The organism is Pseudomonas lactucae (assembly GCF_036688725.1).
Classification (GTDB): domain Bacteria; phylum Pseudomonadota; class Gammaproteobacteria; order Pseudomonadales; family Pseudomonadaceae; genus Aquipseudomonas; species Aquipseudomonas lactucae.
The window spans coordinates 1-57,671 of sequence record NZ_JAQQPT010000009.1 but is presented as its reverse complement, the minus strand read 5'-3'; the positions used below and the strand labels follow the sequence as shown (position 1 = coordinate 57,671).

At 55.8% G+C, this 57,671-nt stretch carries 38 protein-coding genes and 13 pseudogenes (1 of these 51 running past the window's edge); 29 read left to right on the top strand and 22 right to left on the bottom strand.

Annotation, left to right across the window (positions count from 1 at the left end; translation table 11 throughout):
- A protein-coding gene (locus tag V6M90_RS12135) for an efflux transporter outer membrane subunit (RefSeq protein ID WP_332846539.1) crosses the window boundary here: on the bottom strand, window positions 1–645 show its 5' portion. The gene continues 786 nt to the left of window position 1, outside the view; 645 of the gene's 1,431 nt are visible here — the first part of the coding sequence; it begins with the start codon at window positions 643–645; its stop codon lies beyond the left edge, outside the window.
- A gap of 1,412 nt (window positions 646–2,057) precedes the next feature.
- Here V6M90_RS12135 and V6M90_RS12130 point away from each other — a divergent pair.
- Window positions 2,058–3,070, top strand: a pseudogene (locus V6M90_RS12130) (IS630 family transposase).
- 84 nt (window positions 3,071–3,154) lie between these two features.
- On the opposite strand, the pseudogene V6M90_RS12125 reads toward V6M90_RS12130, so the two are convergent.
- Together V6M90_RS12125 and V6M90_RS12120 are read right to left on the bottom strand one after the other, a co-directional pair.
- Window positions 3,155–3,529 (bottom strand): annotated as a pseudogene (locus tag V6M90_RS12125) (transposase).
- Between the two features lie 26 nt (window positions 3,530–3,555).
- Window positions 3,556–4,065 (bottom strand): hypothetical protein, encoded by a 510-nt coding sequence (locus tag V6M90_RS12120; RefSeq protein ID WP_332846538.1) that lies wholly within the window; start codon window positions 4,063–4,065, stop codon window positions 3,556–3,558.
- Window positions 4,066–4,269: 204 nt separating this feature from the next.
- Between V6M90_RS12120 and V6M90_RS12115 the strand changes: the two are divergent.
- Window positions 4,270–4,525 (top strand): annotated as a pseudogene (locus V6M90_RS12115) (integrase core domain-containing protein); the annotation flags it as partial.
- A gap of 109 nt (window positions 4,526–4,634) precedes the next feature.
- On the opposite strand, the gene V6M90_RS12110 reads toward V6M90_RS12115, so the two are convergent.
- Complete coding sequence (locus V6M90_RS12110) at window positions 4,635–5,534, bottom strand: LysR family transcriptional regulator (protein WP_065942233.1); 900 nt, start codon at window positions 5,532–5,534, stop codon at window positions 4,635–4,637.
- A gap of 153 nt (window positions 5,535–5,687) precedes the next feature.
- On the opposite strand from V6M90_RS12110, the pseudogene V6M90_RS12105 reads away from it, so the two are divergent.
- Window positions 5,688–6,004, top strand: a pseudogene (locus V6M90_RS12105) (FAD-dependent oxidoreductase); the annotation flags it as partial.
- A gap of 43 nt (window positions 6,005–6,047) precedes the next feature.
- On the opposite strand, the gene V6M90_RS12100 reads toward V6M90_RS12105, so the two are convergent.
- The 4 genes from V6M90_RS12100 to V6M90_RS12085 all read right to left on the bottom strand — a co-directional run bounded on the left by V6M90_RS12100 (window position 6,048) and on the right by V6M90_RS12085 (window position 8,993).
- The gene (locus V6M90_RS12100) at window positions 6,048–6,599 is read right to left on the bottom strand and encodes an NADPH-dependent FMN reductase (RefSeq protein WP_332846537.1); all 552 of its coding nucleotides are present in this window, start codon (window positions 6,597–6,599) and stop codon (window positions 6,048–6,050) included.
- An 18-nt stretch (window positions 6,600–6,617) separates the two neighbouring features.
- Window positions 6,618–6,920 (bottom strand): cupin domain-containing protein, encoded by a 303-nt coding sequence (locus V6M90_RS12095; protein ID WP_332846536.1) that lies wholly within the window; start codon window positions 6,918–6,920, stop codon window positions 6,618–6,620.
- Window positions 6,921–7,226: 306 nt separating this feature from the next.
- Window positions 7,227–8,342 (bottom strand): alcohol dehydrogenase catalytic domain-containing protein, encoded by a 1,116-nt coding sequence (locus V6M90_RS12090; RefSeq protein WP_332846535.1) that lies wholly within the window; start codon window positions 8,340–8,342, stop codon window positions 7,227–7,229.
- 69 nt (window positions 8,343–8,411) lie between these two features.
- Window positions 8,412–8,993: an amino acid synthesis family protein gene (locus V6M90_RS12085; RefSeq protein WP_332846534.1), complete on the bottom strand. Its 582-nt coding sequence runs from the start codon at window positions 8,991–8,993 to the stop codon at window positions 8,412–8,414.
- 127 nt (window positions 8,994–9,120) lie between these two features.
- Between V6M90_RS12085 and V6M90_RS12080 the strand changes: the two genes are divergently transcribed.
- The 3 genes from V6M90_RS12080 (at window position 9,121) to V6M90_RS12070 (ending at window position 12,263) form a co-directional block, all read left to right on the top strand.
- A complete protein-coding gene (locus V6M90_RS12080; protein ID WP_332846533.1) occupies window positions 9,121–9,972 on the top strand; it encodes a fumarylacetoacetate hydrolase family protein in 852 nt (283 codons plus the stop codon).
- 41 nt (window positions 9,973–10,013) lie between these two features.
- Window positions 10,014–10,574, top strand: a complete 561-nt coding sequence (locus V6M90_RS12075; RefSeq protein ID WP_332846532.1) for a VOC family protein — start codon at window positions 10,014–10,016, stop codon at window positions 10,572–10,574.
- 102 nt (window positions 10,575–10,676) lie between these two features.
- The gene (locus V6M90_RS12070; RefSeq protein WP_332846531.1) at window positions 10,677–12,263 is read left to right on the top strand and encodes a bifunctional 3-(3-hydroxy-phenyl)propionate/3-hydroxycinnamic acid hydroxylase; all 1,587 of its coding nucleotides are present in this window, start codon (window positions 10,677–10,679) and stop codon (window positions 12,261–12,263) included.
- 41 nt (window positions 12,264–12,304) lie between these two features.
- On the opposite strand, the gene V6M90_RS12065 is transcribed toward V6M90_RS12070, so the two are convergent.
- Window positions 12,305–12,991, bottom strand: coding sequence for a GntR family transcriptional regulator (locus V6M90_RS12065; protein WP_332846530.1), 687 nt, complete (start codon window positions 12,989–12,991; stop codon window positions 12,305–12,307).
- A gap of 206 nt (window positions 12,992–13,197) precedes the next feature.
- On the opposite strand from V6M90_RS12065, the gene V6M90_RS12060 reads away from it, so the two are divergent.
- The 8 genes from V6M90_RS12060 (at window position 13,198) to V6M90_RS12025 (ending at window position 21,854) form a co-directional block, all read left to right on the top strand.
- Window positions 13,198–14,850, top strand: coding sequence for a DUF1302 domain-containing protein (locus V6M90_RS12060; protein ID WP_332846529.1), 1,653 nt, complete (start codon window positions 13,198–13,200; stop codon window positions 14,848–14,850).
- Window positions 14,851–14,874: 24 nt separating this feature from the next.
- The gene (locus V6M90_RS12055) at window positions 14,875–16,224 is read left to right on the top strand and encodes a DUF1329 domain-containing protein (RefSeq protein ID WP_332846528.1); all 1,350 of its coding nucleotides are present in this window, start codon (window positions 14,875–14,877) and stop codon (window positions 16,222–16,224) included.
- A gap of 71 nt (window positions 16,225–16,295) precedes the next feature.
- Window positions 16,296–17,378 (top strand): WD40/YVTN/BNR-like repeat-containing protein, encoded by a 1,083-nt coding sequence (locus V6M90_RS12050; protein WP_332846527.1) that lies wholly within the window; start codon window positions 16,296–16,298, stop codon window positions 17,376–17,378.
- Window positions 17,375–19,771, top strand: coding sequence for an efflux RND transporter permease subunit (locus tag V6M90_RS12045; RefSeq protein WP_332846526.1), 2,397 nt, complete (start codon window positions 17,375–17,377; stop codon window positions 19,769–19,771). The genes V6M90_RS12050 and V6M90_RS12045 overlap by 4 nt, the downstream gene beginning before the upstream one ends.
- Window positions 19,768–20,619 carry a 3-hydroxyacyl-CoA dehydrogenase NAD-binding domain-containing protein gene (locus tag V6M90_RS12040; RefSeq protein ID WP_332846525.1) on the top strand — a complete coding sequence of 284 codons (852 nt, stop codon included), beginning with the start codon at window positions 19,768–19,770 and terminating at the stop codon, window positions 20,617–20,619. The genes V6M90_RS12045 and V6M90_RS12040 overlap by 4 nt, the downstream gene beginning before the upstream one ends.
- Window positions 20,606–21,163, top strand: coding sequence for a TetR/AcrR family transcriptional regulator (locus V6M90_RS12035; RefSeq protein ID WP_332846524.1), 558 nt, complete (start codon window positions 20,606–20,608; stop codon window positions 21,161–21,163). The genes V6M90_RS12040 and V6M90_RS12035 overlap by 14 nt, the downstream gene beginning before the upstream one ends.
- Before the next feature lie 69 nt (window positions 21,164–21,232).
- Complete coding sequence (locus tag V6M90_RS12030; protein WP_332846523.1) at window positions 21,233–21,472, top strand: helix-turn-helix domain-containing protein; 240 nt, start codon at window positions 21,233–21,235, stop codon at window positions 21,470–21,472.
- Between the two features lies 1 nt (window position 21,473).
- Entirely contained in the window at window positions 21,474–21,854 is a 381-nt protein-coding gene (locus V6M90_RS12025) for a LysR substrate-binding domain-containing protein (RefSeq protein WP_256558260.1), read from the top strand.
- Window positions 21,855–22,045: 191 nt separating this feature from the next.
- Here the strand turns inward: V6M90_RS12025 and V6M90_RS12020 are convergent.
- Window positions 22,046–22,350, bottom strand: a pseudogene (locus V6M90_RS12020) (hypothetical protein).
- Window positions 22,351–22,468: 118 nt separating this feature from the next.
- Between V6M90_RS12020 and istA the strand changes: the two are divergent.
- The 3 genes and pseudogenes from istA to V6M90_RS12005 all read left to right on the top strand — a co-directional run.
- A complete protein-coding gene (gene istA / locus V6M90_RS12015) occupies window positions 22,469–23,968 on the top strand; it encodes an IS21 family transposase (protein ID WP_332846627.1) in 1,500 nt (499 codons plus the stop codon).
- A pseudogene (istB, locus tag V6M90_RS12010) lies at window positions 23,961–24,763 on the top strand (IS21-like element ISPsy20 family helper ATPase IstB). Before istA ends, istB begins: the two are co-directional and overlap by 8 nt.
- Window positions 24,764–24,931: 168 nt before the next feature.
- Window positions 24,932–25,222, top strand: a pseudogene (locus V6M90_RS12005) (IS66 family transposase); the annotation flags it as partial.
- A gap of 442 nt (window positions 25,223–25,664) precedes the next feature.
- Here the strand turns inward: V6M90_RS12005 and V6M90_RS12000 are convergent.
- The 3 genes from V6M90_RS12000 to V6M90_RS11990 form a co-directional block, all read right to left on the bottom strand.
- Window positions 25,665–28,679, bottom strand: a complete 3,015-nt coding sequence (locus V6M90_RS12000; RefSeq protein WP_332846522.1) for an autotransporter domain-containing protein — start codon at window positions 28,677–28,679, stop codon at window positions 25,665–25,667.
- Window positions 28,680–30,365: 1,686 nt separating this feature from the next.
- The gene (locus V6M90_RS11995) at window positions 30,366–31,502 is read right to left on the bottom strand and encodes a GGDEF domain-containing protein (RefSeq protein ID WP_332846521.1); all 1,137 of its coding nucleotides are present in this window, start codon (window positions 31,500–31,502) and stop codon (window positions 30,366–30,368) included.
- Between the two features lie 840 nt (window positions 31,503–32,342).
- On the bottom strand, window positions 32,343–33,293 hold the full coding sequence (locus tag V6M90_RS11990; RefSeq protein ID WP_332846520.1) for a helix-turn-helix transcriptional regulator: 951 nt from the start codon (window positions 33,291–33,293) through the stop codon (window positions 32,343–32,345).
- A gap of 919 nt (window positions 33,294–34,212) precedes the next feature.
- Between V6M90_RS11990 and V6M90_RS11985 the strand changes: the two are divergent.
- A pseudogene (locus V6M90_RS11985) lies at window positions 34,213–34,585 on the top strand (transposase); the annotation flags it as partial.
- Window positions 34,586–35,577: 992 nt separating this feature from the next.
- Here the strand turns inward: V6M90_RS11985 and V6M90_RS30165 are convergent.
- The 3 genes and pseudogenes from V6M90_RS30165 to V6M90_RS11970 form a co-directional block, all read right to left on the bottom strand.
- Window positions 35,578–36,441 carry a methyl-accepting chemotaxis protein gene (locus tag V6M90_RS30165; RefSeq protein ID WP_408637305.1) on the bottom strand — a complete coding sequence of 288 codons (864 nt, stop codon included), beginning with the start codon at window positions 36,439–36,441 and terminating at the stop codon, window positions 35,578–35,580.
- A pseudogene (locus V6M90_RS30160) lies at window positions 36,433–37,362 on the bottom strand (methyl-accepting chemotaxis protein); the annotation flags it as partial. The pseudogene V6M90_RS30160 and the gene V6M90_RS30165, both read right to left, overlap by 9 nt.
- 1,567 nt (window positions 37,363–38,929) lie before the next feature.
- Window positions 38,930–39,838, bottom strand: a complete 909-nt coding sequence (locus V6M90_RS11970; RefSeq protein WP_332846518.1) for a LysR family transcriptional regulator — start codon at window positions 39,836–39,838, stop codon at window positions 38,930–38,932.
- A 103-nt stretch (window positions 39,839–39,941) separates the two neighbouring features.
- On the opposite strand from V6M90_RS11970, the gene V6M90_RS11965 reads away from it, so the two are divergent.
- Together V6M90_RS11965 and V6M90_RS11960 are read left to right on the top strand one after the other, a co-directional pair.
- Entirely contained in the window at window positions 39,942–40,646 is a 705-nt protein-coding gene (locus tag V6M90_RS11965) for an RraA family protein (RefSeq protein WP_332846517.1), read from the top strand.
- A gap of 143 nt (window positions 40,647–40,789) precedes the next feature.
- Window positions 40,790–42,112 carry a 2-hydroxycarboxylate transporter family protein gene (locus tag V6M90_RS11960; RefSeq protein WP_332846516.1) on the top strand — a complete coding sequence of 441 codons (1,323 nt, stop codon included), beginning with the start codon at window positions 40,790–40,792 and terminating at the stop codon, window positions 42,110–42,112.
- A gap of 37 nt (window positions 42,113–42,149) precedes the next feature.
- Here the strand turns inward: V6M90_RS11960 and V6M90_RS11955 are convergent, their stop codons facing one another.
- Both V6M90_RS11955 and V6M90_RS11950 read right to left on the bottom strand, forming a co-directional pair.
- Window positions 42,150–42,506, bottom strand: coding sequence for a TonB-dependent receptor (locus tag V6M90_RS11955; protein WP_332846626.1), 357 nt, complete (start codon window positions 42,504–42,506; stop codon window positions 42,150–42,152).
- 481 nt (window positions 42,507–42,987) lie between these two features.
- Window positions 42,988–43,786: pseudogene (locus tag V6M90_RS11950) on the bottom strand (IS5 family transposase); the annotation flags it as partial.
- Between the two features lie 197 nt (window positions 43,787–43,983).
- Here V6M90_RS11950 and tnpB point away from each other — a divergent pair.
- The 3 genes and pseudogenes from tnpB to V6M90_RS30335 all read left to right on the top strand — a co-directional run bounded on the left by tnpB (window position 43,984) and on the right by V6M90_RS30335 (window position 45,111).
- Window positions 43,984–44,199: an IS66 family insertion sequence element accessory protein TnpB gene (tnpB, locus tag V6M90_RS11945; protein WP_332846625.1), complete on the top strand. Its 216-nt coding sequence runs from the start codon at window positions 43,984–43,986 to the stop codon at window positions 44,197–44,199.
- A gap of 81 nt (window positions 44,200–44,280) precedes the next feature.
- Window positions 44,281–44,912: pseudogene (locus V6M90_RS11940) on the top strand (transposase); the annotation flags it as partial.
- A gap of 64 nt (window positions 44,913–44,976) precedes the next feature.
- On the top strand, window positions 44,977–45,111 hold the full coding sequence (locus V6M90_RS30335; RefSeq protein WP_456300340.1) for a transposase domain-containing protein: 135 nt from the start codon (window positions 44,977–44,979) through the stop codon (window positions 45,109–45,111).
- Between the two features lie 215 nt (window positions 45,112–45,326).
- Here V6M90_RS30335 and V6M90_RS11935 read toward each other — a convergent pair.
- The 3 genes and pseudogenes from V6M90_RS11935 to V6M90_RS11925 all read right to left on the bottom strand — a co-directional run bounded on the left by V6M90_RS11935 (window position 45,327) and on the right by V6M90_RS11925 (window position 51,093).
- Window positions 45,327–46,744 (bottom strand): annotated as a pseudogene (locus V6M90_RS11935) (efflux transporter outer membrane subunit).
- The gene (locus V6M90_RS11930; RefSeq protein WP_332846515.1) at window positions 46,728–47,882 is read right to left on the bottom strand and encodes an efflux RND transporter periplasmic adaptor subunit; all 1,155 of its coding nucleotides are present in this window, start codon (window positions 47,880–47,882) and stop codon (window positions 46,728–46,730) included. Before V6M90_RS11930 ends, V6M90_RS11935 begins: the two are co-directional and overlap by 17 nt.
- Window positions 47,872–51,093 (bottom strand): efflux RND transporter permease subunit, encoded by a 3,222-nt coding sequence (locus V6M90_RS11925; RefSeq protein ID WP_332846514.1) that lies wholly within the window; start codon window positions 51,091–51,093, stop codon window positions 47,872–47,874. Before V6M90_RS11925 ends, V6M90_RS11930 begins: the two co-directional genes overlap by 11 nt.
- A 194-nt stretch (window positions 51,094–51,287) precedes the next feature.
- Between V6M90_RS11925 and V6M90_RS11920 the strand changes: the two genes are divergently transcribed.
- Window positions 51,288–51,698, top strand: a complete 411-nt coding sequence (locus V6M90_RS11920) for a PA0061/PA0062 family lipoprotein (protein WP_332846513.1) — start codon at window positions 51,288–51,290, stop codon at window positions 51,696–51,698.
- 166 nt (window positions 51,699–51,864) lie between these two features.
- Here the strand turns inward: V6M90_RS11920 and V6M90_RS11915 are convergent.
- Window positions 51,865–52,152 (bottom strand): annotated as a pseudogene (locus V6M90_RS11915) (HAMP domain-containing protein); the annotation flags it as partial.
- Window positions 52,153–52,774: 622 nt separating this feature from the next.
- On the opposite strand from V6M90_RS11915, the gene V6M90_RS30155 reads away from it, so the two are divergent.
- From V6M90_RS30155 to V6M90_RS11895, 5 genes are all read left to right on the top strand, one after another.
- Window positions 52,775–53,542 (top strand): hypothetical protein, encoded by a 768-nt coding sequence (locus V6M90_RS30155; RefSeq protein WP_408637301.1) that lies wholly within the window; start codon window positions 52,775–52,777, stop codon window positions 53,540–53,542.
- Between the two features lie 80 nt (window positions 53,543–53,622).
- The gene (locus V6M90_RS30150) at window positions 53,623–53,832 is read left to right on the top strand and encodes a hypothetical protein (RefSeq protein WP_408637300.1); all 210 of its coding nucleotides are present in this window, start codon (window positions 53,623–53,625) and stop codon (window positions 53,830–53,832) included.
- Between the two features lie 8 nt (window positions 53,833–53,840).
- The gene (locus V6M90_RS30145) at window positions 53,841–54,128 is read left to right on the top strand and encodes a reverse transcriptase domain-containing protein (RefSeq protein ID WP_408637299.1); all 288 of its coding nucleotides are present in this window, start codon (window positions 53,841–53,843) and stop codon (window positions 54,126–54,128) included.
- A gap of 1,237 nt (window positions 54,129–55,365) precedes the next feature.
- The gene (locus V6M90_RS11900; RefSeq protein WP_065939432.1) at window positions 55,366–56,049 is read left to right on the top strand and encodes a response regulator transcription factor; all 684 of its coding nucleotides are present in this window, start codon (window positions 55,366–55,368) and stop codon (window positions 56,047–56,049) included.
- Complete coding sequence (locus tag V6M90_RS11895; protein WP_332846512.1) at window positions 56,027–57,424, top strand: sensor histidine kinase; 1,398 nt, start codon at window positions 56,027–56,029, stop codon at window positions 57,422–57,424. Before V6M90_RS11900 ends, V6M90_RS11895 begins: the two co-directional genes overlap by 23 nt.
- The last annotated feature ends 247 nt before the right edge of the window (window positions 57,425–57,671 follow it).

The window sequence follows — 57,671 nt, the reverse complement described above, 5'->3', positions numbered from 1 at the left end:
TTTGATATCGATTTCCGTCCCCAACTCGGCGGCAAAGCGTTTTCGGGTCAGCTCTTCAATTTGCTCCTGCTGATTAAGCAGCGTCTGCGCCAGATCGATCTGATCGTATGTGTTCTGTAAGGAGATGTAGGCCTGAACAATTGAAGAGGAGAGGATTAGCGCAGCGGCCTGCTCGTCCAGCTCCAGTGCTCGCCGGCGCCCGATGGCTGCCTCAACCGCAGAACGGTTTTTGCCCCAGAAGTCTAGCTCGTAACCGACGTTAAATGTGCTCTGATGTACATTTTGCCAAGTGCCTTTGACGGGCGCGGGGGTTGTGCCGTTGGAGCTGAATCGTTCACGCGTGACGCTCGTGTCAGTAGTTATGTTTGGCAGCAATTGAGCGCCTTCTATCGCCTCCAACGCACTGGCTTGGTGGACCCTGGCGGCAGCGGAGCGGAGTGTGGGACTGTCCGCGATCGCCTCTTTGACTAATGAATCAAGCTGCGGATCCTGATAACGCTGCCACCAGTCTTGGGTAGGCCAAGCGGCAGGCGAAATCTTCATCTGAACGCTGCTAAGCGCTGCGCTGATCCCGCTTATCTTCATGGGCTCGGATTCGGGCTTAAGATCGCTGAAAGAGCAACCGGACAGAATCAGCACCAACATTAGCGGCAAACCTCGCTCTAGCGTTGAGCGCGAAGTGACATGCAATGCAAGCGACGTAGGTTTGCTTCTCATGAAAGGCATTCTCGATATCAAGAGGCAAAAAAGCACGAGAGTACGACTGTAGTAATTTGAAAACAGATAAGCGCCGTTGTTGACCCGGTTACAAAATTGTTCGGTGGTCTCGTTTAGCTTCTTATCTTGGTTTGGGACCATAGCGTTCTCAATCTTATCGGGGTTTCTAAGAATCACTTTTTAATGGTGCAGCCATTGGCGTGTTTAGACTGCTCCTACCCTCATGTTGCTTGAGGATATTAGTAACTGCAATATGCTTCTCGGTCAACGCATCTGACGCAGCCGTGGTGACGTTTTCTAACGGATCATAATAGGAGGTTTATTTGCCAAGACCCTCCTTATGATCCCGGCTTGCTTGGTTCTGCCATGCGTAATGCGCAACGATGGGCACTCTCTGAGATGGTTATTCTGAGTATGAATAGGCACTATCGTTATACGTTATGAGGGGTTCCAGGCGTTGCTGGTAGTGTTCCTGCTCGAGTTGGAAGATGTCTAAGCGCTTCGCTCGGTGCTGAAAACCCTCAGCAAACTGGATCGCTACCGCTCGTTGTTTCAAAACATTAACCAAATATGCGTTGCGTGGAGGTATTGAATGATAGGGTAAATCTTCGGTCCATACAAAGTTATAGAAAAGTTTTATAAAGTTACTGGAGTGGATAGTTCCGGCGGCTGCCAAGTACGGGTTAACAAACCTTGATTTCCGGGTTCTTGATGTTCTGGCTCGAAGTGTAGTGTTCACTGCGTCAGGGTATCAGGGTGTGCCGCTGTTTGCATATTATTCCTTTGAGGATATCCACTATCCTCGACAGGCTTCAGGAAGTTGGCGGCGTAATACGTCGACGTGATATGTGTGACTGACGATTGGTCGTATTGAAGCTTTCGGAACAAGGGTTAGAAATACCTGTGCTTGTCCAAAAAACTTTGTCGAACACTGGGAAGCAGGCCTAAGCAAGATGGATATCGAGTTCAAAAATATCGTCGAACTGCTCGCTCGATAACTGGCGATTTAGTCCAAGTGAATTAAACCATATTCGTCAGTGGGTAGTTGTAGCTGCCCGATAATGGAGCCATGAATCCATGAGGGCGGCATAACTGCTGAGTGCACTCGCAGTATTACGCTCATTCAGCGCGCACTCGTGCGCCACGTCAGTATTATGATACTATATTGATCGGTCTCGGATCTGTAGAGTTAAGCTCTGACAACGCGCATACAGCTAACGAAGTCGCTAGTGTGTTGTCTCTGAAATAAATTTCTAGCTTGAGCTATGCTTCTGTAGTCTATCAGTGCTCGGAGTGATCACACGAACTTTCAGGATATCGCGCTTAGTGAAGACGAATAAATTGAACTGAGTCGGTGAATAAGATCAGCCACGATCAGTCAGAGCGACGGTCGTGGGGCTCGGGTGATTTTGCGAGCCGTTCGTGGTCGTTCTCGTAACGAGATTGCCCAGTTGACCGGTCTCTTCTTTTTTTCAGTCACCCGCTAGTGCAAGCGTTTTGAAGAGCTGCGCCTACACGACCCGGACGAGGTCGCAAGCCATCCCTGCCGGCCGAAGCGTTGAAACGGACCCTTGAGCAAGTTACTCAGCCGCGTATCGGTCAGCCTCGCTGGAGCTGTCGAAGCATGGCGCGAGTCGCCGGCATCTCTCCGGCCAGCGTCCAGCGTATATGGGCCGCCAACGACATAAAACCGCACCTGACACGCACCTTCAACTGTCCAGCTATCCGAACTTCGAAGAGAAATTTTGGGACGTCATTGGGCTGTAGCTGGATCCGCCGGATAAGGCACTGGTGCTCTGTTGCGATGAAAAAGGCAGGTTCAGGCCCTCGAGCGCACCCAGCCTGGACTTCCTTTGGGAATTGGGCATATCCGCACGCAATCGTACGATTATGTCCGCCATGGTACCGTTACCTTGTTCGCCACGCTGGATTATCTTCAGAGGCATTTGATCAGCAGCATTGAGCGCCAATATCGGCTCAGGAGTGGCATGAGTTTCCCAAGAAGATCAATCGAGAAACGCCCAAGCATCTTCAACTGCATTTGATCGTCGACAACTATGCCACGCACAAACATCCAAAAGTCAGGGCTTAGCTTGAGAAGCACAAACGCTTCCAGATGCATTTCACCCCGACCTTCAGTTTGTGGATGAACATGGTTGAACGCTTCTTTTGCGATATCACGGTGTACCTGCGTGACGGCAGTTTCAGTTCGGTTCGCGAACTGGAAAGCTCAATAACCACGTTCTTGGCACTGCGAAATGCGCAGCCGACTCGCTACGTCTGTAACGCTAAGGGGGAAGATATTTTGAACAAGGTACCGCGAGCCCGTGAGGCAATGGTCTCACAGGCATGAGGAACGTTATTTCTGAGACGGCACACTAGTTCTGAATTATCTTGGCAGTTAGCTGCGATACCCTGCGATTTCTAGTCCACTGAATCAGAAGAATTGGTGGTGTCGGCGCTGGGGATTGTTGTACTTCCACTTCAGCGGCTTCGGGGCCTTGTTGTGCTGACAGATGTAGCGCATGAGCTTCTTGTCCAGGTCCTTGAGCGAGGTGAAAATGCCGCGGCTGATGACGTCGCGCTTGATGCGCGAGAACCAGTTCTCGACCTGGTTGAGCCACGACGAGTAGGTGGGCGTGTAGTGAATCCGCACGTTCGCGTGTTTGGCCAAGAAGGCCTAGACCAGCTCGGTCTTGTGGCTGCTGACGTTATCGCAGATGACGTGGATCTCGCGGCCCTGCGGCTGAGTGCCGACAACGTCGCCGATGAAGCTGACGAACTGCTCGCTGGTGTGGCGCGTAGCGGTCATGCCCAGGACTTCGCCGGTGGCGGTGTTCAGGGCGGCGAACAGGCTGAGGTGCCGTTGCGCTTGTACTCAAACCCGTGGCTCTCGGCACGGCCCGGCGCCAGCGGCAGCATGCGGTCCTTGCCATCGAGCGCCTGGATCACTGTCTTCTCGTCCACGCATAATACCGCGGCTTGCGACGGCGGGTTCAGGTACAGGCCGATCACGTCCGCGGCCTTGGTCTCGAAGTCGGGGTCGTTGTAGACGAGATGGCGTTCCCGCCGATGCGGCTGCAGTCCGTGCTTGCGCCAGATGCGCTGCACGGCAGAGAACGACACGTCTCGGCAGCTAGCTTGCCGCTGCTCCAATGCGTGGAGCCATCTTTCGGCTTGTGTTTGAGCTTCTTTTTGAGCACCCGCGCTTCCAGCTTGGCGACTGGCCGAGCTGGAAGCGCGTCCCGGGTGCAGCGACACCAGTCCGGCCAGACCTTGATGTTCAAACGCCTTGGTCCATCGCGTGACGAAGGCGTCGTTGCAGGCCAGCTTGGCGCGGATGTCCACCCGACGTTAGGCGTCTGCCCACAGCAGCACGCAACGCGCACGCCGCTGCAACGCCACTACGCCACTGCGTTTGCGAATCACCGCTTCCAGTTCGCCGCGTTCGTCGGCCATCAACTTCTTCCTGTGCATGCTTTCCAAGATAGAGCATACACAGCCGATTTCAATGATTCGGTGGACTAGATAAGGCAGCGTTACCACTTTTGATTGTACCAGGCGTTGCGCATGAGACACGGTATCAGGTGCTCGATGACGGACAGTTATGATTGCTACCAAAACGCCTTGGCAGATCGGGTCAATGGATATCGAAGACAGGGCTTTTGCTCCAGCGACCGCAGGATTTAACGCAGGCGAGAAGATGCTGAGTAAGTCGGTATCGACCTACCAAGGCGAGCACCCGCCCCTGTCTTTGAAATACAAAACACCCGATGCGATGCAGGGCTTTGGGGTGAAACAGGGGTAAACCTATTTTAGGACTAGACTTGGGGCGAAATCCCCAACCTATTGCATCATCAGGCTACCAGGCTTAGCGGTGGTCGTGATCCATGCGATGCGCCTCTAGAGTCTGAAATTCAATCACTGAAAAGATCAAACATCAGTTGCCGGAACCATTTGCTGGTCGGATCGCGGTGGTATTTCGTATGCCAAAACATATTGATCGCGATTTCCGGGAGCGGTACCGGCAACGGCAAGGTGGTCAAACTGAACGGTCCGGTGCAACTGCGGGCGAATCGCTCCGGCACGGTCGCGATAAGGTCAGTGGCTTGCAAGATATGCCCTACTGCAACAAAATGCGGAACCTCCAAGCTTATCTGACGCTGCAAGCCAGCCCGTTGCATGTGCAGGTCTATCTCACCATGCCCGGTACTGGCCGCAACGATTCTCACATGCCCATATTCACAGAAACTTTCCTCCGTCATGGGCTTCTGTGTCAGTGGATGACCCTGGCGGCACAAGCATACGTACCGATGTTGGAATAGACGCCTTTGATAAAAGCCTGCCTGTAAATCCGGTAGCAATCCGACAGCCAGATCCACCTCTCCGTTAGCAAGCGCTTCGGCGAGTCCAGCATTGCTTCGCAAAGTACTGACCGAAATCCCAGGCGCCTGCTTGAGCAGTGCATCAATGAGTCGCGGAATAAAATAAATCTCGCCAATGTCTGTCATCGCCAAGACAAATCGTTTTTGGCTGGTTGTAGGATCGAACTCATCCTGGAGGTTGATGGCGTCGTGCAGAATGTTGATAGCCTGAGACACAGGTTCTGCCATCTGCAACGCATAAGGCGTGGGTTGCATCCCCTGAGATGTCCGCACAAACAGTTCGTCATTAAATGAGGTACGCAGACGCTTGAGTGCATTACTCACGGCGGGTTGAGTCAGCCCTAACGTTTCAGCTGCGCCGGAAACACTATGGTCGATCAAAAGCTGATGAAAGATCACCAGCAAGTTCAAGTCGAGTTCGCGTAGGTGCATTACAGGCATCTCGGCAAGAGTGACGAATGCAACAAGTATACCCATATTCAGTCCGGTGATAGATTTTATGGGGCTCGCGCTATTTCTGTATACCCACCTTAGGGCTATTCCAAAAAAAGCGTGAGGTTTCCCATTAATCGCCCTAAATAGGTTTTGCAAGTCGCTATTGTTGGCGGTGGTATCGCAGGTGTGGCCCTCGCATTGGAGCTGTGTCGCCATCAACATCTGGACGTTACATTATTTGAGGCGGTACAAGCGTTTGGTGAAGTCGGCTCGGGTGTTTCGTTTGGTGCGAATGCTGTAAGAGGGATCAAAGCGCTGGGCATCGGCGAACCCTACGAGCAAATCGCCACCGGACGGCGCAACCCTGGCAGAGCATTTGTTTTGAATGGCGTCGGGGTGTCGACGGCAGCTACAGAGGCGCCAATTTTGCTGAGGGTGTGGGTCAGTCTTCGGTACACCGTGCAGATTGTTGCCGCTGACCAAAAACTGACCCAGTGGGTCAGTTTTCAATCAGCGCCAACAGCCCAAAAGATCAATTTCACCCAACAACTGATCTACCGACGCCAACATGAATTGAAGCGTGGGCTCATCCTCAAATTGACCGTCCTGGATCTTCTGACTGACCCCTGGGATCACAACCTCCCTGCTAAGCGTGGCGTTCAAGGTCTCCCGCAGTTGCGCCTGGGCGCGCACACCGCCTAACACGCCGGGGGATGAGGTCATGATCAACACTGGTTTGTTTCTCAGCGGGGAGTTGACGTCGGGGCGGGAGGCCCAGCCCAGGGCGTTTTTAAGCACACCGGAGACGCCGTAGTTGTATTCGGGTGAGCAGAGGATCAGGCCGTCGGCCTGGCTGATCGCGTCTTTCAAAGCAAGTACGGCGTCAGGCAAGCCATCCGCTTCCAGGTCGCTGTCGTACAACGGGATATCGTTGAGGGCAAACAGCTGCAGTTCGGCGTGCTCGCCCATGCGGTTGGCGAGGGCTTTGAGCACGGCGGTATTGGTGGAGTGCGCGCGCAGGCTGCCGGATATACCCAGCAAGCGGTGAGGGAGGGCGGCCATAAAAGTCCTTAGGGTGGTTTACACAACCGGGTTGTCTGAGGGAGCGGTGCCGACCATCACAAACAGCGCGCGGGCGATTGCGCTGTTTTTGTTGCGCCAGGCATGGCGTGTGCCGTTTTGGATGACGATGTCGCCAGCCTTGACCAAGCGGCTCTGGCCGTTGTCGAGCTCCAGCCACATTTCACCTTCCAGGATCACGCCGTAATCAATGGTCCCCGTGGTGTGCATGCCAGGGCTGTCGGGCTCGAAGCATTCGATCAAGCCTGGCAGTGCGGCGCCCAACTCGGCATAGGCTTGAACGCTATCAGTCGGGTTTTGCATGATGCTGTCGGGCGGGAAATCAAACAGGGCGAGGCAGGTGCCACCCTGGCTGGGGATTAACGACGCCAAGGCAAGTGTGGGGTCGCTTCCCCGGGCGGGCAATGTCGGCTGGGGCGGGGTGGCCCACATTTGCACCATCCCATGCCCCGGGATTGATGCAAAGGATTGCGCCCGAGGCGCGAAGTCGTCTGAAACAAATACCGAGTGACCCTGTTCGTCGTGCCCGGTGACCAGTCTTCTTATTTTCATGAAGGTTACTCAGCCTGCCAAAAGGGCAGCGAGAGGCGAGGCTCTCGCTGCGTTCACTCAAGGACGGATCACATAGTTGCTGAAACCACCGTGACGGTTTTCGATACCCGTGATCGCATGGTTGATGTCTTCCAGCGCGAAGGTGGTGTGCTCGAAGAAGGACAGGTCCAGTACGCCGGACTCCACCATGTCGGCCATGGCCTGGCCTTGCCCGGTGGTGAACCATGCCGAGCCGCTGAGCTGGATGTCGTTATCCATGATCCAGTGCAGGTCGATGGGTACATCACCGGCGATGGCGCCGATATTCACCAGGTGCCCACCTCGGTTCAGGGATTTGAGCGCCTGGGTCAGGCTCTCGTGGGGCGCGCCCGGGCCCAGGGCGTCGATGACGATATCGACGCCTTCGCCGGCGGTGATCTCATTGACCCACTGCTGGGTCGGGACGCTGCCGAGGGTATGAATCTCGATCCTGCCGGGGGCGGCCAGGTCTTTGACTTTCTGGAACAGCTCCTGGTTACGTGCAGTACCGAGGATCTTGCGCACACCCATGGCCAGCGCCAGGGCCACGGCGCCCAGGCCAAGGGTGCCGCTGATGCCGTTGATCAATATCGTGCTGCCCGGGCCTGCACTGGCCTTGAGCAGGGCTTTGTAGGCGGTGCCGAGGTAACCCAGGCGTGCGGCGGTTTCGAAGCTGAGGTTATCCGGCAGTTTGACCAGGCTGTATTGGGGAGCCGGGATGTATTCGCACAGGCCGCCGTAAGGATAGTCCTCAAACATGCGCGGGCTTTTCGCGGTAAAGCCAAAGTAGCCATTAAAGGTGTAGGCGCTACAGGCCACGGTGTTGCCCGCACGGCAGGCGCGGCAGGAACCGCAGTAGCGGCCCGGATTGACATACACCCGGTCACCGACCTTGAAGTCGTAGACCTGATCGCCCACGACTTCAACGACACCGGCTGGGTCCAGCCCGAAAATCGCCGGCAGCTTCGGCAGCGGGCTGTGTGGAAACCAGGTGACCCAGTTGGTCAGGATGTTATGCAGGTTTGGCACGATCCCGCAGGCCTTGACCTTGACCAACACCTCGGTGGGGCGGATTCGCGGCGCGGGCACCTGTTCGATGACCATGGGTTTGCCGCCTTCGTACAAGCGTGCGGCACGCATCGTGTTTGCTGTCATGGGGTTCTCCAACACACATATTATTTTTGTAGTGGTAGGTTTTCTGGAGCATGCATCAACGCGTTACAACTAACGTAAACCGTCTTTGCCCTTAACATCGGCAGCAGCCAGCCCGCCGAGCCGGGCATGGATGCGTCCGCCCGTGGCCATGGCCAGGCCGAACGCGATTTCGCCACGCCGCGGGCCGTCCCAAACGGTCATTTCCGCAATACCGAAGTGGCTGCGCACATAAGCCGCCTGAATGTGACCCAATGGAATCATCACCCGTGAGCCGGGGCCCGCAATGCTCTTCGCCGCAGGAACAATCGCTTTCGGGTTGCCCAAGGCTTCGCGCATCGCCCAGCCACCGGCTTCGTGCCAGACCGCGCCGTGTTCCAGCTCGCCGTCTTCACCGACGATGGCGCCCTTGCCATACGCCTGAACCTGTTCGACACCCCCCAGCGCATGGATCAGCCGCTCCGACAGCTCGGCCCCCAGGCTGCGCAGGGCCTGCATAAACGGCAGCAAGTCCTCAACATATTGGCCGGCATAGGGATTGGCAATCACTGCCGTGGCCACCGCAATCCGCAACGGAGCCGCCGAACGCGGGCCGCCTTCATGGCGCACCTCTTCCATGTCCAGTTTGATCTTACGCACACTCACAAGCGACATGCCTGACCTCCAGATCTACGCGCCTCACGCGGCGCATTATTTTTTAAAGCTGACCTTTCGGATTATGCATTTAATGATGTATGGTGCAAGAAATAAGTTTTTGTGCACAAAACAACAGGAGAGAAAGATGAAGCTGATTTCTTACCGTAAAGAAGGCAAGGCGCATTTTGGTGTCGTGAAGGGGGGCGGGGTGGTTGAGCTGACTGGTGCCTTTGCATCGGCTGGCGATCTCGCCTCGTTCCTCGCGGAGCCGGCGCTGATGGATGAGGCGCGACGGATCGTAGAGGGCAAAGCAGCGGACTATCCCTTTGCAAGCGTGGCGCTCGAAGCGGTCATACCCAACCCGGGCAAAGTCATCTGTGTGGGCATCAACTACGTGGCGCACGCTGAGGAAGCGGGGCGCAAGGTCGGTGACTTCCCGGTGATTTTCCAGCGCTTCGCCGAAACCTTGCTGCCCCATGGCGAGCCACTGGTGCGCCCGCAAGTGTCGGAACAATTTGACTTCGAAGCCGAGTTGGCCGTGGTGATCGGCAAGGGCGGTTCGCATATCGACCCGGCCGATGCGATGGACCATGTGGCGGGTTACACCTGCTTCAACGATGCCAGCGTGCGTGACTGGCAGTTCCACACCCACCAGTACGGCATGGGCAAAACCTTCAGGAAAACCGGTGCGTTGGGCCCTTGGCTCATTCCCGCGGCGGACATTCCCGATTACCGTAAGCTGGTGGTCCGGGGTGTGCTCAATGGTGAGCAATTGCAGGAGGGGAGCCTGGATGAGCTGGCCTTCGATATACCGCACTTGATTGCCTACGTATCGAAGGCGCTGGCATGGAACCCCGGCGATATCCTGGCCACCGGCACACCCAGCGGCATTGGCTTCAAGCGCACGCCACCGATCTTCCTCAAGCCTGGTGATGTATTTGAAGTGGTGATCACCGAGATCGGCACGCTATCCAACGGCGTAATTGACGAAGCCTGAACGTTGTCCTCTGCACAATCATAAAAATCTGGAGGTTTCACATGCCCGCTTTACCGACGATCAACTTCACCCATACCGGCGTTTTCTGCGCAGACCTGGATGGCATGGTCGACTTCTACTGCCGTGTACTGGGTTTTATTGTCAGCGACAAGGGCGTTGCCTCGACCGGCCACCGTCTGTTCTTCATGACCCAGAATCCCGAACTGCATCACCAGGTCGTGCTGTTTGACGGCAAGCCTGCCGACCTGGCATTCAACCCGATCAATCAAATGTCTTTCCTGCTCGATTCGCTCGACGACCTCAAAGCCTACTACCAGTTTGCCAAGCGCAACGGCATCGAAGGGATCGCTCAGGTCGATCACGGGAATGCCTGGTCGCTGTATTTCAAGGACCCGGAAGGCAACCCGATTGAAATGTACGTCGACGCGCCGTTCTACACCGCGCAGCCGTGCAAGGAACCACTGGATCTTGAATTGCCCGCCGAGGTGATCCTGGCGCAGACCGAAGCCATGTGCTTGCGCCGCCCAGGCTTCCAGACCCGGGACGAATGGAAGAACTCCATACGCGCCAAGATCCAAGAGCAGCGCGTTCGGCTGGGCTGACCCGGCGGCGAACTGCCGAGGTTCAACCCCGACTGATGGGCGCACGCGTGCTGGCCCGTCAGCCATCTGTTGTACCGATAAGAATAAGAAGCGGAGTAGACGATGGACTACGATGTCATCATTGTTGGAATGGGCCCGGTCGGCGCCGTGTGCGCGAACCTGGCCGGGTTGTGGGGGCTCAAGACCCTCATCGTGGACAAGTCCGAAACGGTGTACACCAACCCTCGGGCCATGGGGTTTGACCATGAGGTAATGCGCGTCTTCGGCAATATTGGCCTGGCGCATGAGATTGCCGAGCATGTCATGCCCTATCGCCCTTCGGAGTACCGCACCACGGGCTCCCAGGTGCTCAAGCGCATCGACGCGGCCAAACCACCTTTTGCTTTGGGGTGGGCGCCCAACTACGTGTTTTCCCAGCCTCCGGTCGAACGCGCGTTGCGCGGCAAGCTTGCCGAGTTGCAGGGAGTCACTGTCGAACTTGGCGCAGAGGTGCTGCAGGTCGACTCCGCCAGCACCCAGGCTCATGTGTTGATCAAATCCAAGGACGGCAGCGAGCGCACGCTTAGCGCCGACTATGTCCTGGCCTGTGATGGCGGCACCAGCCCGATCCGCACTCGGCTAGGTCTGAAAATGGAGGATCTGGCCTTCGACGAGCCCTGGCTGGTGGTCGATGTGATCCTCAATGAAGGCGCGGGCGAGCATTTGCCCAAGACCAATGTGCAGTTCTGCGAACTGGTGCGGCCGTGTACTTTTGTGGTCGGGCCTGGGCGGCACCGGCGCTGGGAGTTCATGATCAACCCGGACGAGCAGCCCACTGAAATCTCCCAGCCCGAGGTGATCAAACAGCTGATCGCACGTTGGTTGCCCGAAGGGGATTATCAACTCTGGCGGGCCTCGGCCTACCGTTTTCATGCGCTGATCCTGGAGCAGTGGCAAGCCGATCGAGTGTTTTTTCTCGGTGACGCAGCGCACATGACGCCGCCGTTCCTGGCCCAGGGTATGTGCCAGGGCATTCGCGATGCCTTGAACCTGGTGTGGAAGCTTGCTCTGGTAAAACGCGGGTTAGCGGCGCCGAATTTCCTCGACAGCTACCAGACCGAGCGTATCCCCCATGTGCGCCAGACCACTCTGGCAGCCAAGGAATTTGGCGGCGTGATCTGTGAGCGCGACACTGAGCGCGCCGCCTTGCGTGATGCGCGATTGATCCAGCAGATGACCGAGAACCCTGAGGGGATCGTCCGCCAGTCCCTGATTCCTGGGTTGAGGCATGGCTTTGTCGCGAACGTGGCACCTGCCGGCGAACTGTTCCCGCAACCGCGAGTGATCAACCACAAAGGCAAGGCGGGGCTGCTGGATGAGTTTACCGGCCAGTCCTTTCGCGTGGTGATCGCGCCGGGCTTCGACGCCAGTGCATTGCTGCGGTGCCTGCGCAGCAGCCAGTCGCTCAAGGGCCTGCCGATTGAAGTGGTGCGCCTGGTTTACCCGCAGCACCCTGGCGCGCGGGTGGCAGATGATTACGAAGAGGTGGATGGGCTGCTGGCGCAGTGGCTGGAGCGGCGTGGTTGTAATGTGGTGATCGTGCGCCCGGATCACTACGTGTATGGCGGTGCCGTGACGGTAGCGTGGGCCATGGAGTTGCTGGAGGGGATGGAGCTGGCGTTGTTTGGCCGCAAGCCAGACGCTGCATGAGGGAAGGGCGGGCTTGCCCTGGCAAGCCCGCCCTTGCCAGGTTACTGCAACGTTGCCTGCTGACGTTCGATGGCCTCGACGGTGCGCTCCAGCGTGTCCTGGATATGGTTACGCAGCAGGGTAACGGCTTTTTCGCTGTCGCGTGACAGCGCCGCATCCATCAATTCCTGATGCTCATTGCCCTTGTGTCGTTGGCGAATGCGCTGCTTGGCCGAATAGCGCCGGTACCGTTCCGCGCGGTCGAACAGCGAGTCGATCATCTTCAGCAGCAGCGGCGATGGGCACGCGCCGAACAGTGAAAAGTGGAAGGCCTTATGCCGGGCCGACCATTCATCATCGAGCACCAACACACCGCTGCCCAACTTTTTCTCCATCAGATTCAAGCGGTGAAACGCCCCCAGCACGTCGGCTTCCCAGCTGTCATCGCCATAGCGGATGGCATCACTCAAGGCTTCGCATTCGAGCAGGCAGCGCATCCGGGTGATGTCGCAAAAGTCGGCGGTGGAAATCGGCGCCACCCTGAAGCCCTTGTTGTCACTGGCCTCAACTACACCGTCCTGGGTCAGGCGATTGAGCGCCTCGCGAATCGGCGAACTGCTGAGCCCGTAGGTCTTCGACAGTTCGGCGACCTTGAGCTTTTCGCCGGGGGCCAATTCGCAACACACAATCGCTTTTTTCATCTTGGTCAACGCGACTTCGATCAGCGGGCTGCTGGGGGAGGGAGTCATGGTGGGCGTCCTGGAATTTGCACTAAACGCAGTTTATGCGCAAAAACAGATTTAGTGCAAAGACTCATTTGGATGCCGCGAATCTGCTTGACATTGAATTTCTACGGGCATATTTTTTGTGCACAAAGTGTTAATTAGTGCATTAAAAATAAGATTGCGCACATGCGATGACCTTTTACAAAAACAACAAAAACAGGAACATCTCGATGAAAACAGCCAACCTGCGGCACTGCCCGTTGCCGGTTTCCAGCATCGCCTGCGCCGTCAGCGCAAGCCTGCTGCTGAGCCTTTCTACCGCCTCCCAGGCCTTTCAGATCGACACCGGCAACACCGACCTCACCGCGACCTGGGACAACACGGTCAAGTACAGCAACGCCTGGCGTGTGAATAAACTCGACTCCAAGGTCGCCGTTGGCCCAGGCACGTCCAACGCCAATGCCAACCTGGACGACGGTGACCGCAACTTCGACCGTGGGCTGATCTCCAATCGCCTGGACCTGCTGTCCGAGTTCGACATCAAGTACAAAGACGTCGGTGCCCGCCTCAGCGCGGCATCCTGGTACGACAACGTCTACAGCCACAACAACGACAACGACTCGCCCGGCACCGCCAACTCGGTGAGCGTCGACCACGACCAGTTCACCAGCGACACCCGCCGCATCCACGAAAAACGCACGGAAATCCTCGATGCCTTCGTTTACGGCTCCAGGGAGCTGGGCAGCACCACCTTGTCCGGTCGCCTGGGGCAGTTCACCCAGATTTACGGTGAAAGCCTGTTTTTCGGCGCCAACGGCATTGCCAACGCACAATCCACGGTCGACCTGGTGAAACTGCAGTCAGTGCCGGGCTCGCAGTTCAAAGAAATCCTGATGCCGACCAAGCAGGTCTCGGGCAACTGGCAGCTCACCGACACGGTCAGCGTCGGCGCCTACTACCAATTCGAGTGGAACAAGACCCGGCTGCCCGCGGCGGGCAGCTATTTCAGTGGTGCGGACTTTGTGGGTGAAGGCGGCGAGCGGGTGTTTTTCCCCACCGGCGAGCTGCTGCATGGCAAGGACAAGGAAGCGAGGAATTCCGGCCAGTTTGGCGCCCAACTCAAATTCGCGGTAGACGATTGGGAGTTCGGGCTTTACGCAGCCAAGTACCACGAAAAGACCCCGGTATTTTACTTCCGTCCGGCGGCCTTGGTGCCCGGTGCCGACGACAGCTTCATCAACGTGTACCCCGAAGACATCAAAGTCTTCGGCGCCAGCTTCAGCACCCTGGTGGGCGAGGCGAATATCGCCGGTGAAACCTCGATTCGCCTCGATACACCCCTGGCCGGCGTGGGCGGCACCATCATCACCGGCATGGCTTCCGATAACGACGCCAACCCCGCCTACCCAATTGGTCGTTCCTGGCATGCCCAGGTCTCGATGGTCAATGTCTACGGTGGTTCGGCGTTATGGGACGGAGCCTCGCTGATCGGTGAAGTGGCTTTCAACCGCCGACTCAGCGTGACCAAAAACTCCGACCAACTGGACCCCAACACCACCCGCGATGCCTTCGCCATGCGCTTCACCTTCGAACCACAGTACTTCCAGGTGTTTCCCGGCATCGATGTGCAGGCCCCGATCACCATTGGCTACAACCCGTTCGGGCGTTCATCCGTCACGCCCCAGGCGTTTGGTCCGGAGCACGGTGGCGACCTGACCCTGGGGCTCAAGGCTGACTACAAGAAGCAGTGGTACGCCTCGTTGAGCTACACCAACTTTTTCGGCGAGGCCGGGCCGGTCATCAACGCTGCCAACTCCTTTACCTACCAGCAAAACATGAAAGACCGGGACTTCGTGGCGTTTTCGATCCAGCGAACCTTTTAAGCAACGAACAGGCGGGCTCTTATAATGACAAAAACCAAACTGCTGCTTTCAACCTTGTCCCTGGCCCTGTGCGCCGGCACTGCCCTGGCGGCGGTCAACCCCGACGAGGCGGCCAAGCTCAAGACCACGCTGACGCCCATGGGCGCCGAAAAAGCCGGGAATGCCGATGGCAGTATTCCCGCATGGACCGGCGGGCTGACCAAGGATGTCGCCGGCGCCAAATTCGGCGACGTGCCAGCGGACCCGTTCCCCGGTGAGAAGCCGGTGCTCAGAATCACCGCGAAGAACGCCGCACAATACGCCGACAAATTGACCGAAGGCACCAAGGCGCTCCTGGCCAAATACCCCGACACCTATCACCTCGATGTGTACCCCACGCATCGCACCGCTGCGGCGCCCGACAGCGTCTATCAAAACACCTTCGCCAATGCCACCCAGTGCAAGACCACCAGCAATGGCCTGTCGGTGGAAGGTTGCTACGGCGGCATCCCGTTCCCGATCCCCAAGAACGGCAACGAAGTGATCTGGAATTTCCTGCTGCGGGTCGAAGCCGAATCGATCCAGATGGGCTACGCCAACATCATCGGCAACGCCGATGGCACCCAGACCCTGGCCAGCCGAGGCGTCGAGAACTGGCAATACCCTTACTACTATAAAGAGGGCAGCGCCCAGGCCTGGAACGGCCAATATGCGTTGCTGCGTTTCTTGACCAATGAGCCGCCGTTCAAGGCCGGTGAGTCGTTGGTCACCCATGACAGCGTCAACCCGCAGGAACCGCGTGAAGCCTGGCAATACCTGGTCGGCCAGCGTCGCGTGCGTCGTGCACCGACCGTGGGCTATGACACGCCGGACTTCGTGGCCTCGGGGGCCAACTACTTCGACGAAGTGCACGGCTTTATCGGCCACCCGGATCGTTATGACTGGAAGCTGGTGGGCAAAAAAGAGCTGTACATCCCCTACAACGACAATGCGTTCAACGCGCAAAAACGCGATGACGCCTTCGTTGCCAATCATCTGAATGCCGACAAGGTGCGCTGGGAACTGCACCGCGTGTGGGAGCTGGAAGCTACCGTCGCACCCGGTAAACGGCACGCCGTGCCCAAGCGCCGATTCTTCATCGATGAAGACAGCTGGACCGTCTCCCTGGTCGATGGTTACGACGCCGAAGGCAAGCTGTGGCGCGTGTCCCAGGTACTGCCGTTCGTAGTGCCGTCGATTCCTGCGGTGGTGGTCAAGCCGGTGGTGATCTACAACCTGCAAGCCAAGACCTACAGCGTCGTGCAAAGCCTCAATGGCGAAACCTACAGCGTTATCCCGCGCAAGCCCGAAAATTTCTTCACGGGGAATTCCGTGGCCTCAGGCTCTGTGCGCTAAGCCTCGCACCTGCGTGTTCAAACCTGTGTTCCCGGGGGCAGCCCCTGGGACCGCTTCATCGAGGCTCGACAATGCGTACATTCACACCGTGGTCCATCGCCTGCCATGCACTCATGGCGTCACTCGTGACGCTACTAATGAGCAGCTTTGCGCAGGCAACTGATGAAATGCCCATGCAACCGGCGATCACCAGCGCCCTTGCCGCCCAATCGGTCATGTTGAGTGTGGCCAGGGCCGGCAAACGCCTGGTGGCGGTGGGCGAGCGTGGATTCATTATTGCCTCGGATGACGATGGTAAAAGCTGGCAACAGCTGCAATCACCGGTCGGCGTGACGCTGGTCAAAGTGCGTTTCATCGACGACGTGGAAGGCTGGGCGGTCGGGCATGCCGGCACCGTCTTGCACACCCTGGACGCCGGCCTGACCTGGACGCGCCAGTTGGATGGGGTCCAGGCCGCCCAGCTCGAATTGCAAGCGGCCCAGCGTGGCCAGGGCGCAGAGCAGATCGCCCAAGCTCAGCAACTAGTGGACGAGGGCCCCGACAAACCGTTGCTCGACGTGCTGTTCCTCGATGCAAACACCGGCTGGGTGGTTGGTGCCTATGGCCTGGCGTTTATGACCCGTGACGGCGGGCAGACATGGCAGCCGCTGCGCACCGCCATCGACAACCCTTCAGAGCTGCACCTGTACGCCATCGCGCAATCCGGCGCGGACCTGTTCATTGCGGGCGAGCAGGGCACGCTGTTGCGCTCGCGTGACCAGGGGCAGAGCTTCCAGGCGCTGGCGTCGCCCTACGAGGGCACCACGTTCGGGCTGCAGGCCACGAAAAACGGCACGCTCATCGTCTTCGGCCTGCGTGGTAAAGCGTTCGAGTCCCGGGACGGCGGCGACAGCTGGCAGCGTCTCGATACCTTGCAACCGGTCACCTTGACCAGTGGCCTGGGCCTGGACGATGGCTCGGTGCTGCTGGCCGATGAGTCGGGCCGTGTCTTGCACTTCACCGGCGACGCCAGCCAGGCCTTAGCCCTTAACGTACCTCAGTCAAGTTACTTCACTGGCATGGCGCAAGCCGCTGACGGCAGCCTGATCCTTAGCAGTGCACGCGGCATGCTGTCGTCGGCGATTGCGGTGGACGTGTTGGAGCACGATCAATGAACAGTTTTACCCGTTCTGCAGAGCCCGACACCCAGTTGGATGCCAGCCCGTTCGACCCCGCTTCCGGCACCCTGGTCGAGCGCCTGCTGTTCAACCATCGCAGCATCATCCTGGGGATCTGCGTGTTGCTCAGCCTGGTGCTGGGGTACCAGGCGTTGAGCCTGAAACTCAATGCCGCCTTCGAAAAAATGATCCCCACCGACCACCCGTATGTGCAGAACTACCTTCAGCATCGCAGCCAGTTGGGGGAGGGCGGCAACACCCTGCGCATTGCCGTAGAGGCCAGTCGCGGCAGTATTTTCGATGCGGCGTACCTCGATACCCTGAAAAAGATCAACGACGAGGTATTTTTGCTGCCCGGCGTCGACCGCTCCTACATGAAGTCCTTGTGGACCCCGGCCACCCGCTGGATCGGCGTGACCGAAGAGGGCTTCGACGGTGGCCCGGTGGTCCCGGACAACTACGATGGCTCGGCCGCCAGCCTGGAACAGGTGCGCCAGAACGTTGAGCGTTCCGGCGAAGTGGGCAAGCTGGTGGCGTCCAACTTCAAGTCCAGCATTGTGCTGCTGCCGTTGCAGGACACCACCACGGACGACGGCAAGCCGCTGGATTACAACGCGCTGTCCGGCCAGCTCGAACAGATCCGCGCCAAGTACGAAAACGAAGGCATCCAGATCCACATCACCGGGTTTGCCAAGGTCGTAGGCGACCTGCTCGATGGCATGCGCCAGATGCAGCTGTTCTTCGCCGCGACATTGGTGATCTGCGCCATCGTGCTGTTTTGGTATACGCGCTGCGTGCGCAGCACCTTGCTGGTGTTGTTGTGTTCGCTTATCGCGGTGGTCTGGTTGCTGGGGCTGTTGCCTACCCTGGGCTTTGACCTTGACCCTTACTCGATCCTGGTGCCGTTCCTGGTATTCGCCATTGGCCTGAGCCACGGCGCGCAGAAGATGAACGGGATCATGCAGGACATCGGGCGCGGTGCGCACAAGCTCGTGGCTGCGCGCTACACCTTTCGCCGGCTGTTCCTGACGGGCCTGATGGCACTGGTGGCGGACGCTGTCGGGTTCGCCGTGTTGATGATCATCAAGATCCCGGTCATCCAGGACCTGGCCATCGCGGCGACGCTGGGCGTGTTGACGTTGATTTTCACCAACCTGATTCTGCTGCCGATTCTGCTCTCTTACACCGGTGTGAGCCGCGCTGCCGCGCAGCGTGAGGCAGCCAACGATCAGTTGGCGCAACTGGACGGTCCCTATGGGCGCCACCCGTTCTGGGCTTTGCTCGACCGTTTTACCGAGCGTAAATGGGCGCGCGGTGCACTGATTGTGGCGCTGCTGCTGGGGGTGGCAGGCTTTGCCGTGAGCCTGCAGGTGAAGATCGGTGACCTCAACCCTGGCGCACCGGAGCTGCGGGCCGATTCGCGTTACAACAACGACAACCGTTTCATGGTCAGCAACTTTTCTGCCAGCAGCGACAAGTACGTGGTGATGGTGAAAACCCCGCAGTACTTCTGCGCCAAGTACGAAACCCTGGTGGCAGTCGACGCGCTGGAAGCCCAGTTGCAGCAATTGCCGGGGGTGGTCTCCACCACGTCGCTGGCGGCGCTGAGCAAACAGGCGGCTGCTGGCATGAACGAAGGCAGCATGACCTGGTATGAGATCCCACGGAATCAGGGGCTGTTGAACGCTATCATCACCCGCGCGCCGCGCGAACTGTTCAACCAGAACTGCGACTTGCTGACCGTGTATGTCTACCTTACCGACCACAAGGCCGACACCCTCACCCGTGTGGTGCAGACCGTTGAACAGTTTGCCGCCAGCCATAACACCGAGCAGCTGCAGTTCCTCAACGCTGCCGGTAATGCCGGTATCGAAGCGGCCACCAATATCGTGGTGAAACGCTCCAATGTACAGATGCTGTTTATGGTCTACGCGGCGGTCATCGTGTTGTGCTTCATCACCTTCAGGTCCTGGCGCGCCGTGGTGTGCACGGTGCTGCCGCTGATGCTCACCTCGGTGCTGTGCGAAGCCCTGATGGTGGGGCTCAATATCGGCGTCAAGGTCGCGACCCTGCCGGTGATCGCACTGGGCGTGGGCATCGGCGTGGACTATGCGCTGTATATCCTCAGTGTGACGCTGACCAACCTGCGTCGCGGTTGCAGCTTGTCCGAGGCGTACTACCTGGCACTGCTGTCCACCGGCAAAGTGGTGGTGATGACCGGTATCACCCTGGGCGTTGCCGTACTGACCTGGGTGTTGTCGCCGATCAAGTTCCAGGCGGACATGGGCATCCTGCTGGGCTTCATGTTCATCTGGAATATGGTCGGCGCCCTGGTGCTGGTACCGGCCCTCGCGCACTTTTTGCTCAAGCCGGAGTTGACCACACCATGAATAGTACAACGGTTGGCGTAGTGGGCGCTGGCACCATGGGCAGCGGGATTGCCTACGTGTGTGCCAGTGCCGGGTTGTCGGTCCGGTTGCTGGATATCTCCCCGCAGATGCTGGAAAAGGCCGCCGCAACCCTCGACAAACACCTCGAGCGGCAAGTGGCTAAAGGGATGCTGGATCAGGCGCAAAAGCTCCAAGTTCTTTGCCGAGTGCAGATGAGTACTGACTACACGTGTCTGCAGGGCGTGGACATGGCGATTGAAGCAGCCACTGAGCGCCTGGCGCTCAAGCGCGAGGTGCTGAGCCGGGTGGCCGGTGAAGTGAGCGCGCACTGTGTGATTGCGTCAAACACCTCGTCCCTGTCGATCACCGAACTGGCCACGCCGCTGCCGAACCCTGAGCGATTTATCGGGGTGCACTTTTTCAACCCGGTACCGGTGATGCAATTGGTTGAAGTGGTTCGCGGTCTGCGCACCGCCGACGCCACGTATGCACGGGTGCTGACGTTGGCGGCGCAATTGAACAAAGTCTGCATCAGCAGCGCCAACCGCCCAGGGTTTGTGGTCAACCGTATCCTCGTGCCCATGATCAACGAAGCGATCATGGTCTATCAGGAAGGTATCGCCAGCGCCAAGGATATCGACGCCGCCATGGTGCTTGGCAGCAACCAGCCGTTGGGGCCGCTGGCCCTGGCCGATCTGATCGGCCTCGACACGGTGCTGGCGATTCTTCAATCCCTTTACGACGGCTTCAACGACAGCAAATACCGCCCCGCCACATTGCTGAAAGAATTGGTGGCAGCGGGGGATTTGGGCCGCAAGACCGGGCGTGGTTTTCATGGCTACGACTGAGCACTGCGAACGCTTTGCCAGCAATCGCGACAAAGCAGTCGAGCTGTTTGCCCGCAAAAGCTTCGCCCAGGTCGGCATGCGTGAATTGGCTGCCTGCCTGGGCATGTCGCCGGGGTCGTTGTACCACCATTATCCGAGTAAGCGGCATCTGCTGCTGGATATCCTCGAAGAGTTCTATGAAGAACTGCTGGCGGCGTTGGCGCCGCTGCCCATTCGCGTTGAGGGCAGCATCTGCGAGGTTATCCGTGTGCACGTAAGGCTGCATCAGCAGATGCCCAGGCACTTTTGCATTGCCTTGCGCGACAGTGGCTGCCTGGCCACCGAGCAGCAGTACAGCGTGCAGCAATTGCACACCCAGTACGAGGCACGGTTAATGGGGTTGCTGGGCGGAAGGCGCGATGGAGCCCGCCCTGTCGCGCCACTGCTGAACATTGTGCATGCCTGGTTTTCCGGGCAGCGGCTGGAGGACGACGCCACGGCCCGGATGATGGAGGTGGCGTTGGTGGCGGCGCTGGAGCGGATATTGGCCGGGCCGAGCGGTTAACCGCTGCGGCCGGCCCTGCCAGTGTAATAATAAGCTCTAGTATCACTATTACGTCACTGGAGCCGACGGGTGCTATACGACATCACCAGCCTTGACCTATTTATCACTGTGGCCGAAGAGCGCAACCTGACGCGGGCTGCGCGGCTCAAGCACCTGGCGGTGTCGGCCATCAGCAAGCGCATCTCCGAGTCGGAGGCACAAGTGGGTGCGCCGTTGCTGACGCGCAATGCGCGGGGGGGACTTGACTCGGTCAGTCAATGCTGTTTATGCGCGCCAGGTCAAGCAGGCGTTCTAGCAGCTCGACCATGAATTGGCAGATTATTCAGCCGGGGTCAAGGGCCATATCCGCGGCCATGCCATCACCTCGGCGCTGTCGCAGTTCCTGCCGAACGACGTTGCCCATTTCGTCTCGCCGTACCCGCAGATTAAATTCGATATTGAAGAGCGGGTGGGGTCTGCGGTGATTCGCGCGGTTGCCGATGGGCGTGCCGACCTGGGCATCATTGCCGCGCAGACCGCCGCGCAAGGCCTGGAAACCTTGCCTTATCGCCAGGACGAATTGACCCTGGTGGTGTCCACAGGACATGCGTTGGCGATGCGCAAGTCCATGCGCTTCGAGGAAATTCTGGCCCATGAGTTCGTCGGCCCGCACCTGGAAAGTTCGATGCACACCCCATTGACCCATGAATGAATGCGAAAAAACCAGCTTCTAGTGCAATTCGCAATGAAAGCTTGGTTATTGAAAGATTTCGGACTCGACAACCTGCAATTGGGAGAGGTAGCCCAGCTCCCATCTTTACTTACGCTGGCTGGATGGCGAGCCAGGGCCGAACGAACGATGTGGCGCTGCAGTGAAATACGCTTGGAACCTAGCTTGCCCGCTTACATCGACTTAACCGAAATAACTTCCACAAACCTGAATTTTTTTTGGCGATTTTTGTAGCTTCTTACTCTGCAACTAGGGAGCTGAGCGTATCGGCTTCATGTACGATCTCGTGCATATTGCCTTCGAATTCATTCCCCACCCTCAGTGTGACTTTCAATCTGGGAGTAAAAGTTTTTGATAATTTATTTTTCTTCACTGCCTTTGTCGGCTTCGCGATCACGATTTCGGGTGCTGTGTGTTGCACGTGTGTGTGGATTACTAAAGCAGGGAGCTCAGGCTCACCGAACAGCGCCCGCCGCATTTCTGTTGCCGCTGACCGAAAACTGACCCAGTAGAGGCTGTTCTGCCGACTGAAAACTGACGCAGGTGTTCAACTGCTTCTGCTCACTTTTTGAGCAGGAGAACACAGGGTGATCAGCATGGAAATGTTGGGGAAAATCCGGCGGATGTACTTCCGCGACAAGCTCTCGCTGCATCAGATAGCCAAGCGTACCGGGCTTTCTAGAAACACCATCCGAAAATGGGTCAGAGCGCCCGAAGCCACTCAGCCGGCGTACCAACGGTGCGCAACCTTCAACAAACTCAGCCCTTTCCACGAGACGCTGGAACAGGCGCTCAAGGCCGATTCGTTCCGGCCAAAACACAACCGCAGGAGCGCCAAAGCGCTTTTCGAGCAGATCAAGGCCGAGGGTTACGACGGCGGCTACAGCCAGCTCACGGCGTTTGTACGCTCTTGGCGAGGTGAGCAAGGCAAGTCTTTACGCGCTTTTGTACCGCTGACTTTTGCGCTCGGCGAGGCGTTTCAATTTGACTGGAGCGAAGAGAGTCTGCTGATCGGTGGCCTGTTTCGACGTATCCACGTCTCCCACATGAAGCTGTGCGCCGGTCGCGCATTCTGGTTGGTTGCGTACCCCAGCCAAGGCCACGAGATGCTGTTTGATGCCCATACCCGTTCGTTTGGAGCGTTGGGTGGCGTGCCACGTCGCGGCATCTACGACAACATGAAAATGGCTGTCGACAAGGTCAACAAAGGCAAAGGCCGCACGGTTAACGCCCGGTTTTCCGTGATGTGCGCGCACTATCTGTTCGATCCGGACTTCTGCAACGTGGCCTCTGGCTGGGAGAAAGGCATCGTCGAAAAGAACGTGCAGGACAGCCGGAGACGAATCTGGCTCGATGCTCAAAACTACATGTTCCATACCTTCGAGGAGCTGAACGTCTGGCTCGGCCAACGCTGTCGTACGCTCTGGGCCGAACTTGTACATCCGCAGTACAACGGTTTGACGGTGGCAGAAGTCCTGGAGCTGGAGCAGGCTGAAATGATGCCGATGCCGACGGCCTTTGATGGCTACGTGGAACGCACCGTCCGTGTCTCTAGCACCTGCCTGATCAGCGTGGCGCGCAATCGTTATTCGGTGCCTTGCGAGCGTGTTGGTCAGTGGGTCAGCAGCCGTTTGTACCCTTCGCGGATCGTGGTCATTGCCGACGAAACGGTGATCGCCAGCCATGAGCGCCTTTTTGATCGAGATCAGGTCAGTTTTGACTGGCAGTACTACATCCCACTCATCGAACGCAAGCCTGGTGCACTGCGCAATGGCGCGCCATTTGCTGATCTGCCAAAACCGTTACGGCTTCTCAAACGAGGACTGAGGCGTCACACCAACGGTGATCGAATCATGATGCAGGTACTGGCTGCTGTGCCAATTGCGGGTCTCGAACCTGTGCTGGTGGCGGTGGAACTGGTACTTGAATCGGGAAGTCTGAGCGCCGATCACATCCTCAATGTCCTTGCCCGCCTGACCTCCACCGCACCACCTCCCTGTGTAGAAACCAGCCTGCAACTCAAGGTCGCGCCTGTTGCCAATACGGCGCGCTACGACCGGCTCCGTACGACCGATGAGGAGAATCGCAATGCGTGACCTGATGACTGAACTCAAAGAACTGCGCCTGCACGGCATGGCCAGTGCTTGGGAAGAACTGGTATCTCAAGGAACAGCGTCGACGGCTTCATCGAAATGGCTGCTGGAACATCTGCTTCAGCAAAAACATGCGGATCGCGCGGTGCGTTCGGTGAATCATCAGATGAACATGGCAAAACTCCCCATGCACCGTGACTTAGCTGGCTTTGACTTCAGCGCTTCCAGCGCTGATACCCGGCTGGTCAGCGATCTATCCAGCTTAGCGTTCACTGAAACCGCGCAAAATGTCGTGTTAATCGGAGGCCCCGGAACCGGGAAAACACACCTGGCCAGTGCCTTGGCTGTATCCGGAATCACGTCCCACAACAAACGCGTGCGCTTCTTTTCCACGGTGGATCTGGTCAATCTGCTGGAGCGTGAAAAGTACGATGGTAAGGCAGGCCGAATTGCCCAGGGACTGCTACGAACAGACCTGGTGATACTGGATGAGCTGGGGTATTTGCCCTTCAGTCAAAGCGGCGGTGCCCTGTTATTTCATCTGCTGTCCAAACTGTACGAACACACCAGCGTGGTTATCACCACCAACCTGAGCTTCTCGGAATGGTCGAGTGTGTTTGGCGACGCCAAAATGACTACGGCTCTGCTGGATCGGCTGCACACCATTGCCATATCGTTGAAACAGGCAACGAGTCTTACCGCCTTCGACACAGCACCTTGGCCGCCCAGACAAAGATCAAATCACGCGAACGAAAGCGCAAGGACGGAGATGATATCGGGGAAGATGAGCCATTTTGATCAGCACCATAAATGCCCTGCTGCATGCATAAATGCGGTGGGGCTTGATGCGTCTTGAATCGGAACACTGCTGCTAAGCTTATCCACAATTGCTGGGACAGAAATCAGCAATCCGTCCTGGGTCAATTTTCATTCGGCAGGGTGGGTCAGTTTTCAATCAGCGCCAACAGCGAGGAGGTCAGGCAGCAGCTTGAAATCGTGCCGATGCAGATCCGCGTCATCAAGCACGTGCGCAAGGTATACCGCTGCCGCGACTGCGAAATAGCTCCCGTAGCAGCAGACAAACCGGCCCAACTGATCTAAAAAAGCATGGCCAGCCCTAGCGTGCTAGCCATGCTGCTGACCACCAAGTACGTGGATGGTTTGCCGCTTCACCGCTTTGAAAAAGTCCTGAGCCGTCACGGCGTCGACATCCCGCGCCAGACCCTGGCCCGCTGGGTCATCCAGTGCGGCGAGCATGTACGTTGAAGACCGGATATTGCGCCATAACCAGCGGGAAAATTCCGAACGCGTTTGAAGAGCTAAGATGAATTTAACAATTAATGCCTGATTTCCTTATTTGCACCGCAACCCGTATATCACTAGCCGAGTGAATCGGTATTGAATTGAGCGGACGAAACCCCTACGAGGTCGAAGTATCGCCCGTCCAGACAGTGTAGTTTCAACCCAACTATCCGACCCACCAGCTTGTACGCACTGCTTTGCCCTGTCGCCGTTGATGTACGGGCGCAAATAGCGACCTGTGACATCAACATGGCCAATAATAGTGCGCTTATCATTGCCGTAGTAACCATTATCCTGGAAGAAGCCTTGTTCAAAGACCTCGCTGCATTTAAGGCGCAGGCGGTACGCACTTCCGGGGCGCATTTTACCGGGCATAGATCAAACTCGTAAGATTGGTTTACCACGCATACTTAACGGAAAAGTTACCTGCCAAGCTCGTGGAGTCGCGAGAACGGGCAGCCTGCCCTTCTAGTGCGAATGAAAGCCCTGCTTCTGATGAGAGTACAAGCCGGGGTGCAAGCTGTACTGTTGTGTCAGCCGCTCGCGGACCATCAAGTTCAAATGAGGTATCAGGCAACGCATCGAATCTCGCCCTAATACTGCGGTCATTCGAAAGCTCACGAACCACTGCGACTGTTGCACTATGACCCAGCGTCCACTCGTCAGCGATTGCAAACGTACCCGCAGCGTGCACTCCCAGCGACACCGGCAGAGACGTTATCCGGTTGCCATTTACCGCTAGCCCGGCTGTGCTTTGACCACTTGTGCCGCGCTCTGCATATTCATTGGAACGGTAGCTCGCCGCTTCCAAGGAAACGAAAGGAGCCAGATTAAGCCCTCCGAAGCGGGCGCGGTGACCGGCCTCAATCCGCGTGCGCCATTCATCAGAGTCAAATGAGCCAGTTAATCTCTCTGATTGGAGGCCGCCGAAGCTGGCCGTTGTACGGAGCGTTTGGTTGTTGAAATGGCTGTAGGCCTGGCTGAGTTGAAGGTAGTTTTGATTGAATGTAAGCGCTGAGTATACGAGAGCATGGTACCCATCATCTTTGCCAGAAAGTCCGTCATTTGATGCGCTGAAGTTGCCTCTTGTTGTACCTACAGCGACGCCCAATAGCGTATCGTCCGAAAGCTGGTTATCGAAGCCAATAAAGAAGCCGGAATAACTGCTATTACCCCCAGGAAAGCTATTAGAGGGATCAGAATTTCGCGAGGTTCGACCACCTGAGAATGTGCCCCAGCTACGAGACGTTGGAATGAAATCAAAGCGATCTAACTTGCCACTGATAGATTTTAAAGTATGAACCGGGCTAGGAGTTGATTCTTTTGCTTGGCTAACACTGACCGATGCGCTGTTCACGCCCAACCAGTCGCTCATCTGCCCGCCTACGACCGAGCTTGCAATGCGTCCGCGATCAAGGTTTTCCGTCTGGGTGTACCCGATACCTGGCGCAGAAAGGGTCTGGAGTGCACCCTTAACCTGAGGAGCTGTAAGCTGGTAAACACTATTCAAAAGCTTGGTACCGGTCTCGTTCAGGGGGCCAGAGGCGGACTTATCGAGAGCATCACCAATTGCCCTTTGATTGTCATTTGACGCCAAAGACGACAGTGCAACTGTATTCCTGTCAAAGCCGAGGTAAACGTGATCGGAGTCGTAACTGAGCGAAGGTGCCAGAAGTGCTAGGTCGGTCGCAGCGCCGCTGAACGTACCCGTTACTCCGGACGCAGTCACGATGGTGTAGCTACTGGCGGGAAGATAATAACCTGTCCCAGCTTTAACTTGGACCACCCCTCCTTGAATGCTTACAGGCGCTGATGAGACGATCGAATCGTTGATGTTGGGAGTGCCTCGTATGGTGAGCGTCGACCCGTTAGCAAACGTCAACGGTCCATTAAGACTCAAGGTGCCAATGCTTTCTAATCGGCCAGGGGCCAGATTGCCGCCGTTATTGATCGTAACCTCGCCAACTGCACCGGACCCTGCCAAGGTGCCCCCGGAGTTCACAAATGCTTCTGATGTGATCGATCCGTTGACTTCTAATACGCCTCCATTGATCACTGTTGCGCCTTGGTAGGTGCTGTTGCCGTTTAAAGTGAGTTCCCCTGTCCCCGTCTTTGTTAGGCCACCTGTACCCGAAATGTCATTCATCCAAGAGTCAGCAGCATTTAACCCCCCCCGCGCCGCATCCATATTGACCGTCACGTCATTCACGAAGGCTCCATAACCACCAGCCGCAGCAAAGAGATTCAATCGTGCATACCCTGAACCATCATCAAGTGCATAGCCTGAGGCGATCTCTGTGCTTGCCAGAACATCTCGACGTTGTTGGGCAGAGAGATACGGGAACCGGGTTGCAAGCAGAGCCTCTGCACCAACGGGGACAACCGGGGCAAGATCCGTAGGTCCCACCGGAGACATGCCGTATGTCAGTGCGAATGTGTAGGCCGCCTCGTTATTTTTATAATTGGTGAACGCGTCGGGGCTCGATTGCGCGCAACTTTGTATAGTCTTGTAAGATAGACCGCCGCATTCCGAAGCAAGAAATTGCTGGATAGGAACAGCAATAGACGCCAATTCCTGCACGAAATCCTCACCTGGGTTAGTGTAACCAGGGGTATTGTTCAGGTACTTTACTGTCTCTTGGGTGGCTAAGATCCTTCCGCCAATCACATCTAGCGCATAGTGAACACCTAGAACCAGTCGGCTGTTACCTATGTCAGCACCTCTGGCAAGTATTGACTGATAGAGTTGCGGAACCTCCATTGCAAGAGTGAGCATCAACGCCGTGCCAGCAGTTGTATGGCCGCTCGGGAAGGCGGCAGAATTCTGCGACGAAACCAAGCCGTAGCGCGGATCGAGACGAATTTGATCGCTAACCTGAAATGGGCGCGGATTGCCTTGCGAATTAGAGGCGAAGGCTTGATCTACAAGGGTATAACCGGTGCGCGCCGTATCGCTGTAGACATTCCCCGTTGGGTCCGGATTGGGATCAGTCAACATGCCGAAGTAGAGTTTCAGCCTTGAACTGTCAGGCCCCACCCTCTGATTAGCATAAAAATCGAGGAATTTAAGTGAGTTATGCAACGGCGTGGGGGAAGACTGCTTATCAAAAACCGCTAGTAATTTGTCGTCGATTGTTTTCCCGAAACCTCCGTAGACATAGTTACTTGCGTCAAAGACTGCCTGATCTACACGCGCGGCGCTAGCGCCGTTATTAAAAGCTATAGCGACCTGAAGACTTTGCTGGTAAGTCTGCAATGGGAGGGAGTCAATTCCGCTCAGCCGGCTTACTCCCTCAAGCTGCGCGCCGGTAAGTGGTGGCGGACCCGTCTCCGCCCGGACCTGTGTTATCGCCACTGAAGAAAACAACACGGAGCTGACAATCACTGACATCGAAGATTTTAAACTAGACACGTGTTTCTCCTGAGTTTGGTGACTCCAGAACTGCGAATCCCAAATCTAGTGTTTTTGAGAGGCCAAGCCATACCGTTCATATTTGGAAACAGAATGGCTAAGATTCGAGCTTCAAACTTATTGAACGAAGCTTCCTACTGCAGGTCCATCCCCATACGGTAGCGTTCTGAAAAGTACAGATGAAATGTGAAGGTTATGTGATATGCAAACTAAATATTTGGCCTCTATTCACATTACTAATCTCCCGGATCAGGAAAGAGGTCGGTCTAGTATAAAAATACGAAGATACGAAAAATAAGCGCAAGGATCTGCATGCTTACAATGGTTTTATGCGGACGTATAGCAAACTGTTGCAGAAGAGTGCCAAGAATTGAGCTGGAGCACGGTCAAGCGTCGCGCTAATTCCTTGCGGCGCCATGGTCTGGGACACGGGTTCAGGGCCGCGAAATGAGCATACCGACTCGATCAGCCTCAACAGCAGTAACAGACCTGGTCCTAGCGCTGAGCGTGAAGCGACAGGGAAAAACACATGTTAACATATTCGTTTAACTTCAATTGTCTTGGATTAGCGTCACTTAGCATGATTGTTACGCTGCGGTTGAAATCATCGAGTACGCTTGGGACAAATTTTAGAGGGCGGCTAATGGTTAGTTTGCGCTGCTAATACGCATACATCGCCAATTGGGCGATAACAAAGCAATATTGCAACTGGATATATAAATAACTGTAACAGGGCGCTAGATCAATGCGCGGTGATGCACTCGGGGCAACGTATTGTGACAGCGCATCGAGAGAAGATTATCTCCCAAGATACACTTTTAGCACCTATTTTAGCAGCTCTAGTATCCGTCGTATGGGCAGTGTGTAACGCTGAGTCGTTGACTATTCCCGCTGTGAATAGAGGCTATCAGCCGCTGATATTAGTACTTACAGTCATTGCTGATGAAAAACCGGAAAAACTTGCAAAAAATCAAGCGCTCAATGTTGATGAAAGTGAGCGGACCGGATGTCGCTTTGGTTGTTTTCCGACTCGTAGCTAGATACGTGGAAGTATCCAATGGTGGGGCATGTTGTCGATTCACCCATAGTTATCGAAATGTTTTACAAGACGACTGTTGATTGGATAGTCAACGCTGCCAAGTACGGGCTAACAAGCCTTGAATACCGGGTTCTTGATGTGCTGGCCAGTGGTGTGGCGTCAACTGCATCGGGCTGTGGCCGGTATTTGAACGTTAAGCCCTTTAGGATATCTACGATCATCGACACGCTTCATGCAGGTGGTTACGTATTATGTCGACATGATCTGGTTGACCGGCGAATAGTGGCACCGTAGCTTTCGCAACATGGCTTGGAAACTCACGCGCTTGCGCAGAAAACCCTGGTCGCCTTCTGGGAGGCAAGCCTCAGCGAGGTGGATACTGAGTTCGAAAATATCGTCAAACTCCTCACTCGGTAGATTTGGATGTCAGTCCAGTTAGATCAACCGGCACCCGCGAGCCAGGGAGCCGCAGCTTTGTTAGAACTAATTTTTGAGCGCGATAGATATCGTTCCCATGCTGGGCATTTCGAACGATCGCCGCAATGTTGCCTCAGGTTGTAATCGGTGACTTTATGAACACTAACCGGTAGCTCATAGGGATCCTTGTATTGATCTAAGGCCTTCGGTGAAGTCCAGCCTTGGGGCAATTAGAACGCGTACCGAAAACAGCCCTTGCCAGCCGATTTGGCTTTGTATAACGCAGCGTCGGCTCTACTGATCAGGGACTGCGGCGTATATAGGCCATTCGATGCGCCGAAGGCTATGCCTACGCTAACGCCCAAGCCTTGTAGTAAAGCGTTGCTGGCACAACATTCTTGAAATAATTGAATTATTCGATTTGCCGTCGGTGAGGCGTCACTCTCCGGCCCCTGCAAAACCACCACAAACTCATCTCCGCCTAGTCTAGCGGTGAAATCGCTGGCTCTGACGGTACCACGTAACAGTTTAGCAAACATAATCAGCGCTTCATCGCCTGCGGCATGGCCGTGCCGGTCGTTAACTGCTTTGAAACCGTCGAGATCCAGATACAGCAATGAAATGGGGTGATGATGCTCCCGAGGCGACCTCAACAGACCGTCGAGTGTCATTAAGAGTCCTGACCGATTAAGAAGGCCTGTTAGCGAATCGTGATTGGCTGAATGCGAGCTAGACACCTCGGCCTCGTATGCCTTGATTAAGCTCGAATTGAGAGAGCTAAGCAGGCACCACATGCCCGTCAAATAAAATGGTGCTTGGATTATTAATATTCTCAGCATTGGTTCAGGTTGAAATAAAGTCGCGATTTTCAGCGGCACATCGGTCAACAGAATCTGAACGAACGCGTAGCGGGGGATGCCTTGGTTTCTCATGGCTATCGCTCCGTTCATGCTAACCGCCGAAGTGCAAGCTAAAATCTGAAGTACCCCATCCCCGCTAAGGATGCAGGCTGCTGTACCCAAACCTATTTCCGCCGCCCACGCCAGGCCCAGCAGTATCGAGAGGTCAGTCGCGTATTTTAGGGGCGCTTTTGCTGAGCTGTTGCAGCGACGAAAGAGCAATACCCGCAATATCCAGACCAAGGCATCCACACAGAGCCAGGCGAGGAATATTCTATTTGGATGCAGGTAGAGCGCTACGGCACAGATCAACATCGTGTTGCACCCGGCGACTAACAGTGCTTGGCCGGACGTGAATGGGCCTGCTAAAAGTCTCAGTCGAGTAGTGGCATCTAACCCTTCACTATCACGAGTAAACCAAGCGATAAGAGATGTCTCTGGAACGGAGTATTTAGTGGTGATAGGCATTATAGTCACGGCTCTTACCAAGTGATGGTGGCACAATAGCATCATATGGTCTAGTATCGTCAATAAAAAAACGATCAGTGTGGAAACGTTTCGCCCTTTATCATCCATTCACAGGATCACAAGGGGGCGGATATGTAAAAAATACGAAGAAAAAAATAAAACGAACTGCAAACCGGGCACCAAATAATATTTATTTGACCTCACGACCGAATAATCTTAGTGTAAAGTTTAATTGAAGCCAACGCTTTGCTTTATATTGTGACAGGTTCATGAATCCAGACGCACGGCACTTTGCGCGTTACAAAAATAGAGCCTATAGAAAAGCAGCGTGCAGTGTCCCTGATATCCAGATCTTATAGCAGGTATGAAAAGAGCCATGAGTACCCTTCAGATGCTATGTGCTTGCACGTTACAAAAGTCGTGACGTCAGTGGAGCAGGTGGAGAAAGCACACGACGACGTAACCAGTGCAATAGTGAATACTTCTTTTGCACAGGACTGGACAACTTCATAAGGCGAACTTTAATGGAGAGCACACTACACCGGGACAAGCTTTTATTGTTAGCATCTATCGATCAGATGAAGAAAACATTAGTGGTATCCATCCACATACTCATTGAAAGTGGAAAAGCCGCTTTATGCAAAAATCGTAGAATGTTTCCGGATAGCTACCAGGATTATCCCGAGCTGGAAAATGCCCAAGCCCAACTGATAGTGAGCTTGGACTTGTTTAGGATTATGAAGCATAGCTGAGCTTGAGTGGTTGTCCTTAGCCAGGCTTGCACCAATAAAGCTCAGGGATACGGTGGAGAATAGCTTATATAAATGAGATCGTTATAAGCTACTTTTTATTATAATAGCTTGGGTGGATACCGAATTTTTTTAAGTAGTATCTGCAAAAAATCTGATAGTTTGTAAAGCCGCAGCCAAAAGCTATTTCTTTAACAGAGCAATTAGTCCCGGCGGCCAGCAAGTCAAATGCTTTCTGAAGCCTTATTTCCCTTAAGAAAAGTATAGGTGTAGTCTCTTTATATCGTTTGAAACCAGATTGTAGCGATCTAACGCTCATCCCAGCATGAATTGCGACTTCTCCCACGGTCAGGTGTGGGTCATTGCTGTCACGCATGAACTGTATTGCTTTTATTATAGAATAGGGAGTTGGTACCGATTCTGGGGTGTCATTGAATAGCGCTGCGCTATAGTTGTTGGGTATATTGTGGATAATATATCCGATCAAACTTTCTTTCAGGCTGCTCAGAACTTTCGATAAGTCGAGGGTTGTGTGCTCTGCCAAATTAAAAATCAGCTGAATGTAAGCGCTTATTAGGCTTGTGTGCCTAGCCTCAATGGATGAATCTGTGAATGCCACTCTTTCAACCAGTGGTTTGCCTAATATCATCGTCATGTACGAATACATATCAAATCCTGATATATAGACTGTTGTGTATGATATTTCTTGAGAGTGAGTAGCGCTCGAAACCTGTTTGTGGTCAACCAGTGCTGCTTCGCCAGGTCGGAGGCGTTGCGTTCCCGACGTCGCTTTCCACTCGATCTGTCCTCTTTGTGGCGCAATTAGCAGAAAGCCATCCACCGAGCTTGACATTTCATATCCCCAACCCGATTCACTCAGTGTAAGGCTTACGAACGAACTCCCTAGCATACAGAAGCGTTTAGATATGTTGAAAGCCTTCCCTAGGGGGATCAGTGCGATGCGATCGTCATGTTGGCCAAAATGCGCCGCAGCATCGTCTATGTGGTTCATTCTTGGGTTGGCGAAAAAGTAGCGTCCCATAACTTCCACCTTCAGTTAATACATGCGAATTGCAGTTTAGACACCCCTAACCACTCAGTTGGTTCAGATTGGAGATTATCGAGACAATTTTTTTTCATTAACTAAAAAAGATTTCACGTTTGATGTCGAGCACCCTTCAAATCCTTTTCGGTATCGGGTGCTCTTGTCGTGAGAACAATTAAACCGCAAGAGGCAGCTATGGTTCGACATCTGTGTATGCCTTAGTCATTAGGACTTGAACTTTCCGACGAGCTGGCTCAATTTATCTGACATTACAGACAAACGCCCGGAATCCTCGTGACTGCGTCCGATGCAGTCTCCCACCACTGCAACAGGGACACTGCGCGAAGCTTGCAGTACTGCTGTGGGAATCGATTCTCTACGCGGCCTTATTTGTCAGCTAGATGGACACTGCACGGAAATCTTGACTTTGCTTAACATATTTATAATCCGTCTTAAAAATATTTTTGTCGTATGAGAAGATCGATAGGCTCACTGTGTTAATATTAGTTAAAGCTATAATATTGACACTTACAATATTTCTAATGTGCATAGGTTGATGTTAGCTTCGTCCCTTTTAGGGGGGGCGAAAATTTTTAGGGTTGCCTTATCGGGCGTTCCCAGTACGCAGGCCACGCCATATAGATAATGTCACCCGTTACCCCTTCACTATTACACATCACATCACATCACATCACATCACATCACATCACATCACATCACATCATAGCGAATGGCGTATTCTACTCCCTGGGACCTACGTAGACAATGCGCTGGGTGCCCGCCCGCTTGACAGTTATTACGGCTGCGACTGTAGTGTTCGCTTTGTAAAAATTAGAGCAAAACCCCGTCTAAGAGAAACTCTGAAGAGGCCCTCCAAGTTTGGCAGAATGTCTGATCTCAACCGCCGAGACGCCTGATGAAGCAGACAACCTTCGCCGACGCCGCGTACACTGGCAAACGCAAGCAAACCCGTAAAGAGCGTTTTCTGATCGAGATGGATCAGGTCGTGGAAGGGGTTGATCAATCTGATTGAGCCTAATTACCCAAAAGGTGAAGGGGGCCGTCCTGCCTATCCATTGATGGCTCTGCTGCGCATTCATCTGATGCAGAACTGGTTCGGCTACAGCGATCCGGCGATGGAAAAAGCGTTGTACGAAACAACGATCCTGTGCTGGTTCGCGGGCTTGAATCTGGAACGGATACCTGATGAAACCACCATTCTCAACTTCCGGTGTCTGTTGGAAAAACATGATTTAGCTGGCGGGATTTTTCAGGTCATCAACGACTACCCGCTCAAGCCGGGAATGTGCGGATAAGCAAAACCTGCCGCGAAGCAGGCTCACAGCTAGGTTGATGCCATCGCCGCCACTTGCGGCCTGACCCACTACTTCGAAGTCGTCGCAGGCGGCTAACAGGTGTGCCAGTTCTTTGCGAAATAACGGGTGATCATTGATCATTAATAAGGTCGTGCAATCCATCGAACTTCCCCTGTGGCAGGTCTTGGTGGAGGCGAAGGCGACGGTGTATGCACCCAGTGCGGGAGGATTGCCTCAATGCTCGCGGCGCGCTCGTGGATAATCGCCAGGTCGAAATGGTTTTTCTGCCCTGACGTCGGGCTCAGTGCGATGCCGTCATCCTCCATCGAAAGGAGGCATCACCGTCGTGATTTTGCCGCAACTGGATCCGCACATGCCGTGCACGGGAATAGCGTACCGCCTTGACCAGAGAGCCTCGCCAATGATCTGCAGAATCCACAATTCGGTTTCCGGGCTCCAAGTCTCATCAGCCAGGTGATTGTACCTGTTCAAAAACGATGATGCAGCGCAGCGAGAACTCGGCGACAGAGTCGGCCAAAAGCCTGGCGCAGAGAACGCCTGTCCATGGTCAGACGAGGCCTGGTGATCAGAGCGCATCTGACGCTGCGGCTGACTCAAGGCGCCGCACAATTCCTGCAACACGGTGCGGGCCTGCGCAGGCTCGCGCAATTGCGACTGCAGCAAACGCTGCCTGGAACGATAGGTAACCCACTGCTGAGCGACCTAATCGTGCAATTCACGAACCACAAGCTTGGCGGGTTGGGGCAGTTAGGGCTGAGTTTTTCAACGGTCTGTTAGGGATGGAAAGTCTCGCGTGGCCTCACGGACCGGTTTTTTCTTGATCGGCATATACGCATCTCTTAAGCAATGTTATGCCCGCACACAACACTTATGGCAGCCCTCAATTCACAAAGGGCCAAGTATGCCTAAGTTTACTCGCTCGACACAGTAATCACCTTTGGTTCTTACACCCGGAAATGACTGACCATCTGCTGCAACTTGCTGCCCAATCGCGCCAGTTCCACACTCGACTTAGCCGTCTCGTTACTCGCCGCGGCGGTCTGTTCGGACACATCGCGCACATTAACAATGCTGCGGCTAATCTCTTCGGCTACGGCGCTTTGTTGTTCGGCGGCAGCGGCGATCTGTTGGTTCATCGACTGGATGTTCGACACCGTGCGGGTGATTTTTTCCAGTGACACACCGGCCTTGCGCGTCAGTTCGACACTACTGTCGGTGAGGCTGCGGCTGTTGTTCATTACGTTGGAAACTTGCTGGGTGCCGTTCTGCAAACCGGCGACCAGGCCTTCGATTTCCTCGGTGGATTTCTGCGTGCGTTGGGCCAGGCCACGCACTTCGTCGGCGACCACGGCAAAGCCGCGACCAGCTTCACCGGCACGTGCCGCTTCAATCGCTGCGTTGAGGGCCAGCAAGTTGGTCTGTTCGGCCACCGCCTTGATCACGTCCATCACGCTGCCGATCTTGTTGCTCTCTTGTTGCAGGTGCGCCATGGCGTCGGTGGAACGCGCCACTTCGGCGGCCAGGCGTTCGATCTGGGCGATGGCCTCGGCTACCACTTTGTCGCCTGCGCGGGCTTGGCCGTCAGCGTCAGCGGCGGCCAGAGAGGCTTGCTCGGCGTTGCGTGCGACTTCCTGCACGGTGGCGGTCATTTCGTGCATCGCCGTGGCGACCTGATCGGTCTCGATTTTCTGGCTGTTCACACCGGCGCTAGTCTGCTCGGTGACGGCCGACAACTCTTCGGCGGCGCTGGCGATCTGGGTCACGCCGTCGCGAATACCGCTGATCAATTCACGCAGGGTCGTGCCCATGCGCTGAATGCCTTGTTGCAATACGCCGAGTTCATCGCGACGGGTGACCTGGATATTGTGGCTCAGGTCGCCGGAGGCAATGCGCTCCACCACGGCCAGGGTGTCCTGGATCGGTCGGGTGATCTGCCGGGTAATCACCCAGGCAGCAATGATGCCGACCAACAGTGCGAGCAAGGTGCTGATCAATTGCAGGCTACGGGCTTGGGCACTTTCGGCGTCGCGACGATCCAGCTGGATGTCGTACAGCTTGTCACTGATTGTGACAATGTCGGCGCCTTGGGTGGTCATTTCGGCACGGGCAGCCACGATGTTGGCGTTGGCGGCCTTGTAGTTCTGTACGGCGCTGCGATAGGCGCCAAGGGCGGTTTCCAAGGAGCTCAGGGCGCTTTGCTGGCTATCGCCAAACACGGCGCCGAGGCCCTTTAAGCCGCTGATGGCTTCTTCAATCTGGGTGGCCGCCCGGGCTTCGGTGTCGGCGTTTACATTGGTGATGTAGCCGCGCACTTCATAGCGGGCCATCAGGAATTCTTCTTTGGCGCGGTTCACCGCCTGGAACTGCGCGAAGCGCTCCGGGCTGTCGGCCATCTGCTGCACGCTGGCGTCCAGGGCATTGATCTGGGTATTGGCGATCTCGGCTTTGTCAACCATCTCTTGGCGTGAGGCGTCACCGTTAAGGTAGGCCTCGCGCATTTTGTTCAACGACTGCTGATAGGCCGTAATGAGCGCTTTCTGCTGGGTGAGCAGCTTGCGGTTTTCCGGGCTCTCAAAGCTATCTAGCAGTTTCTGCTGCTGGTAGGCGAAGGCGTCTAGGCTGGCCTGTACGTTCTGCGCCACGGCGTCGTCGCCATTGGTCAGCATGTACTGCAAGCGCACGACGCGCAGTTTAGTCAGCGAGGCATTGAGCTGGGTGATATCGCTCATCCGGTTGCTGCGATCAATCAGGCCTACGAGGCTAGCCCAGCCGATAAAGGCCAAAGTCGAGGTAAGGGCCAGTACCAGGCCGAAGCCAAGACCAAGTTTGAGGTTGACGCTGATATTACCGAACCAGCTATTCATCGCATGCTCCTAGAAAGTAGTGTCTATTCGCTGGAAGGTGTTGTTATTTGAAACCAGCTAAGGTGTCTAAATCTATGTCGGCGCCCCGGCGGGAAACTGAAGTGTATTTCGCAGGTCTTGAGCGGTGGGGCCGAGAAGCCGCAGACCTGCGGCTGAAAGAGAAATAAGCGCTAAATATTCTGCTCAGTCGCTTGCGCACCCAACGCATGGCAATTTAGCTGGTGGAACACACATGGACTTCGTCATGGCCCTGGTGGATCGCGTTCGTGGTTATGGAGTTTGGCCGGCCGGGTCGGGTGTGACGCATTCGAAAGCATCACCTCGTCGATGACGAGAAGAAGCAGATGATCCCGAAGTCCGGGTGACAAACACATCTTGGTTCTGCGCAACCATGGCAACGCCGTCGGTGAAAGAAGCATCACTAATACATTCTTCCTGCCCTGAACCGCGCAGCGTGCTGCGAAGATCCCAGGCCGAGGCGCTGGTCCGGGGGCACAACCCACTGCTCGACGATATCAGCCAGAAAATGCACGGACCTGAGATCCATGCTGATTAGCGAGAGCGCTTCTGCCGCCAAATTTCAGCGCCATGGTCCGTAAACTTAAAGCAGAATGCAGAGCAATCTAGTAAATGCCAGGCAGGCCCAGGCTAATAGCCTAGGCGTCGCCAGCACTCGCTCACTGAATACTCGAATCAAAGATGCTGGCTAAAATCGCTCAGCACCTTTACCTGCTTGCCCGTCATGATCGCCTCTTTCGCCGTGAAGCCCGACAGGCAGGCCATACTTACCTCTCTAGCGACAAATGCCCGAGTACTGGCAGGTTCGAACTGTGGCCCTTGCAAACGCCAGAGGGCGAGCGGAACCTGTCCTCTCGGTATCGGTCATTACATGTTTTTTCGCGTTACCAACGCCAGCCCATGCGGATTGAAGTATTCATGTCTGGTTCGCTCGGTATGGCTGGCGTGCTCGATGTGCTCTAACCCGATCCAGTCTATGCTGACCTCCGGCATCGTAATCCTCAGCCTCTCACTACCCGCTCGATCATGAACTCAAATGGGCGAGCCGTATTTCCAGATCACACATGAGCTCAAGCTGCACGACATCATCCTGATTTCCTCAAACTATACACTTAGGGCCACGACCAGCGCTGACTTGCAAGCGCGCTCCTCGATGGGCCCTACATGCATCAGGTTTCGTGCCCTCCTAGAGTGCTGCGTCCATGGGCACCAAATCACAAAGCGAAGTTTATGTCGTGCCGACACTCCAACATCTCACGCGTTCGCTTGCTGACGACAGGCTGCGGCTACATTCGAGACGTTGCATTAAACCGGCAGGAAGACTTCGGCGTCGCTCAGATATTAATATAGATGCTGTGGGTCCTCGTTAGTGCGCTCCAAACGACTGAGATCATTAGGCCAGTTCACGTACCTCCTAAGAGTCATATTGCAATTGCAGAGCATGTTCACTGAGCAGATTAACAAACCTACCCACCGAAGGTGAAGAAGATCCTGGCATCATGCTCAAGCCCAGTTTGCGTTGCAGAGTGGTTGCATCAATCTTTAACTCTTCTAAACGAGGTGTATTAGGTTGAAACGAAAGTGTGTGACGGGAAACGAAGCAGAGCAGGAGGCTTTTGGCCACCGTAGTCAACAATAGTGGGATTGTGTTAGTTTCGATTTGCGCCTGCGGTAAAACCATGCCACGCGAACGGAATGCTTCGTCGAGCCATTGACGGCTTGCTACCGCATGAATTGGCAATAGCCATCGATAAGCAAGAAGGTCTTCTATGACCACACGCTGTTTGCGAAACAACGGATGGGCGGGACTTGCCGCAACAACTACGGTGTCATCCATGAGTGGATGCATGACAAATTCATCATCACTTTCAGACACCAATCCTAGAATCAAATCCAGATTGCCTTGTCGAAGTTGCTCACGTAAAAAATAATTCATCCCCAATGTGATTTGCAGCCGGACGCGTGGCATTTGCTGCATGGCCAATTCACATATATTAGGCATTAGCGATTCGGCCATCACTGGCCCGCAGCCGACTCGTACTATTCCTGTTTCACCTTTCGCAAACTCACTTACCTCTTGCAACGCGTGCTCGGTCAAATTGTTCAGTTTACGGGCCTGACGAAGCAACACTTGGCCCACGGCCGTCAACTGAATGCCGCGCCCGGCCCGCTCAAAAAGAGGGGCACCCAGTATGTCTTCCAATCGGCGTATGCATTTGCTGAGCGCAGGCTGGCTGAGGTGCAACTGCTCGGCAGCTTTACGGACATGCCCCAACTCCGCAATTTTTTCAAAGTAACGTAGATCGCGTAAATCTATCTGCATTTGATATCTGCCGGTTATCGAACAAAAACTATTAGTCAGTAGACGGTCGTCAGCTGTGATCGTAATTTCTACATTGTGAAATTATTTCGATCAGGTGATGCGCATGATGACTAAAAACGAGGAAACCTTACCGTGGCCATCTGGCTGGCAAATAAGGCCGCGTAGAGAATCGATTCCCACAGCAGTACTGCAAGCTTGGCGCAGCGTCCCTGTTGCAGTGGTGGGAGACTGTATCGGACGCAGTGTAGGTACCGTGGGCTTGCGAGCTTACCATCCGGACCTGAAAACAGTCTTGTGCGGGCAGGCCATTACGGTGCGTACCCGGCCGGGTGATAATTTGATCATTCACAAAGCCATGCTGATGGCGCAGGCCGGTGACGTGATTGTCATCGATGGTGGCGGTGATTTGACCCAGGCGCTAGTCGGAGGTTTGATGCGTACTACGGCGCTTGCTAAAAACCTTAGTGGATTTGTGATTGATGGAGCAGTACGCGACCTAGTCGAATGGTATGAGGGGGGCATGCCGGTGTTCGCGCGTGGACATACCCATCGCGGTCCTAGTAAAGAAGGCCCCGGTGAGGTGAATGTCGCCGTCAGTTGTGCCGGATTGGTAGTTCAACCGGGCGATCTCGTATTGGGTGATGCCGATGGAGTGATAGCAATTCCTGCGGCAGAACTCGAATCGCTTTGGCCCAAAGTTCAAGCCCACTTGGCTCATGAAGAAAAAATTCGCAAGATCAACGCCAGTGGTGTTGGCGACCCTGAACGATTCGACGCATTACTGCGCGCCAAAGGTGTTCCAGTTTAAATCACGCAGTATGGTTGACATATAAAACGCTTCTCATGCCTACCGCAACGCTACACCACTTATTGATATTTGCCTACGTCTGGCAGTAATACTCCATAAAAGGACATGCTATGCGAGAAAGGCCACTCTGCGACAATGAGAAAATGCCTGAAGAACCGCCGGCTGTATCGTGTGAAAACTCTCTATGGCAGCGTATCGCGGGCTATCAGGTCGGCATCATTCCATGCCCATTGTATTTAGTGGGTGTGATCTGCTTGGCGGCTTTTGTGGCGAGCGGAAACGTCCCTTCCGATCTGTGCATCATGGCGGTATTGCTGCCGGTCTGCGCATCCACGCTTGCTGAAGTCGGCTATCGCATTCCTCTGTTGCGCTCCATTGGAGGCGCGGTGATCCTCAACACGTTCCTGCCGTCGGCCTTGGTCTTTTATAAAATAATGCCAACCGTTATGGTCAATTCCATCACGACGTTTTACAAACAGAGTAATTTCCTTTACCTGTTCGTCGCCGCAGTTGTTGTAGGAAGTATTTTCGCAATGGATCGCAAGACATTGCTGACGAATATTTTTAAAATCTTTTCACCATTGGCAATTAGTTCACTGGCTGCCACCGCTGTAGGCCTGGTCGTCGGAGCTGCTTTTGGTTTGGAATGGAGGCATACCTTGTTTTTCATCCTCGTTCCCATCATGGCCGGAGGCTTAGGAGAAGGCGCGATACCGCTTGCGATTGGCTATGCCTCTTTTATGCATACGTCACAATCGGAAATAATAGGCGATATTTTACCTATCGTCGCCATGGCCAATGTCTGCGCAGTGGTAACTGCGGGCATGCTCAACGCTCTGGGGCAGCGTAGACCAACCTTCAGTGGTGGCGGCGGGTTGGTCATCGGCAGCAAGGACAATGACCTTGATGCCGCTGATACGGGCGTACTTTTTATATCCGACATCTTGAGTCCGGCAATCGCAGGATTGAGCTTGTTAACACTATATGCCGTGTCCGTCGCCATCGAACGGTACGTGAAGCTACCTGCACCCTTGATTATGTTGATTCTCGCTATTTTTATAAAGATTCTAAAAATAGTTCCGCCCACAATAGAATCGGGCGCGCGCTGGGTATGCCGTTTCTTTTCAGCGGTTTGTACCTACCCATTGATATTTACCGTCGGGGTGGTACTAACGCCTTGGAAACCGCTAGTGGAAGCATTCTCGCCAGCCATATGCATTACCATTTTTGCAACGGTGCTGACCTTGGCCGCGGCCGGATTCCTGGTGGCTCGTACTTGCCACATGTACCCGATAGAAACAGCTATTATCGCAGTCTGCCATGCAGGATCAGGCGGTGCTGGCGACGTCGCAATCTTGACCGCCGGGCGGCGCTTGAATTTGATGGCTACTGCACAAGTCTCGACAAAGATAGGGGGCTTCGTCACAGTGACATTGGCACTGCTATGTTTTTCACACTTCTATTAAATTCAATTGCAGGCTGTTTCGTAACTGCACCATAAAGTCAAGTCTGCTTAGGAGCCTGTGTAAAATGCCCACTATTTTGCTTATTTCGATCCAGAAAACTCGCCGGCTGATACCCTTGCAGGTGACTGGCGTAAACCGTCATCCAGTCGGCTACTTCAAAAGCCAGGCCAATTGAGGGAGACCACTCTTGCTTATTCTGCGAAGGTGTTCCTTCTTCACAGCGGAACACACCGTTCCAGGTACTATCAAATCTGAGTGCGCCGCTGAAGTTCCATTTACCATAGGTCAATTGCTGTAGCCAATAAGTGCCGACGGGTATTCCTTTCGTGAAATTACTCACCAAGCCTGTTTTGGCAGACGGCAGGACGGGTAATGGCTCATTAATATTGACAATCAGCCAATCTCTGGCTTGCGCTTGAATCTCATTTATATCCCGCGCACGTGAAACGCTAACACCAAGTACAGTAGTAGATCGCAGTTGGCACCACTCGTAAGTGCCACGAACATAGTTGTCTATGTTCAGTTGATGGGACTCCCCCCAGAGCGAAGATATTCATCCAGACAGTTCTATCGTCCTTAAGCACGGTACCGGTATACCATCCATACTGTTCCAGTTTAGCCGTGGTGTAGTTGACTTTGGCGATATATCTCCAGTGATCGCTCAACGCCTGATCCAAGCTCAAATCAAACTCGTTCTGCTGCTGGTGCAAACTGTCATGTTTGTTGCCTAAGGATGGTCTGAAGTAGCCGCCTATTTTTCGACGACTAAGCCATCGGCGTTTTCAAAAAACGACAGCCGTTCAAAATCGGTCAAGTCTGGCGACTACTTCATGCTTCTGGCTGCTGCGAGCGCCTCGTAGCACCCATTTTCCCCGTTACGGATGCAACTCCCCTACGCGGGAGAGCAAATGTCGACGCGCCATCCTTAGGTTCGACAAGGCGAACAGCGTCGCCATTTGAGCAGTTTTCTTCACCAAGCCACGAAAGCGCACTTTGGTATAATTAAACTGGCACTTGATCACCCGAAATGTATGCTCAACCTTGGTGCGAACCTGAGCCTTGGCTTTCTCGATCTTGCGTATCATTTTGTACAATATGCTGCGTTTGCCTTGTTTTTCGTAGGTGCTGCGCCGTGCTGCAACCTGCCAGATGACTTGGCGTCCCATATGTTCTTCGCGCCTCTCGACACCGGTATAGCCCGCATCAGCGCAGACCTCGTTTTCCTCACCATGCAGCAGTCTGGCGACCTGCGTGACGTCTGCAACATTGGCCGCAGTGACCACCACGCTGTGCACCATCCCAGACTCATCGTCGACCCCAATGTGCGCTTTGGCGCCGAAGTAATACTGGTTGCCCTTCTTGGTCTGGTACATTTCCGGGTCGCGCTTGTCATCCTTGTTATTGGTCAACCTGGGCGCATGAGTCAGCGTGGCATCGACGATGGTGCCTTGTCTGACAAGCCAAGGTCGCCCAGATAGCCATTGATCACGTCGAGAATACCCGTGGTCAACTCTTGTTTTTCCAGCAAACGACGGAAATTCAGAAGGGGGGTTTCATCCCAAATTCGCTCCAGATTTAGATCGGAAAACTGGCGCAAGATCGTCGTTCGTGCAGCGCCTCTTCCATCGTCGGATCGCTGTAACCGAACCAGTTATACATGAGGTGAACCGTAAGCGGCTGGCGAAGTCATCTACCAAACCAACAGGTCACGAGCTATAAGAGCAAAAGCGTCCACAATTTTTAATCGGACGCAATTGCCCGTCTTTGTGCCCTTGCAACTTCCTCCCCCCTTGGACATGCGCGCCGGTAACGAAACCGCGTTATCGCGGGTGGTCACCGTATTCGGTGTGGCCTAGCCGCACTGTGCTTATCTGTTCGCCAACCGCCGCGCCAAACGCATGAAAGTACTGGTGCATGATGGCTTGGGGATTTGGCTTGCCGCCCGGCGTTTGAATCAAGGACGCTTCTTCTGGCCGGGTGTGCAGCACTATTCCGACGTTAAGTTGGATGCCGAGCAACTTCAGGCCTTAGTGCTCGGGTTACCTTCGCAGCGCGTCGGTACAGGCGGAATCATCTCGATGTTTTAACACCAGCCATGGCGCGCTTGCCAGCGCAATTGACCCATCAGTCTATCGTCGCCACCAGCCCTCTCAGGCAAAATCGGCGGCATGACTTCGCATCCCAATCTCGATCAATTAAACCCTGAACAACTGCGTGCCTTGGCGGCGCAGTTGATCCAGTGCGTCGAGACAATGGACAAGCAAATCACCCATCACAAGTCGGTCAACGAGAAGCTGGCCCACGAGATCGCGCTGCTCAAGCGCTTCAAGTTTGCCAAGCGCAGCGAGCAGCTAAGTCTGGATCAAGCCAGCTTGCTCGACGACTTGATCGACACCGATATCGCCACCATCGAAGCGGAGCTTGAGGTGCTGCAACCGGCAGCTGTCGAAGTCAAAGTGCGCCAGCGACCCAAGCAGGCACCGCTGCCAGCGCAATATCCACGCACGCTGATCCATCACGAGCCGGACAACAGCCACTGCCAATGCGGCTGCGCCCTCAAACGCATAGGTGAAGATGCCAGCGAAAAGCTCGACTACTCACCGGACGTGCTCACCGCCGAGCGCCACATCCGTGGGAAATGGGTCTGCCGCGAGTGCGAAACGCTTATCCAGGCATCGGTGCTGGGGTGATCGACAAAGGCATCCCGACCGCAGGCCTGCTGGCTCACGTAATGGTGGCCAAATTCGCCGACCATTTGCCGCTGTACCGACAAGAGAAACTCTTCGGCCGCGCCGGCCTTTATCGAACGCTCGAACTGGCTGTTCGCCGGGGCACTGCGCAGCGGTAAGCGGGCAGCTGCAATCATGAGCTTGATCCAGCCGCCATGCATGAATGGGCATGATCCGTATGCCTATCTCAAAGATGTGCTGACGCGCTTGCCGACGCAACGCGCCAGTGAGGTTGATCAACTGCTGCCGTATCAGTGGGTGCCTGCCTGACTTACGCAAGGTGAGTTGGGCAGACGCTTACTAACCTGTATCGCATGCAAATAACGAGCTGTTTGGCGCAGCTACTAGATATCAACCCATGTCCAGACTGCGGGTCTGGATAGGTGACTTGGCCGGACGAATACTAATTTCTCACGTTCGGCTGCTGAATTGGCAGCGACTGGCGATGACTAGTCAGGCCAGTTCCTACGCTTAAGCGCGGAGGCTCAGTCGCCAGGTTGCCAGCCGCCGCCGAAGGCTGTGACCAACCCCACACTGGCCTGCAATTGCCTTGTCTGCACGGCCTGCAACGTTATCTGCGCTTGCAACGCAGCTTTTTGCGCGGTCACCACGTCCAGATAACTCACCGCGCCCGCCTGATAGCTGTTCATCGCCAAAGACAGTGTGTGCTGCGCCGCATTCGCCGCCGCCTGTTCATCCTGTGCCTCCTGCTGCAAATTCCGCATCTGTGCGAGGTTGTCTTCCACCTCGCGCACGGCTTTCATACATGGTTGCGGTACTGCGCCGAGGCTTCTTCAAACTCGGCTTTGGCTTGGCGCTCATTGGCGCTCAACCGACCGCCATCAAAGATCGGTAGGTTCATCAGCGGCCCCAGCGCCCAATATCTATTGCCGGCCGACAGCAGATTGCCAACCCCCTGCGTCTGTCCGCCGATCAAGCCGGTCAAACTGAAATCTGGGAACCACGCGGCCTTGGCCACGCCGATGTTCGCGTTGGCCGCAAACACTCGCCGTTCCGCCGCCGCAATATCCGGTCGACGTTGCAGCAGATGGCTTGGCAACTGCGCTGGAATTTCCGGTAACGAAAGCAATCGCTGACTCGGTGGCAGCTTGAAATCGCTGGCTGCTACGCCCACCAGTTCACCGATGGCATGCTCCGTGAGGTTGCGTTGCCCGCGCACGCCATCCAATTGCGCGCTGGCTTCGGCCAGTTGGTTTTGCGCACGGGTGAGATCCAGTTCCGAAGCGATCTGGCCCTCATAGCGACTGCGGGTCAGTTGTAGCGCCTGGCTGAAATCCTCCAGTGATTGGTTGAGAATCCGGCTCTGCGCATCCAACCCATTGAGCTGCACATACAAGGTTGCCAACTGATGCTGCAGACTCAAACGCGCCACTGCCAGATCGTCGCCGGATGCCTGCGCCTGGGCGTCCCTGGCCGCCACCTGGTTGCGGATCTTGCCCCACAGGTCCAGCTCGTAACTCAACGAAAAACCGGCGGTGTTGCTGTTGTATACCGATGGCTGCGTATCCCCCCGCAACGGCCGCGAGTCGGATTGCCGCTGGTGCAAAGGCTGTGCGCTGACGGTGATCTGCGGTAACAGCCCGGCATGTAACTGACTGGCATAGGCTTGGGACGCATCGAAGTGCGCCAGTGCCGCCGCCAAGTCAGGGTTGGCTTTGAGCAGTTGCTGTTGCAGGTCATTCAGGCGCGAATCGTTGAAGAGTTTCGACCACTCGGGTGCCAGATGGTCGGACGGTTGTGCGCTGTGCCACGGGTCATCGCTGGTCTGTTCGCGGTAGTTCGCGGGCAGGTCAACTGGCGGAACTTTATACGCAGGCGACATCGAGCAGCTTTGCAGCGCCAGCAGCACTAACGCAGCCAGAGGTTTAATCCTTGGGCGCATGGGCACCTCCGGAGGTGTTGGCCAGTTGTACCGGGTCGCCATCGCGCAGGGAGTCTGGCGGGTTGTCGACCACGCGGTCGCTGGGTTTCAGGCCGTGGTCGATCACCAGGCGATCGCCCAGATCCAGGCCGATGTGGATGTCTTGCAGGTGCACGTGATTCTTGGCATCCAGTACGGCGACCTGCGTGCCTTGAGCCCGGAAGATCAGGGCGCTGGCCGGGATGCTCACGCCATGGGTGTCGGCTGGAATCGGCAGGGTGGCTTCGGCGTAATCACCGGGCAGCAACTCTCCGCTGGGGTTGTCGACAACGAACTGCGCGAGCAGGGTGCCGGAGCGGCGGTCGATGGCGGTGGAGTCGCCGATCAGGCGCGCCTTGAAATGCTCGCCGGGGTGTTCGGGCACGGTCAGCTCGGCTTCCAGGCCGGGGTGGATCACCGCCGCGTAGTTCTGCGGCACCGGCACGTACAGGCGCAACTGGTGCGTGTCGGCAATGTTGAACAGCTCCGGATCGCTGTCGGTATCGGCCTTGATCAACTGGCCGATATCGGTGTTGCGCGCGGTGATGGTGCCGGCGAACGGCGCACGAATCGTCTTGTAGCTTTCCAGTGCCGAGAGCCGCGCGAAGTCGGCCGCGGCGGCTTCGGCGTTGGCTTTGGCGGCTGCGGCGTTGGAGGTTTTTTCATCGGTTTCCTGGCGCGAGACCGAGTGGCTGGCCAGTAGGTTCTGCCAGCGGGTGGCAGTGGTTTCCGCCAGGCGTGCGTTGGCCTGTTCCTGCACCATGCGCGCGTGGGTTTGCGCCAGTTGCTGATCGAGGTCCGGACTGTCGATCTCGGCGAGGATTTGCCCGGCCTTGACCTGGGTGCCAATGTCGACTTTCCAGTCTTTCAAATAACCGCTGACCCTTGCATGAATCGGCGTCTTGCTCCAGGCTTCCAGATGCGCGGGCAAGCGCAAGGTTTCGCCGGCGGCGTTCTGTATGGGCTGGAACACCATCACTTGGGGGATGGCCGCGGTTTCGGTCCAGGTGGTGACGTATTTTTCATGCATTGTACGGGTGTAAAACCCGCTTGCGACCAACAGGGCACCTACACCGAGGAGCATCAGGCGCTTGCGCGAGGGGTTGTGATCAGACGACATGTGGCGTTTCTCCTGCAGCAACTCGAGTAGGCTGACGACCGTGGACCAGGCTGAAGACCACAGGAACAAATAACAAAGTGGCGACGGTGGCGAAGATCAAACCACCGATGACGGCCCGGCCCAGAGGTGCGTTTTGCTCCTCGGAAAGGGCCAGTGGCAACATGCCGATGATCATCGCCAGGGCGGTCATGCACACTGGGCGAAAGCGTGTGTAGCCGGCTTCCAGCGTGGCTTTCAAGGCATCGCCATGTCCGGCCAGGCGTTCGCGGCAAAAGCTCACCACCAGGATCGAGTTGGCGGTGGCCACGCCCATGCACAGGATCGCGCCGGTCAGGGCGGGCACCGACAGCGAGGTGCCGCTGAGGAACAGCATCCATACGATCCCTGCCAGCGCCGCCGGCAAGGCGGTGATGATCAGGAACGGATCGACCCACGACTGGAAGTTGACCACGATCAGCAGGTAGATCAGCACCACGGCGCCGAGCAGGCCGAAGCTCAAGCCATTGAAGGCTTCATGCAGCGCGTCGATCTGCCCATGCAGGCTGATCGTTGCGCCTTTGGGGCGCATCGATGCGGTATCGTCCAGTACTTTTTGCACGTCGTGGGCCACGCCGCCGAGGTCGCGGCCCTGAACGTTGGCGTAGAGGTCCAGGGTCGGTTCGATGTTGTAGTGGGTCACCACCGCCGGGCTTTGTACCCGAGAGATGCTGGCCACACCGCCGAGGATCTGCGATTGGCCATCGGCACCGGTCACCGGCAAGGCTTCCAGCGACGGCAGGCTGTCGAGGCGGTATTGCGGGGTGGCGGCGACGATCGAGTAGGAGAGGCCATTAGCCGGGTTGAGCCAGAACATCGGCGCCACCTGGGAACTGCCGGCCAGGGACGCGACCATGCTGTTGGTCACGTCGCGTTCGGTGATGCCCAGGCCCTCTGCCCGCAGGCGGTCGACATTCACTTGCAGCGACGGATAGCCAGTGGACTGTTGGATGCGCAGGTCGGCGATGCCCGGTACGTGTCGCAGACGGCGTTCAAGTTCGACGGCGTACGCACGGTTTTCGGCGTCGTTGCGCCCGGAGATCTTCACGTCCAGCGGGGCCGGTGCGCCGAAATTGAGGATCTGACTGCTGATGTCGGCGGGCAGGAACGCGAAGTGGCTGCCGGGGAAACTTTGCGGCAGGGCTTCACGCAGTTTTTTCACGTAGTCGGCGGTGGGGGCGTGGTGCTGTTTCAGGGTGACCTGGATGTCGCCATCCTGCGGGCCGATGGTGCCGCTGCTGCTGTAGGCCATGTCGATGCCGCTGAGCGGGATACCGATATTGTCGACGATGGTGTCCAACTCGTCGGCGGGTATGACCTCGCGAATCCGCGCTTCGATACGGTCGAACGCGGCGGCACTTTCTTCAATGCGTGTGCCCAGTGGCAAGCGCACGTGAAGGGCCAGTGCACCGGCGTCGGTGGCCGGAAAAAAATCCTGACCCAGGCTCGGCAGCAACACGAACGAGGCGAGCACGCAGGCCAGGAAGCCGACGATAAAGCGCTTGCGAGCGCCCAGCGCCAACGTCAACAGGCCGTGGTAGGTATCGCGAATATTCGAGAACTGCCGCTCGAAGCCCTGTTGGAAATTGAGCACCGCTTGCAGGGCGGCATTGCGCGGTTTCCGGTGCTGCTCACCCTCATGGTGGTTGATGAATTCATCCTCCGGGTGATGCCCCGCGCCTTGTTCCGGCAGGTGTGGCTTGAGCAGGAACATCGCCAGCGTCGGCACCAGGGTACGCGAGAGGACGAACGAGCTGGCCATGGCAAAAATCACCGCCAGCGCCATCGGACGGAACAGGTAACCGGCGATGCCTTGCAGGAGGAACATCGGCACGAACACGATGCAGATGCACAGCAGCGAGACGAACGCCGGGCCGACGATCTGCGCGGCGCCGTCGAGGATCGCGGTCTTCACCGCCTTGCCTTGTTCCAGGTGCCAGTTGATGTTTTCGATGGTCACCGTGGCGTCATCCACCAGGATCCCCACGGCCAAAGCCAGCCCACCGAGCGTCATCACGTTGAGGGTTTGCCCGGTGGCCGCCAGCAGTGCAATGGCCGACAGCACCGCCAGGGGAATCGACGCGGCGATGATCAGGGTGGAGCGCCAACTGCCGAGGAACAGCAGGATCATCGCACTGGTCAGCAGCGCGGCGATGATGCCTTCCTGGGCCACGCTGCCCACCGATTGCTTGACGAACACCGACGCGTCGCCCAGCAACGAGGTTTTCAGTGACGGCGGCAACGTTTCGTTGATGCGCGGTAGCATCTGGCGGATACCGTCGATGATCGACAGGGTGGAAATACTGCCGTTTTTCAACGCCGGCATCAGCACCGCGCGATGGCCGTCGACGCGCACGATGTTGGTCTGCGGCGGCGAACCGTCGCGCACGTGTGCGACCTCGCCGATGGTGATCAGGGCGCCGTCGACGGTCTTGATCGGCAGGTCGTTGAGCTCATCGATGGCCTTGGGGCTGTTGTTGAGCAGGATCGTGTATTCGTTGGGGCCGAGTTTGGCGGTGCCCACCGGGATGATCTGGTTCTGCAACGCCAGGGCATTGCCCACGTCTTGTGCCGACAAGCCTTTGGCGGCCAGCGCCTGGGGATCGAGGTCAAGGGTGATCTGGCGCTGTTTGCCGCCCATGGGGGTGGGCATAGCCAGGCCGGGCAGGGCGCTGAGGGGCAGGCGAATGTTGTTTTGCACCAGGTCGCGGATTTTGGCTTCCGACAGGCTGGGGCTGGAAAACGCCATCTGCAGGATCGGTACCGTGGACGCGCTGTAGTTGAGGATCAGCGGCGGCGTGATGCCGGGTGGCATTTGCTTGAGGACGGTTTGTGAAACCGCCGTCACTTGGGCGTTGGCGGTGCGGATGTCCACGCCGGGCTGGAAGAAGATCTTGACGATGCCCATGCCGGGCAGCGACTGCGATTCGATGTGTTCGATGTCGTTGACGGTGGTGCTCAGGGAGCTTTCGTAAGTATAGATCACCCGGCCGGCCATGGCATCCGAGGACAGGCCGTTGTACTGCCACACCACGGCGACCACCGGGATGCCGATATCGGGAAAAACATCCGTGGGGGTTCGCAGGGCCGCCATCGGCCCGATGATGCAGATGAATATGGCCAACACGATAAACGTGTAGGGCTTTTGCAGTGCGGTCTTTACCAGCCCGAGCATCGTGAACCTCCGAAAGGAGCAGGATTGCAAACTCCGGCAGTCTTGATCGACCCACCTAACACGCACCTTTCAGCCAGGTGAAGGAACATTTAGGTCAAGGCTGAAGATCGTTTCATAGGTATTCATTTGTTCTGCACAGGACCGCTCGCCAAGCTTGTTGCCCATCGGACACATCGTCTTTTTGGAGCCCTGCCATGTCACTTAAACCCTTGTTGTTGATTCCCGCACTCGGTGCCGTGCTGCTGCTGTCGGCGTGCGCCGGCCCGATTCCCAAGGCGGACCCGAGCGAAGCCTGGATTGGTTTGAAGGAGGAAGCGCCGAACGACCTGATGGCCGAACGCTTGGATGGCAAGCGCGTGGATGACGGGCGCTTCTTTGAAGTGCCGCCGGGCGATCACCGGTTGGACGTGACGTTGTTTGAGGAGGAACCCGGTGACGACAACCAGCAGGATTGCCAGGGCCGCGTCGAGTACAAGCACTTCAAGGCGGGTGAGCACTACACCTTGGAAGAATCCAGCCTGGGCACCACCGTGCGCGCAACCTTGACGGATGGCCACGGCAAGGAAGTCGCGGCGACGCAGGACTTCAATTGCATGCCTGGCTAGGCATGGTGCGCCGTCGCCTTATGCGGCTTGACGGATTTGACGTGGGGGTGATGGTGCCGACGGCTGATGCGCAACCCCCCCCCACAACATGGCGCCGGCGACCGCCAGCCACCCGCAGATCAACAGGAAAATAGCCTTTGTAAGGCTCATTTGGTCTCTTATCGCCCCGGAGGCGAGTTAGCGGTATCCGAAGGTCATGGGCGATGCTGTCGCTCCCCTTGACCTCGGTCATCAGTTTTTTGATGCGTTCGAGCATCGCATTGACAATGGCGGCGAGCATGTCCAGTTCGTCGCGTCGATTGGACAGGGGGAGGCGGTGGGTGAGGTCTCCGGCGACGATGGATTCTGGGCTGGTTTGGGTTTTGCGAACTTGGTGCAGCGGACGGTGACGCAGGAGATGCCAGCCGGCGGCACCGGTAATAATCGTCAACGACAGCGCCCATAGCGGCGCATGGGGCTTGAGTTTCCAATATCTGCTGCTCGATGTGCTCAAGGCGTGCGCGTATCCCTGTCATGTCCGCTGCGGTGGCGCGGGATGCCAAGCCGTCGCGCAGTTCCTATATTTCTTGCGCCCACTGAGCTACCGAGGAAACTGTTGGGATGCGCCGATGGAGGTAAGCGTCTGCCGCCCAACACGCCTTGCGTGATTAGACCGGGTGCCACCTATACGGAAAGCAACTGATCGATTTCACTCGCCCGCTGCGTCGGCAGACGTAGTCTGCTCACATGACTGCTGGAAACGCCTTTTTTGCGCGTAGCTATGCGAAATCGGAGCGCGGAATCCTCTACTCAAAGTAAAGATATCAATCTCAAGCGCGTACTTTTCTGTCGTGGAAACCATGGCCTACTTTTTCAACAGAATCGGCCACAAGGGGACGTTCGCGATGCAGCGATGTTTGTGTCTTAACAAACGAGCTACGCCTTTATCGTGAGGTGTTGGTGCCGGCCGCTTTCGTCATTGCTTCGGCTAGCGGTCTAGCTTGTATCATGGTGATTGCGTTAAAAGGCGCACAGGATAGTCGATGAAAGTTCGATACTGGTAAGAAATGGCGAATCAACCAGACCCCGAGTCATGAATGCTGCACCGCGAGGTGCAGGGTGAAGCGTTGACAGGGGAAACCGATGGGCCTGCCATTGAGCCGCGTAATCAGGAATTCGGGATGCCGATGCTATTAACCGAAGCAGAAGGCAATACGGAGCATGGCGTTATACGCCAGTCATGCTCTGATCCCGCGCGGTCGGAGACCCTGTGCTCGTCGGGAAGTCCTTCGCACGGAAACCGGGAGATCTCAGCGGCGCCCTGTGCGCAAGCACCGGGCGGAGCAGGAAAGGCCAAAAGCCCTAACCCTGCTGTCTACGCCGCCGAGAAGTCGGATACGTCCGTAGTACCTGAGAAGCCATCGAACAAAGGGTCTGGCCCTGCGGAGATAGTGGAGGAAAGGGACGTAGCCAAGGGAAACACCTACAAGCCTCCCGCGCCCCGGACACTGAGCCGGATCAGTTGCGCGTCGATGGGATTTGAAGGTGTACGTGAAGCAGCCCGAAGGAACAAGGGCATGCAGTTCACGGCTTTGCTGCACCACATCACACCGCAGTTATTGGCACAGAGTTTCTATGCCCTGCGCCGCGATGCAGCGGTAGGCGTGGACGGCATGTCGTGGCGGGAATACGAGGAAGGTCTTCTCCAGCGTGTGACCGAGTTGCACGGACGACTTCGCAGAGGGGCTTTTCGAGCAACGCCATCGCGGCGCGTCTACATTCCCAAAGCCGATGGTAGGCAACGCCCGTTGGGTATTCTTCTTGGGAGGACAAGATCGTACAGCAGACGGTTGTTACCGTTCTGAATGCGATCTGTTAGGAAGACTTTCTTGGATTCTCGTATGGGTTTCGGCCGGGACGTAGCCTGCACGATGCGCTGGGTGCGTTGACGGTCGCGCTGAAGGGCCAGAAGGTGAACTGGATGTTAGATGCGGATATCACGTCGTTCTTTGATGAGATCGACCATGAATGGATGCTGATGTTTCTGGGACACCGAATTGCAGACCGGCGCCTGCTCGGGCTTATCTGCAAATGGCTTCAGGCGGGTGTTATGGAAGATGGCCGTAGGGTGTCTGCGACCAAGGGGACTCCCTGATATCGCCGTTGCTGGCAAATATCTATCTTCACTACGTGCTGGATCTGTGGGCAAGGCAATGGCGCCAGCGCCACGCCCGTGGCGATGTAATTGTCGTGCGTTACGCGGACGACAGCGTGGTGGGGTTCAGGACGAAAGTGCAGGCTCAGCAGTTTCTGGTGCAGTTGCAGGAACGGTTGGCCAGGTTCGGTCTATCGCTCAACGCCTCGAAAAAACGACTGATTGAGTTTGGTCGTTTTGCGGTGATGAGTCGCAGGAAACGAGGTTTGAGAAAACCGGAGACTTTTGATTCTTAGGTTTCACCCACTGTTGTAGTGTCAGCCGACGCGGTGACTTCCAAGTACTGTGACTGACTGTCAAAAAGCGTATGCGTGCGACGCTTCTTGCTATCCGTGAGGAGTTGAGTTGCCGGCGTCATGACCTTGTCCGGGTTCAAGGCAATGGCTCAAACGTGTGGTGGCGGTTACTTCAATTACCACGCGGTACCGGGGAACCTGATACGTCTTGGCGATTTTCGTTCGGCGGTGTGCCGTCTATGGCGGCAAGCCCTCAAACGTCTTAGCCAGCCTAATCGGCTTCAATGGTCACGTTATGGGCGCCTTGCCGATCTCTATATCCCGAGACCTAGAAATGCACACCCTTACCCTGAGGATCGCTTTGCGTCACATACCCGAGGCAGGAGCGCCTATTGCTCCTTTGCTGCACAGTGCCGTAGTCGGGCGAAGTAGCAAGCGTCGAAGCCGATGGCCTCAACGGCCTCTCTCCCACCAACCGTGCTGACCTCATGACATTCCCTCGAGCATCTCGTCAACCCTGCACAGCGATCAACACAAAAGGCAATAAATAATATGTTATAGTGTAACCATTTATACAAATGGACATTTTTGCGAAAAGAGGAAGGAGATAAAGCAACTGTTGCTCAAAAGCTTAGAAACCCAATTGTGGCGCTTATCGAAGCAAGATTTCCTATCTGATGAGAAGACTTAGGTGCATCACGAGACCCTTTCACCGGCCGGGAGCTGTTCAACCGGCACGCCAGCCGTCAAGGTCGTGGAAAGCAGCATAGATAATTGGACGTCGGGGGCGGGCGACATTCTAAGTGTATTACTTCGGTCAGGATACGGGAGAGTTCCAAGCTCTGGCGGGTAGCCAGCCGGATAAGTGATCACCTTAACTGAATTGGCCACTGGCGGAAGTACGTGGAGGAAACCAGCATACGACTCAGCCAAAACGGACGAGGCTTTGGGGCACATTACGCTCAAAGCTATTGGTCTTGGACAATGGTGCCGAAATAGTTAAGGCGCACCCCCATTTTGACCATCGACTTGTGCACCAAGTGGATTTTCATTCGGCGGATTTAAGCGGCTCCTTCACCACAAAAATGGTCAATCGTGTGTGCGCAGAAGAATGTTCACGAAGGCCACACAGGCTGGTGTAGGTGATGGCGTTAGAACAATGTGCCACAGAAACGGTTACAAAAGCCAAGCAAAAACTTTACGTATGAACGATATACCATGTCAACGAGGTAATCTTATGATCCGTATTTTGACCATCGAGGATGACGCGGTAACAGCTCGCGAGATTGTCGCCGAGCTGAGCAGCCATGGACTGGATGTAGATTGGGTGAGCAACGGCCGTGAAGGTTTAGTTCGTGCCGTGAGTGGTGATTACGACCTGATCACCCTCGACCGGATGCTACCGGAACTCGATGGCCTGGCCATCGTGACCACCTTGCGCACCATTGGCGTGTCTACGCCGATTCTGATGATCAGCGCTCTTTCCGATGTGGACGAACGCGTACGCGGCCTGCGTGCTGGTGGTGATGACTACCTCACCAAGCCTTTCGCGTCCGATGAAATGGCTGCCCGTGTCGAAGTGCTGCTGCGTCGCAAGATTACGGCTCACAGATTCGAAACCACCCTTCGCGTCGCCGATCTGGAACTTGACCTGATCAGTCGCGAAGGCCGCCGCGGCGACCAATCGATAAGCTTACTGCCCGCTGAATATAAACTGCTGGAGTTTTTAATGCGCAACTCCGGACAGGTCCTGACGCGCATGATGATTTTCGAGGAGGTTTGGGGCTATCACTTCGACCCGGGCACCAATCTGATAGATGTGCACATTGGTCGCCTGCGCAAAAAAATCGACCCACCAGGTCTCACACCACTGATACGTACCGTACGAGGCTCCGGCTATGTCATTGCTGAACCCCTCTAAAGGCTGGCGCTCCTCCAGCAGCCGCTTGCTAGCACTATACAGTTCGTTATTCGTGACCTGGAGTTGCATCTTGATGGGAGTCCTGTATTACGAAGTATCGGTTTATCTGAGCGATCTTTCGCGCAATTCCCTGTTACAACGCCAGCATATGTTCCAGCGTTTCGGCGGTGACGAGTTGGTAGAGGCGTTGACCACCAGTATGACGCTCGATATGAGGGGCGTGGGTGTGGATGCCTTTGGCCTGTTCGACGCGCAATTGCATCCATTGAGCGGACCAATCCATTCAATTCCGCCTGACCTGCCGTTGGATGGCAAAATTCACACGTTGAGCAACTGCGTTTATTCCTTCGATCCTCAACTACCGAAGAAACGCTGCGACGCAGTGGCCACTCGGAATGACGACGGCCGTTGGCTGGTTCTGGTGCGTGTCAACGGCTCGTTGTTCGGCGTAACACGAATCATCTGGCAAGCACTGTTATGGGCGCTATCACTAACGATCATCCCTGGTGCTGTAGGATGGCATTTATTACGTAGACGTCCATTGCGTCGGATTCGCGAAATCCAAGCCAGTGCCGAAACCATCGTAGCGGGAGACCTTACCCACCGACTGCCACTGTCCAATCGGCGCGATGAATTGGACATGCTCGCCGCCATTGTCAATGCCATGCTCGACCGCATCGAAAAATTGATGACCGAAGTCAAGGGGGTATGCGACAGCATCGCCCATGACTTGCGCACACCTCTGACGCGCCTGCGCGCGCATCTTTATCGCATCAGGCAGGAGGCTGATGAAGACTCAGCCTACAGGGTCCAACTTGATAATGCTATCGCCGAAACCGATACCCTTATGGCGCGCTTTCGCGGCCTTTTGCGCATATCGGAACTGGAGGACCACCAGCGCCGTTCCGGCTTTGTAGCGATGGATCCGCTGCCATTTCTTCGCGAGCTGCACGACTTCTACCAACCCTTGGCTGATGAACGCGAACTGGATCTGGTGCTGGAGGTAGACGAATCACTGCCGTGGATCACCGGTGATCGCGCGTTGTTATTCGAGGCGTTAGCTAACCTGCTGAGTAACTCGATCAAGTTCAGCCCACCGGGTGGCGAAGTGATGGTGTGCGGATTCAATAATGCCGGCAGCACTCGCATCGAAGTGCACGATTCCGGCCCAGGCATACCTGAGTCGGAGCGAGCTGCAGTGTTCCAGCGTTTTTATCGGCTGGATGACAGTGATCAGAAAGGCGGGTTCGGATTGGGTCTATCAATCGTGGCGGCGATCATCAATTTGCATGGATTCAAGTTGGATGTTGATACCAGCACGTTAGGCGGCGCAAAATTGGTCCTAGATTGTCGTCAGCAGCTGATGCCTGAATAACGCAGCAGAAATAAATTCGGAGTAGTTGATCGGGGTCGTCGCGCGCTCGTGTAAAACCATAGCAGGCCGTTCGGTCATGATGGGTTGTGAGTCTTGGGGCCGCATCGCAGTCCGGCTGCGGCCATTGTTCAAATATACATTGGCGAAACAGAAAGAGCATGCCAGCCTAAGGAAACTCTGAAAAAGACTTCCTGATTTGGCAAAATCTCCAGACACCAGTCGCCGAGTTTTTCGATGATGAAACAGA

What these genes read in the sequence shown, in the direction of transcription:
- V6M90_RS30335 (WP_456300340.1), top strand. Translation starts at nt 44,977, where the DNA reads ATGAGCTTGATCCAGCCGCCATGCATGAATGGGCATGATCCGTATGCC.
- V6M90_RS12090 (WP_332846535.1), bottom strand. Translation starts at nt 8,342, where the DNA reads ATGACAGCAAACACGATGCGTGCCGCACGCTTGTACGAAGGCGGCAAA.
- V6M90_RS11920 (WP_332846513.1), top strand. Translation starts at nt 51,288, where the DNA reads ATGTCACTTAAACCCTTGTTGTTGATTCCCGCACTCGGTGCCGTGCTG.
- V6M90_RS11930 (WP_332846515.1), bottom strand. Translation starts at nt 47,882, where the DNA reads ATGTCGTCTGATCACAACCCCTCGCGCAAGCGCCTGATGCTCCTCGGT.
- V6M90_RS11965 (WP_332846517.1), top strand. Translation starts at nt 39,942, where the DNA reads ATGATGACTAAAAACGAGGAAACCTTACCGTGGCCATCTGGCTGGCAA.
- V6M90_RS11925 (WP_332846514.1), bottom strand. Translation starts at nt 51,093, where the DNA reads ATGCTCGGGCTGGTAAAGACCGCACTGCAAAAGCCCTACACGTTTATC.
- V6M90_RS12110 (WP_065942233.1), bottom strand. Translation starts at nt 5,534, where the DNA reads ATGCACCTACGCGAACTCGACTTGAACTTGCTGGTGATCTTTCATCAG.
- V6M90_RS12075 (WP_332846532.1), top strand. Translation starts at nt 10,014, where the DNA reads ATGCCCGCTTTACCGACGATCAACTTCACCCATACCGGCGTTTTCTGC.
- V6M90_RS12035 (WP_332846524.1), top strand. Translation starts at nt 20,606, where the DNA reads ATGGCTACGACTGAGCACTGCGAACGCTTTGCCAGCAATCGCGACAAA.
- V6M90_RS12060 (WP_332846529.1), top strand. Translation starts at nt 13,198, where the DNA reads ATGAAAACAGCCAACCTGCGGCACTGCCCGTTGCCGGTTTCCAGCATC.
- V6M90_RS30165 (WP_408637305.1), bottom strand. Translation starts at nt 36,441, where the DNA reads ATGGGCACGACCCTGCGTGAATTGATCAGCGGTATTCGCGACGGCGTG.
- V6M90_RS12100 (WP_332846537.1), bottom strand. Translation starts at nt 6,599, where the DNA reads ATGGCCGCCCTCCCTCACCGCTTGCTGGGTATATCCGGCAGCCTGCGC.
- V6M90_RS12050 (WP_332846527.1), top strand. Translation starts at nt 16,296, where the DNA reads ATGCGTACATTCACACCGTGGTCCATCGCCTGCCATGCACTCATGGCG.
- V6M90_RS12085 (WP_332846534.1), bottom strand. Translation starts at nt 8,993, where the DNA reads ATGTCGCTTGTGAGTGTGCGTAAGATCAAACTGGACATGGAAGAGGTG.
- V6M90_RS11995 (WP_332846521.1), bottom strand. Translation starts at nt 31,502, where the DNA reads ATGCCTATCACCACTAAATACTCCGTTCCAGAGACATCTCTTATCGCT.
- V6M90_RS11960 (WP_332846516.1), top strand. Translation starts at nt 40,790, where the DNA reads ATGCCTGAAGAACCGCCGGCTGTATCGTGTGAAAACTCTCTATGGCAG.
- V6M90_RS11895 (WP_332846512.1), top strand. Translation starts at nt 56,027, where the DNA reads ATGTCATTGCTGAACCCCTCTAAAGGCTGGCGCTCCTCCAGCAGCCGC.
- V6M90_RS12055 (WP_332846528.1), top strand. Translation starts at nt 14,875, where the DNA reads ATGACAAAAACCAAACTGCTGCTTTCAACCTTGTCCCTGGCCCTGTGC.
- V6M90_RS11990 (WP_332846520.1), bottom strand. Translation starts at nt 33,293, where the DNA reads ATGGGACGCTACTTTTTCGCCAACCCAAGAATGAACCACATAGACGAT.
- V6M90_RS12045 (WP_332846526.1), top strand. Translation starts at nt 17,375, where the DNA reads ATGAACAGTTTTACCCGTTCTGCAGAGCCCGACACCCAGTTGGATGCC.
- V6M90_RS12040 (WP_332846525.1), top strand. Translation starts at nt 19,768, where the DNA reads ATGAATAGTACAACGGTTGGCGTAGTGGGCGCTGGCACCATGGGCAGC.
- V6M90_RS12080 (WP_332846533.1), top strand. Translation starts at nt 9,121, where the DNA reads ATGAAGCTGATTTCTTACCGTAAAGAAGGCAAGGCGCATTTTGGTGTC.
- V6M90_RS11900 (WP_065939432.1), top strand. Translation starts at nt 55,366, where the DNA reads ATGATCCGTATTTTGACCATCGAGGATGACGCGGTAACAGCTCGCGAG.
- V6M90_RS12095 (WP_332846536.1), bottom strand. Translation starts at nt 6,920, where the DNA reads ATGCAAAACCCGACTGATAGCGTTCAAGCCTATGCCGAGTTGGGCGCC.
- V6M90_RS12070 (WP_332846531.1), top strand. Translation starts at nt 10,677, where the DNA reads ATGGACTACGATGTCATCATTGTTGGAATGGGCCCGGTCGGCGCCGTG.
- V6M90_RS11970 (WP_332846518.1), bottom strand. Translation starts at nt 39,838, where the DNA reads ATGCAGATAGATTTACGCGATCTACGTTACTTTGAAAAAATTGCGGAG.
- istA (WP_332846627.1), top strand. Translation starts at nt 22,469, where the DNA reads ATGGAAATGTTGGGGAAAATCCGGCGGATGTACTTCCGCGACAAGCTC.
- V6M90_RS12065 (WP_332846530.1), bottom strand. Translation starts at nt 12,991, where the DNA reads ATGACTCCCTCCCCCAGCAGCCCGCTGATCGAAGTCGCGTTGACCAAG.
- V6M90_RS30155 (WP_408637301.1), top strand. Translation starts at nt 52,775, where the DNA reads ATGCTGCACCGCGAGGTGCAGGGTGAAGCGTTGACAGGGGAAACCGAT.